This window comes from Streptomyces sp. NPDC002701, from assembly GCF_042889045.1.
Lineage (GTDB): Bacteria > Actinomycetota > Actinomycetes > Streptomycetales > Streptomycetaceae > Streptomyces.
Genome location: NZ_JBIAQL010000013.1, coordinates 115,343 through 173,013, shown reverse-complemented (window position 1 = coordinate 173,013; position 57,671 = coordinate 115,343). Strand labels below are relative to the sequence as shown.

Genomic DNA, 57,671 nt, shown 5'->3' with positions numbered 1-57,671 from the left:
GCAGGGGCGCCCGCGTCTCTCTGACTCTGCGATGGAACCGCCCCCTGACTGGATGGAGGAGTGTCCAGGTCACCCAAGTCAATCTGCTGCCAGTCACTCATCGAAGCCCTCGATCCCAGCGGCAGAGAGAACCGAGAGCATGCGCTGCTCGGCCTTTTGGCGCTCGGCTCGGGCGATGTTGTAGACGTCGATGAGGGTGCCGAGGTCTTCCTTTTCGGCGGCAGCCTGTTTGATGTAGCGGCCGATGTTGAGGTCATACCCGTTGGCCAAGATCTCGGCCATCGGGACGAATCGCGAGGGCAGGTCTCCCGCTCTGCCGGAATCCCCTTGGGCGCCGTTACCAGCATGGCCAGATCGGTAGGCGGCTACCGTGTCGGCAATATCAGCGCCCGTGAGAATGTTGCGGTTCTTGATTTTGGTGAACCGCTTGGAAGCATCGATGAACAATACACCGTCCCGCCGCTCTTTGACCTTGACGCCAGGGGCACGGAAAACCAAGATCGCCGTGGGGATGGCTGTCGAGTAGAAAAGGTTCGCGGGCAGGCCAATGACCGCTTCGATTAGGTCGTCGTCGAGAACGCGCTTGCGGATAGCTGCTTCTTGGCCGCTTCGGAAGAGTACGCCGTGCGGCAGGACGACGCCGGCGCGACCCTTCTTCGGATCCATACTGGCGATCATGTGCTGCACGAATGCCCAGTCCGCCGACGACTGTGGGGCGACCCCGCCCATGGCGCGAGGGTCGTTAGTCCAGGGCTTCCACTTCATGCTGTAGGGAGGATTGGCGACAATCACGTCGAATTGCTTGACGGACCCGTCCGGCTTCTTGAAGCGCGGATCCCTCAGGGTGTCGCCGACCTCGACCTTAAAATCGGTCAGGTTATGCATGAAGAGGTTCATGCGGGCCACACCTGCCGTGTCCGTTACCGCCTCCTGCCCGTTCAGGCTGAGTGTGTATCCCCGCCCGCCGTGGGACTTCAGGAGACTGGCGGCAGCAATGAGCATGCCGCCTGATCCGCAGGTCGGGTCGTATACCGACTCGTGGTTCTTGGGAGCCAGTAGTTCGATGATCAGCTCGACGACCTCGCGCGGGGTGAAGAACTGGCCAGCGCGGGTGCCGGAACCGTCGGAGAAGCGCTTCAGCAGGTACTCATACGCTCCGCCGAGCACGTCGTGGGACATGTTGCCCTCGTGCATCTTGGGAGTGCGGTCCATCGCCCGCATGACTGACGCCAGCACCTCCCCTGGTAGCACCGCTTCGGAGGTCCAGGTCATTGACCCGAACAAGCGGGAGAACTTGTCAGGGTTGGCCGACTCGATGGCCTGAAGGGAAGCGCGAACCCGCTGTCCGAGGCCGTGCTGGGCGACGGTGGCCAGGATGGATGACCAAGAGGCGCGGAGCTCGGCGACAGTAGCAGGGAAGATAATGGGGATCTTGAACGTCTGGTAGTTGCTGTACTCGACCTCGTCGGCTTCCTCGGCTGAGAGGTTAAGGTCCTCGTTCTCCTTGAGGAAGGTCTGGTGCGTGTGCTCCCAGGTATCCGACAGGTACTTCCAGAACATCAGAGGGAAGACGACGGAGGAGTACTGCGCTTCGGGCATCGCGACGCGCAGCTCGTCGGCGGCGTCCCACAACCGGTTCTCGATCTCCTGCTGGGTCACTGCCATCAGTCGGGGGTGTCCTTGCTCGTCAAAAGGTGGCGACCCGAAGGCCATGAAATCCTGGTGGTCACCCTATTTAGGCGCGGGCTCTGCGCGTCCACACCAGGCTTGGCCTGCCGGGTGAGCACACGCGGAGCGTCGCGCTCCCTGCGCGGGAGACTCACAGACGATATCTGCCTCCCCAGAACCACGAAAAACGGCAAACGACGCAGCCATCGGAGCGCACCTTGCGGCGCCCTCGGGCATATGCGCGCGGGTAGCCGACGGCGCCCTGCACACCCCCTGTCGCCACTGCGAGGTTCGCCCGCCGGACCCCAGCGCTCGAGAGCTGCCCGCACCAGACCGCCCGACGGCTCGCCCCGGGCGAGGGACCGGGCTCGCTCCGATGCATTTTCGGCTCGCGAGAGGCAGGGACCGTTGACAGACCGTCACATCTAAGCTCATGTGGGCGACTCCGGAGACATCGGCAACAGTGCTACGGCATATCCCACCACCCGCCACTGACAGCGCGGGCCGCGCGCCTTCTCGGAGCCGAAGACAGAGCGGTTTTCAGAGATCCCGATCGAAGAATCCCGCAGGCCGTAGCGCCGCTGTCCACACTGCCGCCCGGCAGCGCCAGCCGACGATAATCGAAATCATGAGCGGATTAATCGCATGTACGTTTGAATCCTGAGGGGCTTTGTCAGTGCGGTCGGGTATACCGGTCGGCTATGAGTGTTGCTCAGGAAGCGGCTGCGTCGGCCTCCGGCGGTACGCAGCCACCGTCGATTGACGGCGACGTTCCAGATGACCACCACCCGGCTGCTGTTGTCCCTGCATCGCGGGACGCCGGCCTCGGCGGAGAGAGAGACCCACGGACCGCTCAGGACGACTACCTGCTGGTGGAGCTGCTGTGTGCGGCCTTGGCGAAAATCCGCCTCGAACGACAGCGGGCCGGCGTTCAAACCCGCGGCACGGACGGGTCGGGGCCATTGCCGCGTGCCTGGCGTGATGCACGCGGCCGGTTGTGGTGGAAGGCGCAGTCACTGGGTTTGGAAGGCCCCAGCAACGACCTGGAGCTATTCGACTGGTGCCGTCGCCCGCTGGGATCGTGGCCTGTACCGCTGTCGCTCACCGAGGGCGATCTCGAAGTGGTGCTGCTGGAGGGTGATGCCCTGTCTGAGTTCGCCGAGCAGGCGGCAGACCTGATCCAGCACGCTGACGTCGAGGCGGAGCTCGTTCAGAATCAGGTTTTTGCCGCCCTGATGCTGTGTGCCCGGATGAACGGTAAGGACGACGACGCTGTCCAGCGGGTCTACTGCCGGTTGCGGCGCCTGCTGATCGACCACCCGGTGCTCCCCGACCGCGAGGTCCAGGCGCTGGCGCGGGAACTACCGGCAGCGGACTCCGACCATGACTCGTTCCTCGCGAAGTTCGTCCGCGTCGCCTACGTCCACCACCCGGTCCAGGCGCCAGGAAAAGTTCGCCTGCGGCGCTGTGCCGCCTGCCGGAATCCGGTTGACGACGGGGCCGTTGGCTGTGGGGCTCCCGGCTGTACAGGGGTGCCGGAGCCGTACGAGGTGACGTGTCTGGGCGCGTATTGGGCCCAGCACCGGGCAACCCGCCAGTTCTTCCACGATCCGGGACTGCTGGAGGGACGGCTGCTGGACCGCCTGGGCGAACTCGCCGACGGCACACTGTGCATCGAGGACTGGCCGTGCCTGGACGCGTGGGATATGGCGTTGACTTTCGAGGCGCGGGAACCGGGTGCAGAGGCGGAGCGCTGGGTCGTCGATGCCAAGGACTGCTCAAGCCCTGCCCTACTCGCCCGGGGCTTTCGTTGCGATCCACGCGTGCCGGCGCGGCGACGCATCATCGTCATCCCCATGCACCGCCTCAGAACTCCCGGCTACCGCGCGGACCTTGAGCGCGAACTGCAGGGCCGCGTTTCCGGCGTCGAAGTCCTCGACGAGAAGACATTCCTGCGGCAGGCCACCGTCCGTGCGCGTCAGGCAGGAGGAACGCGATGAGGGACACCCGCGCCTGGAGCAAGCGACTGGTGAAGGAGCTGACGGACGCCAACGTGCGCCCCCTGCTCGGCCCCCTCAGGCCGTGGGAGATCTGCGCGCTGGAAATGGGCCTGTCGTTCCTGGACGACCATCTGCCCGGCCAGGGCGTCGGCGCGCTGTGGCCGGTGCTGTCCGGTTACATGCGTCTGGATGAGGACCTGGGTCCGCAGCTGCGGACTCTGCGGGAGGTGATGGGCCCGCTTGCCAAGACCGGAACCATGCGGGAGAAGCTCGATCAGTACGTGAAGCTGCCGGTACAGGTGCGGGGCTTCGAACCCTGCGACATGCGCGGCCACAAGCCGGAGTTGTCGACCGTGTTCACCCGGCGGTCCACCCCGTACGCCGCGGCCCGTCATGACCTCTACCGTCAGACGCTGCAGAAAATCGCCCCCTACCAGACGGCGTCCCCGTACCGGCCGGTGCCGCCGGGTTCGGTGTGTTCTTTCGAGCGGGCCGACGGCAGGCGGGAACAGATCCGCGTCCCCGAGACTCTCATCCCGGCGCCGGCACCCGCGGTGCTGTCCGCAGCAGTCTCCCGAGTGCAGGAGCCCATCCACCTCACGCGGAATGACCTCCAGTGGGCTGCTGAACAGATCGATAAACTCCTGGAAGCCCATCCGGAGATCGAAAGCCGGGACTTCGTCAAACGGTTCGAGCAGATGGAAGCCCTCCTGGCCGACCACACCGAAGGTCATCTCCTCGATCAGCAGTGGCGGATGACCATTGACCGCATGTGGCACGTGGTCGGCCTGATGAACAGCGGCAAGTCCACCCTGCTGGACCTGATCGCCTTCATCGTCGCCCGCCGCGGCGGCAAGGTCGGGTTCGTCCTCGCCTCCGGCAGCGACGTGTTCGCCAAAGTCAGCTTCCTGCAGGCCCTGGGCATCGATGCCGTGCCCATCTTCGGACGCACCCGGGAAGGCGTCCACAAGGACCGGTTCTGGCGCTCCCTGCTCCATGACGGCGAGACGACATTCCCCACGGGGCTGGACCCTGCCGCGGCGTTCGCCGACAACCAGTGCTACCTGGAGGAGCTGCGGCTGACCAGCAGGACCGACCGGGCCCCACTGCCCCGCGAGGAGCGGCCCTGCACAGGCCGTCTCACCGTCGTCGGCGAGAGCGGGCGTCGAGACTGCCCGCTTCTGTCCCAGTGTCCTTCGCATACCGCGGCACGCAAGGTTGCCGAAGCACAGGTGTGGGTGACGACCGCGGCGGGCCTGGCCTCGACGAGGATGCCTCAGTCCCATATCGAGGTCCGCGTCGCCGAAGCGGCACAGCACCACCTGTCCGTCCTGCTCGTCGACGAAGCCGACACCGTGCAGCAGCAATTCGACGACCGGTTCCTGCTGCACGAAATCCTTTCCCAGCCCGGCAGGGGCTGGAGTCACCGGGTAGGCGACCGCATCGGGCAGCGGCTGGAGCACTCCTGGTTCCTCGATCTGCTGAACCCGGAGGTGACGGCTGGCGACAAACATTTCCGTCGGCACGATCAGGCACTGACCGAGCTGTACCGGCTGGTCATCGCCTCGGGTGCGGACGCACTGCGCGACGTCATCGCCGAGGGACCGTTCACCGGCTACAGCCTCATGCGGCGCTTGGCCCGCAGCCTTCACGGCCTTGGTGAACGGACTGACTTCACGGACAAGGCGGAACAGGAAGAAGCCGCCGACTACTACTTCGAAGAGCACTTCGCCTCGCTGCTCTCCGCCCCGTTCCAGGCTCCTGCGGCGAACTGGGCCGAGCTGATCGAGGCGATGACGGCAGCCCACGACACTCGTGTATCGGCCCAGGAGGCCGCAGAGGCATGGATCACGACACACCAGCCCGCCATCGACGAGGCGAAGGTCCGAGGCACGCTGGCGGAGTACGCACAACTGCTGCAGGCCGGGGTGTGGGCCGCGCGAATCACGACCTCCTTCTTCGAAGTCGCCCAACGGCTGCACGCCATCAGCTCCTCCCCGATCGGCGACGGAGAGGACTTCTGGAGCCGGCAGCCGCCACGTGACCTGATGCCGTTCGTGCCCGAACAGGCTGCCGGGAACCTGATGGCACTTCAGTGGCAGCCCAACCCCGGTGGTGACAGCGGGTCGTTCAGCATCCTGTGGCTGCGCGGGGTCGGCCGCTGGTTGCTCTACCACCTCCATGATCTCCTGACAACCGAGGGCATCGAGGGACCGCATGTCGTCCTGGCCTCCGCCACCAGCTGGATGCCCGCCTCGCCCCGCTTCCACCTGGACGTCGCCCCGAACCTGGTACTCCGGGAGCCGGCCAAGGCCAGGGCGGCGCTGAAGGAGAGCAAGATGTTCTTCCGCCCGCCGCGCTACCCCGACGGCCGTCCCGTCTTCACTTCGGGCACCGGCGGCGACCCCATTCGCCATGCCCACGCGTTGTGCACGGCCGCCGACTGGATCTGCAACCCGGCCCCCGGTGCGCGCGAGTCCCTGCTCCAGCAGGCCCGTCTGCGGCTGGCCGTCGACCGTCAGCAGGTCCTGTTCACCGTGCAGAGCACCCGCGATGCCCAGACAGTCGCCGACTACATCAACCACAAGACCCCGTACACGGCCCTGCACGTCATTCGCGACGACGACCCGCCCACCCGGCACAGCATCCCAAGGCGCCGCCTGCCCACCTTTGCCGCGTCCGACGCCGACATCCTGGTTGCTGCCGAAGGCGCCGTCCAACGCGGCCACAACATCCTCAACGCCCGCGGCGTCGCAGCCCTCGGCGCGGTGTTCTATCTGGCCCGCATCCACCCACCCGCCGACGATGCCACCTTCCCGCTGTCCCTGCTCAGCCGCGAGGCGATGCGCCGCCTCCGCGACCCGATCGAGCTGGCCGACCCCTCGGTCGATCCCGTCGACCTCGCGCGCAAACTCCGCCACGGCGAACGCCGCCGCTGGCAGCAGCGGGTCGGAGAACCGGTCCTGTTCTCCCGCCTGACCGACCCGGTCGAACACGCAGCGTTCGTCGGCAACTTCCTCGTCCCGCTCCACCAGACAATCGGCCGCGGCATCCGTGGCAACGAACCGGTTTTGGTGTACCTCTGCGACGCTGCCTTCGCGCCCCGCACCGCCACGCTCGACGAAACCGCGGCCGACACTCCCCGCACGAGCGTGATCGTCGCCGCCCAGCAACTCCTGCACGGTTGGCTCACCGATCCAGGCCCGACCGCCACCGCGGCACAGCGCCTCGACCATGAACTCGCCCACGCCTGCTGGGGCCTGGCCTCCCATCTCCTCGACAACATCGACTGGGGTCACCGCTGATGCCCGCCTACCGCGCCACCCAGGCCACCGTGCTCACCTTCGCTACCGGGGCCAGCTGGCCCGTCACCGGCTACCGAGCGACCTGCCCACCGGGGATGCTCAGCCTTCTACAGGACGCCTGGGAAGCCCGCCCCGGCCGTCGAAAGCGCAACGGACCCGACAGCCTGCCCACCAGGTCGCTGAGGGACTTGATCACCCTCATCGACCCGGAGATCACCTCCGTGCAATGGAACCCTCGCCATCCAGCCTGGCTGCGCGCGCGGACCGAGATCGACCCGGATCTGCTGCTGATCGCGCTGTCGGCATGGGCCTCCGCTCATGTGGCGCCCCAGGTGCCGGACACCGACTGGTACGGCCGTCTCGAAGGCGCCGGACAGTTCGAATGGATCCCCGAAGACCTCGACCTCGCCCAGCACGGCCTTCATCTCAACGGCACCGCCAACCCTCCCGCGCACGTCTTCGACCTCCTGCCCAGCCTCGTCGCCGAACATCTCACCACCACCGATCTTCAGCTCCTGGGCCACCACCGTGACCTGCGGCTCGGCCCCACCCAGGCCGACGGCCGCCGCGCCCTGCATCTCGGCCAGCCGGAGCCCCTCATCGATGACGACGGCGCGGCCGGAGCCAGCGTGGACGTCCTCACCCTCCACCTGGAAACCGTGCCGGGGGTCCCTGAAGTCCACCTCCACCTCGACCTGGGCATGACCCGCTTCGCGACGAACGCGCTCGACTACATCCCCCGCCGCGGAAACGGCGACCCCACCGCCAGCGTCCTGCTGTCCGCCAAAGAGGGATTCATCCACCGCCGCGAACGTCCCATGCTCCTGCAGAGCTCCGTCATCATCCGCCGACGCGGACAGGACAGCTCATGGACCTGGCAGCCGGGCGTCGCCAGCATCCTCGCCCGCCTCACCCACCACGAGCCGCCCAGCCTCGACGAACTGCGCGCCGCCCCGGGCAACGCGGCGGCTCAGCCCTTCGCCGCGCACATCGTCCACAGCACCGGCATGACCTACCGCCATCCGAACCAGGACGGCGCCCCGCCGGCTCGTGCCACCCACGACCACCCCGTCGGCCACGGCTACCAGCCCCGCGACCATATGGAGGTCCTCACTCAGGTCGCCCGACAACTGGAGGACAAGGGGCTGGTCCCCATGACGCCCAGCCCCAAGGCACGGACCCGGTCGAAGACACGCCTGCCGATGCATCTGCCCGACTCCCCCACGTACGAACTCGAAGTCTGGGCCTCTTCCGACCGCACCTGGCAAGGTCTACAGACAGCCGCCGCCGACAAACTCGGCCTGACTCCCGCCACCTCAACAGCGGCGTGCGCCAGCTTCACCGGACCGATCAACCTCACCCTCCACCGCCACGACCCGCAAGACTTGACCGCCGGTCTGCCACGCTCCACCGAGTCAGACCCGGCAGCCCGGCGGGCCGCCTACGAAGCCAGCGAGGTCGAACGCACGGCGCGAATCACCCGTGCATTCCCCCGCCTGGCCCACCCCATCGCCTGCATCGTGGAGATGGAAGGCGCGGCCTACTTCTCCCGCACACACCAGCGCGACCCCAAAACCCTCTTCAAGAAAGTCCTCCCGAGCCTGCGCCGCAACGTCCAGGGGCTGCGCCCCATCCCGCCGGCCAACCCCAATCCCAGCAAAGCAGCCCTCGCCAAGTGTTTCCCCGGCACCGACTTCGCGACCACCGACATCGAGCGCGCCACTTCCGCCCTCCGGGACGCCCTCCGCCAGGCCGGACACCTGCCCAAACTCCCCGCCCCACCCGGCATCGAAGGCCCCTTCGAGCTGATCACCGTCTGGCTCGCCCCCGCAGGCGAGCGGATGCTCGTGCCCATGCTGATCCGTCAGCACACCCACGAGGAACCCACGGCACAACTCATGACGACGACGGGCAGCCCCACCGAGCGCCCCATGCCGTTGACCGCCCTACCGGAAGCCCTCGTGGTCGGCCGCGGACGCGTGCCCCGTACCGCACGCGCGGCCCTCGCCGAATTCCTCACCAACGCCCTGTCGCTCGACTCCACCGCCAACCGCCTGCTGCTCGTACGCCGCGCCCGGACGAGCGACAAGGACATCTGGCCCTGGCTACAGGACAGCCGCATCACCTTCGACCAGCTCGTGCTGCCGGGCATCGATCTCACGGCCCCCAACGCGGACCCAGACCGCCGTAAGCCCGGCGACCAACCGGGCCTGCGCATCATCCGGCTACGCGAGCGCAGCGATCGCTCTGCGGTACCCAGGGCCTTCGGTGTCACCCAGGAAATGGTCAGCGCCGGCGACGACACCGACGAGCTGATCCCCGTCACCCGTCACGGACGATTCTCCGGCCTGGTCGAAGTCGGGGAACGCGCCTTCTGGGGCATCAACCCGCGCCCCGATCAGAATCAGACCCCTCTCACGATCACCAAGTTCGACCCGGCCCAGACCGGCAACCGGACCTGGACCTGCTCCAACCCGACCTCCCTGGAGATCGTGCCCGCCTTCCTCCAAGACGGCGACAACCCGGCCGACTGGGCCATGTACATCCAGGCCCAACGACGCCTCCACGCCCACACCGACATCGCCACCACGTGGCCCGCCATCGTCCACCTCGCCGAACTGATGGAGGAATACATCGTCTGATCGGCCAGCCCATGCCGCTGCTGACTGGTCAGGACCGAGCGTGCGCAGCGCCGACCGCATCCGCGCTCACGGCACCGTCCGGCCGGTCAGCTGGTACGACGTCCGGTTCCGCGCGGCGTCGAAGGCGAGCGCGATGCGGTGCACGGATGTCGGTCTTGCAGGGTTCACCCAACACGGATCGTTCCGTATCGTTCGCAGGATGAGGTGGCGGCCCGCCAAGGGCAGGGGCGCGGCCCGCGGGCACACGGAGAACTCAAAGAGAGCTCCGGATGTGGCGATTACGGCTGACCGGCATCACGTGATTGATCCGGTCAAGCGGCTCTTCCCCGCCCGTTGTCATACCCCGGTGCCACAATGCTCTGAGCGTGAAGGACACCTTGGTGACGAGGTGCCGTGACGTGTAACCGCCTCGATGCCGGGGAGGGAATGGGGCTTGGACGCAAGGGGGCAGAATGAATCCGCCAGTGCTGGCTTTCAACTTCCTGCCGGTCCGCTTTTCGGCGGACGAGTTCAAGGGTGGGCTAATCGAATTCGAGTCACCCGAGCAACTCGCTGACCTCCGAGCCAAGCTTGGCGACAGCCACATGGTCGCCAAGACACGAACAAGCATCGCCTGCATTCCCGTGCAGGCCGATACCGACGTCTACGGCACGCCTACAACGTTCCGGACACGCGATCACCGGTCCCTCACCATGCGTCTCGTCCAGGAGGCGTTGCTCCGGTCGGTGCTGGGCTGGGGGTACAAGGTGCGTCGACTCAGCCCACCGGTGTTCGTCTCTCGCCTGGCGGGCAGGGATCTGCTTGAGCCTTCGGTCCGCGGCCGGCGTCAGGAGGCCCTCGGAAGCCTCCACGTCTATCCGGAATACCGGCTGGACAGCAGGACCATCGGTCCCTCGAACCACCCTGGTGTGATCGTCGGGGTAAAGAGCCGCTACGAGATCGACATGACGGTGGACAAGTTGATCCACCAGGGTCTCGACGTGCGCGGGCGCTACGTGCTGAGCGAGGACGCGGCGAGCACACCCGACCCGCGCATGGATCACCACGCCGCCCGGCAGGCGGTCGGTGCTGTCGACCACGTCGACAGCACCGACCTGGTACTGCGCGATGCCCCCGGGGTGACCCGAATCTCTGCCGGCAACGCGTGGCTGGAGAGCCGACGGGAGACCTTTGACGACGTGGTCCGTGCCCTGGCCGGAGCCGACAGCGCCAGGATTCTCAAGGAACTGGACCAGAAGACGTTCGATTTGCTCGGGGCCTTCGGCCGCTACGAGGGTGCGGTCAGCATTGCCGGCCGCTTGCAGCGACTCGGCCAACTACAGGTGGCCGGTGACCTGTCCGTGGTCATCGAGCCGCCAGTCGGGTCGAGCAGCGGCAGGAAAGTGAGCGGGACTTACTACCAGTCCCCGACGTTCCAGTTCGACCAGGCCGGAGACAAGACGAGCCGGTCACCCGACCGCGGCCTAGACGAATACGGCCCGTTCGACGTGGAGTTCTTCGCGAAGAAGAAACCGAGGATCGCCGTCATCACACCCCGCGCACACAAAGGTGTCGTCGAGAACTTCCTTTTCAAGTTCCTCCACGGGATCCAAGGAGAAAGGACGTTCGGCCTCGGGTTCATCCGCAAATATCACCTTTCCGGCTGTGACGTCTCCCTGCACCCCTTCGACGGGGCCACGACCAATGCCAACGCTTACCGTGAGGCGTGCCGGAGGGCACTGCTCAGCGGGGACATCGACCTGGCCATCGTCATCACCAGCGAGGATCAGGCTCATCTCACGGGCGACAACAGCCCGTACCTTGTGGCGAAATCAGCCTTCATGGGACAGGGCGTCCCCGTCCAGGACGTGAGAATCGAAACGGTCCGACTGAGTAAGCTCGCCTACCCGCTCAACAGCATTGCCCTGGCTTGTTACGCCAAGCTGGGCGGAATCCCCTTCGTGATCGCCGCTCCACGCTCACTCACCCACGAATTGGTCATCGGCATCGGAAGCGCGCACGTCAAAGAGAGCCAGCTCACCGCGCCGGAACGAGTAGTGGGCATCACCACCGTGTTCAGCGCAGACGGCAACTACCTTCTCTCCAACACGTCCCGGGAGGCCGACTACGACGACTACCCCCGGGAACTCCTGTGCTCCCTGACAGAATGCATCGACGCGATCAAGATCCGCAACGCCTGGCAGAAGGGCGACGAACTGCGCCTTATCTTCCATGTGTTCAAGCCGCTCAAAGACATTGAGGCCGCTGCGGTCAAGGAGCTGGTCGAGCGCCTTACCCGGACGTACGCCAGGGTCGAGTTCGCGTTCGTGCACGTGAGCACCGACCACGACTGGGTCATGTTCGACCGGGCCAGCGCGGGAGTGAACCGGGGGGCCAGCGGCCGGGCCAAGGGGCACTATGTGCCGGAGCGTGGCCATGCCGTACCCATCGGCCAGCGTGAGCTGCTCGTGGCTGTCAGCGGGCCCATGGATCTCAAGAGCGCTCTGCACGGTGCCCCCAAACCGCTTCTGCTCAAGCTCCACCGCCATTCGACCTTCACTGACATCGAATACCTGGGACGTCAGGCGTTTCGGTTCACAGCGATGTCCTGGCGGAGCATGTACCCGTCACGCATTCCTGTGACGATCTTGTACTCAGACCTGATCGCCGAGTTGCTCGGACAGCTGCGCCACGTGCGGAACTGGAACGCCGACGCGGTCGCCACCCAGCTGCGCTCCAGCCGGTGGTTCCTGTGACCGAAGAACCTGGAAGAGCCACACCCACCGGACACCTGCTGGCCGCGCAGACCGCCCGCCTGGAGGAATGCATCCGACGCGCGAACGCGCCCGGCAACCTCGACGGCCTGCTCGCCTATCACATCCTGAGCCGACGACGCCTCAGCTTCGACTGGGACGTCAACCCCCTGGCGCCGGCATGGCTCGCCGACAACGAGCACCGCTTCGCCCACTCTCACGGCCTGGCCGTCCTCGGCTACGGCCTCGCCGGGTTCTCCTCACCAGCCGCCTCCCAGTCCGCCGCCCGGAAACACCTGACCGCCGGCCTGCCTGCCCTCATGCGGAAGAACCCCTTCCAGGACGACGGGGTCACCTTCGTCAACGACCCCGGACAAATCATCGGACTCGCGCTCGCCGTCAAGACAATGCAGGATGACACTCCGCAAGCCCGCACATGGCTGGCCGAGGTCCTCCAAGACCCGAAGCTGCGCCCTGCCAACATCCTCCTGAGCCTTTTCCAGGAACACGCCCGGCGCATCCTCGGCACCACAACCGCCGTTGCGGTGGACGCCCGCAGCATCCGTGATCCGGTAGAAGCCTCCTGTATTCACTGGCTGACCGTCTCAGCCAGAGACATACCGCTCACGGACCAGGACGAGTTGCGGCGACTGCAGTCCCGGCTGCTCAGCGACATCCTCCTGACCGATACAGGGCAGCCAACCGCGCCTCGGGCAGCGCTACTTTTGGAGGCAACCGCCCATATAATCACCGCTAGCATCGACGAGACTCTCCTGAGCCGCACCCATGTAGGCGTTCTCCTGAGCCGTTTCGAGGCTGCGATGCGGCAATGGCGCTACGACGGTGACGACCTCGACCACCCCATCAAGTGGCCCATCACCTCGGAACGCGAGATCCAGAACATCCTCTGGCTCATGCTCCGGCCCGTATTCGACGACCTCGTTGAGGAAGAAACCCTCCGGCGGCTCGGCCATAGCACCTACCGCGCGGATTTCGGGATCCCTTCGCTCGCTCTGCTCATCGAGGTCAAGTACGCGCGCAAAGCTGCCGATTTCAAGACCTTCGAGAAGGAGATCTACGATGACTACATCGGCTACCTTGCCGGAAACTCGCCCTACCGGCAGATGACCGTCTTCATATACGACGAGTCCTCCTCTGTCCAGGAACACGACACCACCCGCAACGCTCTCCTGAAGCTTCCCAACGTCACCGATGTGATCATCGTCTCCCGTCCCAGTCACATCCCGAAACCCAAACGATCGCCACGACGACGCAGCAGGAATCAACAGGCCGACGGCGCTCCCGATGCGTGACCCAGGCATACGAAAGGGCATGTCCAGCCTTGCATTCGCACCAAGGGCTTCGTCGTTCTCGCGGTCGGGCTGAACCTGCCGGTATGTGCCCGAACGCGTCCACGTGATCACAAGTCTGACGGTGCGCCAGGCGAACGCTGCTGACCTTGCGGAACGCGTTCGCGGACACTGAGCTATCAAGAATCGTGAGCACCACGTCAGGGGCGTGTTCGAGGAATTCGGCGGCAATATGGACCGAGGGCGGGCATGCCTGGGATGGAGCGAGCCCTCTCCGTCGTCCCACAGTCATCCGGGCACGAACCTGTTGATTCAGCCAAGGTTGAATCGGAGCCTCAGCTGGGTGCTGACCAGTTCGTAGCCAGCGAGGTCGGGGGCGCCGAATGGGTTGGGCAGGACGGTGATGTTGCGGCGGTCGCGGTCGAGGACGTGAGAGACGTACACGATGAAGTACGTCTCGTCCGGCTTCAGGTGAGAAGCGCGTCGAACCTCGGACTCGCCGAGGATGATCTCGCCACTGTCGCCGGTGGATGCCTTGACCTCGTAGAGGTAGGTCGCGTCGCCGTCGTGGATGAGGAAGTCGTATCCGAGCCGGTCGTCCCCCGGCTGCGCGCCGGCGAGCCCGTGGACTCGCAGGCCGGACTTCCATGAGTCCTGTGGTTCGACCCCGAACTGCTTTTGCAGCCACGCGGCCACCGCCGCCTCCCCCGCAAGGCCCACGGCCAATGTCCGGTCCTGGTCGCTCACGGGGACCTGGTACGAACCGCTGTGCGACCTTGCACCGGACGACGAGGACGTGCGTGGCTGCGGAATGCGCGGCGCGAGCGCCGTGGCGGACGTGGCCGAGGTGGCCCGCTGCTCAGGCGTGAGGTCTGCGGCCACATCGCGGGCGAGCGCCGCCAGGTCGTCGGGCCGGGCAGATACGGGACTGCCGTTCAGCATTACATGAGGGCCGGGTGCGGGCCCTCCGGGTCGGCCTCCGCCTGTGGCTCCGCCGGTGTTCCCCGCGGGCTCCGGGGGACGTGTCGCGGCCAGTCCGAGGTCCATGCGCCGGTCCGAGAGAGGCATGTCTTGGGGCCAGTGGCCGCGAGCCCTAAGCCAGGCGATCAACGCCTTCACGGACAAGACTTCGAAGTCCAGCAGGCCGTCGCCGTCCAGTTCCCGCAGGACATCCTGGGCCGGGGGCAGCATCGTGGGGCGACTTGCGGGATGGAGGCGCTGCCATTCCTCGATCAGTTGCCGCAGCCGCGGTACCTGCTTGTGCACCGCTGTGCTGGATGACTCGCGTACCTCGGCCAGCGGTCTCAGCGGGCGTGACGTCGACGAAGGTGCGGGAAGCTGTTTCATCAGCCAGGCGTCCGCGTGGGCTTGGATGAGTTCGTCGGAGAGATGCCACAGCGTCGTGTGCCAGGTCGGGTCCGGCGCGAGTAGGGAGAGGTCGCGCAGCTTCACGTATGGGGCCAGGGACCGTCCGGACCGGTGGACGTCCCTATTGGCGTCCCTGATCCGCTCGGCGAGCGCGGGACGGTTTCGCTGAAGCCATGCCGCGAAATGCCGTTCATGCCGGTCCCTGTTGTCGATCTCCGGGAGGCCCAGGGCGCGCCATGCGCGGTTGGCGTCGGCAAGGGGCACGGATATGGCGCTCAGTTGCCGTTCCCGGTCGTCGTCCTCCAGCAACCGCATGAGCTGTTCCGCGTTGGGTGCGCCGATCCGGTCGGTAAGCCAGGTGAGGAGGGCGGCGCGGTCGGAGAAGTCCTCGGCGTATTGCCGCAGTTGCTCCGCGAGGTCGAGATCGAGGCAGGCGAGGAGGGGGACAAGCCGCGCGCTGCCGGAACGCTGTGACGCCCGTTCGGCGAGGACTGCGTGCAGTTGGTGCGGTCGCAGGTCCAGGACGTCCGTGAGATCTTCCTCCCGGACCTGGTCGGTCTTCAGGCCGCGTTCCTCCAGTTTGGTTAGCGCCTTCCAGAGCAGGTCTGCGAGGTAGGGCGCGCCGATGAGGGCAGCCACTGCGGGGGCGGCGGTGCGGAGCACTCGCCAGCCGGTACGCGGCTCGCTGTGCACGACGACCACACGGGGCCGGTCTGGGTGTGGGTGTAGCAGGGCTCGGTCCGCTCCGTGCTCGGTGAGGCGGTGGCCGGCGATCCAGAGGACGGCCTCGCTGGCCGCGGTCACGTCGCAGCGATGCAGTAGGCCAGCCACGTCGGCCTCGGTTACGGGCTCCGGACGGGACGCTCGTTGCTCGTCGAACTCCACCAGGGCCGCGACCAGGGTGAGCAGCCAGGATCCCGCGTACTCCGTCAACGGCACGTGCGGTGCGTCACGGACGGGCAATCCGTCGGCCTGGATGTCGTGCGCGGCCTCGCCGCACCGATGGACGTCGAACGTCGTCCTCCGTTGGAGGAAGGCGTGGACCCGGCCGCCTAGTGCCCTGTCCCGTACCGGGATGACGGGCACGGGGACCCGGTCCAGAAGGGCTCGGTTCTGGGCTCCGTCAGGATCCGGGACGAAGACCGTCTCGTCCGTCTCCGCCGGGTCCAGCGAGGCGAGGGCACCAGCGCGGGTCACCAGCAGCCGGTGCGGCGCCGTGGGCTGCCCTCCGTCGGCGGCGCGCGTTCCGCCCTCCGTCGGCAGCAGTTGCGCCCACGCCTTCTCGTACTCCCGTCCGATCTCGTGCGCGAGTCTTCCTTCCCTGAGGTGGACGTTGGCCTGCACGAGGTCCGGCAGGTGGCGGAGCCGGTCGAGCGCGGTGCCGGGATCGTCCCAGGAGCGGATGCCGAGCAGGGCGAGCCGTGCCACGAGCTTGGCGGACCGCCTGCTGCGCAAGGAAGCCGGCACCACGCCGAGGAACTGGGGCGGGGGCTGCGTGCCGTGCCACCACCAGGCCGTGCTGGCGGTGGCGAACACGGTCCCTTCCGAGGTGGAGCTCGGGGCGGCCGTCTCTGGGATCCACAGCGCGTGGGTCAGGAAGGCGGACAGCGGAGTGGGCCAGGGGGTCCCGGTGGGATCGCTGTGGCGTACGAACTGCATCTCCAATGCGGAGTCGCCCCAGGCGAAGGCGAGGCCGTGCACGATGAGCTCCGCGTAGAGTCTGCGGTCTTCCTCGGAGAAGGCGGCGTAGTCGTCCTGACCAGGCAGCATGGCCGCGGCACGGGAGCGTGAGTGGTACTCCACGCTGATGTAGCCGACCCTACGCCGGTTCCGCCAGCGCTCGGCGCTCGTCCGCCACTGCGGCAGCAGATCCGGCCGGTCCGGGGCCCAGAAACGGGATGGCCGGTTGAGGGTGTCTCCCCTGACACCGGTGCGGAAGGTCTCGTACCGGGGACGGAGGCCATGAGCGACGTGGTGCCGTTCGAGGAAGCGCCGCATGGCCTCCTCAGGGATCGCGTCGCTGCACAGCTCGTCGGGGCGGACGAGGAGCCGTCCTTCCGTCTGGGTGAGCACGGGAGACAGTTCCCGGACGCCCTCCAGGAATCGGGTCAGGGTGTCGTCGACGGAGGAGTGCTCGCCGGGCCAGCCCCGCCCGAACATGGCGCGGCTCGCGTCGATCCAGCCACCCCGGGTCGGTACGCGGAGATACCCTAGGAAGGGAGCCCTGCGGCCTTCCGTCTCCAGAGCGTGAGAGACCGCGCAGGCGTAGCGGAGGCAGGCCAGGCGTACGCCGTCGTCCTCGCCATCCGCGCTCAGTGCGGCGGCGACGACCGCGAGCACCCGGTCGGCACCGTAGTCGTGGACGAGGTTCGCGGTCCTGAGCCATTTGCGGCCCTGAGCTCTGCGCTTGCGGCCCTTGCCGGACCAGGCAATGCCCTCGTGCACGAAGTGCAGGCGGTCGGACAGACCATCGGGCAGGGCCAGCAGGGAGCCACCCTGCGGAGTGTCGCGGTCGAAGAAGACGCCATCCGCGCCGGCTGGTGCCGTCGCCGAACTGGAAGTAATGACGATCCGCTTGCCGGTCAGGGCCGAGCCGTCGGGGAACGCCTGCGAGAGGTCGTAGTAGAAGTCCGCCCACCATCCGGGATCAAAGGTGTCACCTACGGCGGCTCCGGCCAGCCCCTCCGCCCACGACGCGAGGCGCTCTGTGGGGGGTTCGAGGCGCGTGCCCGCACTCCTGGCCAGGGACGCCAGCCGCCGCAACCGGATGGGGTGCAGATGTTGATCGAGGAGATCCATGACCCCCGTGGCGGCGATCGACTGCGGGTTGAAGACCGTGGAGCCGTCCTTCCCTTCCCACAGAAAGGCACGGTGCAGGGAGGTGCGAGCCTCGGGCGCCGTTCCGATCACCGGGATGAACGGCACGTGGGCGATGCCACGCTCCAGCCGTTGGAAGGCAGACGTCAGCCGCGCCAGTGCCTTGGGCTGCCAGCACATCAGATCGACGACCCCGCCAGGCGGAATCGATGCCCGCCCATCCGCCGCGGCGAGCACCGCGCGGGCACACACCTCAGCCACGGTGTCGAGCAGCAGGCCGTTCCACGGGACCGCCTCGTTGAACGAACGACGGTTCATCTCCGCGAAGAACGGTGCGTGGACATAGCCGCGCACGGGCGCCGAGATCTGCTCACCCATCGGCAGGAAGGTGTACAGCCGCCCCTCCCGCAGGGGCTCGCCGACCGGTACGGCGACCCGTACCTCGGCCTTCTTCTCCCAGGCCATCCAGTCGCGTCGCATCCCGCTCTTCTCGATCGACGCGGCGAGCGCCTCCCGGGCGCGGTCCGGGTCGGCCTTCCCACAGACGACGATCAGACGCATCCGCCGACGCAAGGTGACCTGCTGCACCTTCAGGCCACGGGCGTGGTGCAGCACCTCCACCTGACGGTCATACGTCCTGCGCCGGGTCTCCCCCGCAGCCCGCCACTCCAGCCGGACACGTTCCAGCCGGTCGAGGAACAGCTCGAACGGGGCATTGTCGTCCATGAGTTCCCGCACCTGCGCCCCGGCGGCCGACCGCGCGTCGGCCGACTTCAGCGGCAGACGGATGACGGTGACAAAGCCCCGGCGCGCGAAGCCTTGGACGGTCTTCGGCGGCTCCTCCAGGAAGACCGGCACCTTCAGCGTAAGCAGGTTCTCCTTCAAGTAGTCCGCAAAACCCTCGCGTTCGGGCGCCACCTCCCGGGCGAGCGCGTCGTAGTCGTCGAGCCGGGCGAACCGGAAGGTGAACCCATCGAGGCGCCGGGACCCCTCCCTGGCCACGCTGTAGACCTCGGGCGCATCGCACAGGTGCAGCACGCTCTTGAAACCGACTCCCTTGTGGCCGATCCCGGCGTCGACACGCTTGCTGGAAAGGGCGATGCTGCACAGGTCCTTGAAGTTCTTGCCGCCAAATGGCCTGCCGCGATTGGCCACGTAAAGGGTGCCGTGCTCACCCTCATCCTCGTCCAACCGGATCTCGATACGCCCGTCGGTGGCTCTGGCCGGGTGCGCGTCGTGCGCGTTCTGCAACAACTCGATGAGCACCCGACCCTCGTACTCGGGCGCGATGATCGTCTCGGCCACGGCCTTGGCCTCGCGGGCCGCGTCACGGCCGTCGTCCCAGTCCCGCAGGCAGCCGCGCACCTCGACCAGCGCCTTCTCGTGCACGCGCCTGCGCACGGCGGCCGACCGGCGCTGCCGCACACGCTCCGCCGACGGTCGCCAGCCCCCCGCTGCCATACCGCTGCTCCCCACCCCGTGCGCCTTCCGCCCCTACTCTGCCGCTGATGCTACTGAGCGGGAAGGAGCCTTGCAGGGCGTTTGACCCGGGCGGCCCTGTGGCTCCGTAGCGTGCCCGTTTGATCAAAGCGCTCGTACGCTGCAGGCCGGGTAGCGGGCAAGCGGATCCCGACGCGGGCCCATTGGGTAGGGCCTTCCGGACCGATCCCGAGAAGGGACCGCCGACGAATGCCTTAACAACTCTCGATCACGCAAGGCATAAGCCGACCGCCACTCCCCCGGCGCCTAGGCTGCGGGATGCTCCTCACCGGCCGCGAGCCATTCGAGCAGTGCGCGTTGCCGTTCATTCGGGTCAGACCGTCGATCCACGATCACCAGCCCACAGCGCACTCGCATGCCCTGTACAGAGCCGAAAGAGTGGCGCCTGCCCGTGGGTCTCTGGGACTTTCCTGGGACTTTCGGCCGCATCAGCCAGTACGAGCGTGAAACAACCGAAAGGGCATTCATGCAGGTCAACGACCTCCGACGGCCAGACGCCGCAGGTCACGGCGTTGGTTGGTCTCTTCCGAAACATCTGATCTGCACGATCCGGCGGCCCCGCATTGAGCGTCACCAGCCCTCGGCGTCACATCGTCACTCGCAGCTTTGACGCCACCTGACCTGCCCAATGCACACCTGACACCCCATCAGAACGAGCGTCAAATGAGCGTCACGAGCGTCATTTCAGCGTCAAGATATCGCCCGTAACGCCCACACCGCCCATAACGCGCACACGCAAAACCGCAGGTCAGGCGCCCTTAGCCACCGGCTCAAGGATCGCCACGCACTCCACATGGTGCGTCATCGGGAACAGGTCGAACGCCCGTAGCGTGCGGACCCGGTAGCCGCCCTCCCTGAAGTACGCCAGGTCCCGGGCCAGGGCCGCCGGGTCGCAGGCCACGTAGGCGATCTTGCGGGCGCTCAGGGACGACAGGTGCTGGACCGTCTTCTTGCCGGCGCCCGCCCGCGGCGGGTCCAGGACGATCAGGTCGACCTCGGTGATGCCGGTCCGCGGCAGGACCGCCTCGACCTTGCCCTGCTCGATGCGCACGCGGTCGAACGCGGCCAGGTTGTGCCGGGCGTCCTCCACCGCGCGCTTGCCGGACTCGATGCCGAGGACCGCCCCCTTGTCGCCGAGGCGGTCGGCGAGGGCGCCCGCGAAGAGGCCGACGCCGCAGTACAGGTCGAGCGCCATGTCGCCCTTGCGCGGGAGCAGGCCCTGCATGACGGCCTTGACCAGGGTGTCGGCCGCCATCGGGTGGACCTGCCAGAAGCCGCCGCTGCCGACCCGGTGCGTACGGCCGTCGGCGCGCTCGCGGACGAAGGCGCGGCCGTGCACGCGGTGGATGCCGCCGTCGTGCTCCTCGACGCGCATCACGGAGACCGGCTTGTCGAGTTCGACGAGGGGCAGGCGCGCGCCCGGCCTCGGTTCGAGGATGACCATGCGGTCCTGCGAGCCCGTCGCGGCGATCGCCTCGACCGACTCCATGCCCGCCCAGTCGCGCTGCTCGATGCCCAGCTCGGAGATGCCGTCCGCGGCGATCATGCAGTGCTCGATCGGCTCGATCTCGTGCGAGCGGTGGCGGCGCAGACCGGCGTTGCCGTCCTCGTCGACCGCGTACTGCACGCGCGTACGCCAGGAGGGCACCTCACCCGCGGGCAGCTTGTCGCCCTCGGCCGGCATCACCGTGCCGTCCCAGCCGGCCTCCTCCGGGGTCAGGCCCGCGAGCCGCTGGAGCTGCTCCGTGATGACCTCGCCCTTCAGCCGCCGCTGCGCGCCCGGCTTGGCGTGCTGCCAGTCGCAGCCGCCGCAGCGCCCGGGGCGGGCGTAGGGGCACGGGGCCTCGATACGGTCCTTGGAGGCTTCCAGGACCTCGACCGCGTCGGCGCGCAGGAAGCGTGAGTCCTCCTCGCCCTCCGTCACCCGCACGACGACCCGCTCGCCGGGCAGTGCGTGCCGTACGAAGAGGACCTGGCCTGCGTCGGTACGGGAGATGCAGTGCCCGCCGTGCGCCACGGGGCCGATCTCGACCTCGTACTCCTGCCCCACGAGCGACCCCGCCGGCGTTTTCTTCGGTTCTGCCTGCATTGCGGGGTGACTCCAGATGCGAAAGGGAACGAACGGCCCGGAGCGGCCGGACAACAGCCCACCAGTCTACGTGGACACCGCCCGGCCGCTCACCACGAGCCGTTCCGCCGCTCCCCCAACCGTGCCGCCGCTCCCCAACCGTTCCGGCGCTCGCCGCAGCCCTCGCCTCAGCGCTTGGGCCGCGACGGCTCCTTCGGCCGGTGCTCCGCCGGACCGCGCCGCACCGAGCCGGGCGCGGTCCACTCCTGGCGCCTGCGGGCCCGCTTCTTGGCCACCTCGGAGGACTGCAGCTGGTACGGCACGGACGTCACCATCACACCTGGTGTGAACAGCAGCCGGCCCTTGAGTCGCAGGGCGCTCTGGTTGTGCAGCAGGTGCTCGTACCAGTGGCCGACCACGTACTCGGGGATGATCACCGACACCACGTCCCGCGGGGACTCGCGGCGCAGCCCCTTCACGTACTCGATGACCGGTCGGGTGACCTCGCGGTACGGCGAGTCGAGGACCTTCAGCGGCACGGTGAACCCGCGGCGCTCCCACTCGTCCCGCAGCACCTTCGTCTCGGCCGGGTCGACGTTGACGCTCAGTGCCTCCAGGCTGTCGGAGCGCATCAGCTTGGCGTAGGCGAGGGCCCGCAGCGTCGGCCGGTGGATCTTGGAGATCAGGACGACGGAGTGGACGCGGGAGGGGCGCAGGCTGTCGTCGGACGGGCCCTCGGGCGCGGCGATCTCCTCGGCCACCCGGTCGTAGTGCTTGCGGATCGCGGACATCGTCGCGTAGAAGATCACCATGCCGAGCAGGGCGACCCAGGCGCCGTGCGTGAACTTGGTGCCGAGCACGACGACCAGGACCAGCCCCGTGAAGAAGGCGCCGAACGCGTTGATGGCCCGGGAGCGGACCATGTGGCGGCGCTTGGCCGGGTCCTTCTCGGTGGCCAGGTGGCGGTTCCAGTGCCGGACCATGCCGGTCTGGCTCAGGGTGAAGGACACGAACACACCGACGATGTAGAGCTGGATGAGGCGGGTCGAGTCGGCGCCGTAGATCCAGACCAGCAGGATGGCCGCGCCGGCGAGCAGCACGATGCCGTTCGAGAAGGCGAGCCGGTCGCCGCGGGTGTGCAGCTGGCGGGGCAGGTAGCGGTCCTGGGCGAGGATCGAGCCGAGCAGCGGGAAGCCGTTGTACGCGGTGTTCGCCGCCAGGAAGAGGACGAGCGCGGTGGCCGCCGCCAGCACGATGAACAGGAAGCTGCCGTCGCCGAACACGGCCTCGGCGACCTGGGAGATCACCGGGTTCTGGACGTAGTCGGAACCGACCGCGACCCCGTTCTCGAGCAGGTCGTGCGCCGGGTACTCGGCCATGCGGACGTTCGTCGCCATGGCCAGGCCGATGATGCCGCAGAACATGGTCACGGCGAGCAGACCCATCATCGCGAGGGTCGTCGCCGCGTTCTTCGACTTGGGCTTGCGGAAGGCCGGGACGCCGTTGCTGATGGCCTCGACGCCGGTGAGGGCCGCGCAGCCGGAGGAGAAGGCGCGCAGCAGGAGGAAGACCAGGGCGAAGCCCGCGATCCCCTGGTGCTCGGCCTTGAGTTCGAAGTCGGCGGTGGGCGCCTTCATGGTGTCGCCGAGGACGATGCCCCGGAACGCGCCCCACGCGATCATCAGGAAGACGCCCGTCACGAACACGTACGTCGGGATCGCGAAGAGCTTTCCCGATTCCTTGACCCCCCGCAGGTTCATCAGGGTGAGGAGCACGATCACGCCGATCGCGCAGAGGACCTTGTGTTCGACGACGAACGGCACGGCGGAGCCGAGGTTCTCGATGCCCGACGCGATCGACACGGCGACGGTGAGGACGTAGTCCACGAGGAGGGCGCTGGCGACGGTGAGGCCGGCGCGCGGACCGAGGTTGGTGTTGGCCACCTCGTAGTCGCCGCCGCCGCTGGGGTAGGCGTGCACGTTCTGCCGGTACGAGGTCACGACGGTGAACATCAGCACGACGACCGCGACGGCGATCCAGGGGCTGAAGTGATAGGCCGACACGCCCGCGATGGACAGGACGAGCAGCACTTCTCCCGGCGCGTACGCCACGGAGGAGAGCGGGTCGGAAGCAAAGACGGGGAGTGCGACGCGCTTCGGCAGGAGTGTCTCTCCGAGCCGGTCACTGCGCAGTGCGCGCCCGATCAGGATCCGTTTGGGCACGTCGGTCAGTTTGGACACGGGGAGGATCGTAAGCGGTCGAACACACCACCGCCCACCCTCCCCCGCCCCGCCGCGGCGCCCGATCGGCAGGATCCGTGACCGCGATCTGCTCTACGAGTGAAATCCGCTCGGGGCTTGCTGATGTATTGCCTGGCCGGGCGAATCCGCATGCCTATATGAAAAAAGCCAAATCTTTGCCGCCCTTTGCCAATTCTTGGAGGTTCCATGCACGCCACGGCCGAACTCATCGGTGCCGCCGCCGGACTTGTCGGCCTCGGGATCCTCACTCTCGTCAGCGTGCGCAGCATCGGCCGCCGCTGAATCCCCGGCTGATCGTCGGCCGATCCCCGGCGGGAGCGGGCCGATGTGCACAGGGGTGCCGCCGACGGACCGTGCGTGTGTAGCTTGGGCGTCGGTCTGAGACCCTGTTTCAGCCTGAGCAGTAACTTTTCACACCGGAAGGACGGGCGTGCACATCGTCATCATGGGCTGCGGCAGAGTGGGTTCCGCTCTCGCCCAGACCCTGGAGCAACAGGGGCACACGGTCGCCGTGATCGACCAGGACCCCACCGCCTTCCGACGACTGGGCTCCGGGTTCGGCGGCCGTCGTGTCACCGGTGTCGGCTTCGACCAGGACACCCTGCGCGAGGCGGGCATCGAGGATGCGGGCGCGTTCGCCGCCGTCTCCAGCGGCGACAACTCGAACATCATCGCGGCCCGGGTGGCCCGCGAGATGTTCGGCATCGAGAACGTGGCGGCGCGTATCTACGACCCGCGCCGCGCCGAGGTCTACCAGCGCCTGGGCATCCCCACCGTCGCCACCGTCCGCTGGACGGCCGACCAGATGCTGCGCCGGCTGCTGCCGTCGGGCGCCGAGCCGCTGTGGCGCGACCCCACCGGAGGGGTGCAGCTCGCCGAGGTGCACGCGTCGACCGCGTGGGTGGGCCAGCGGATCAGCCGGCTCCAGGAGGAGACCGGAGTGCGCGTGGCCTTCCTCACGCGGCTCGGCGAGGCGGTCCTGCCGAGCTCGCAGACCGTTCTGCAGGAGGGCGACCTGGTGCACGTGATGATGCGCACGCACGACATCGAGAAGGTCGAGGCGTCGTTCGCCGAGGGCCCCGAAGAGGAGAGCGGTCACTGATGAGGGTCGCCATTGCCGGTGCCGGCGCCGTGGGCCGCTCGATCGCGGGCGAGCTCCTGGAAAACGGGCACGAGGTCCTGCTGGTCGACAAGGCGCCGACCGCCATCTCGGTCGAGCGCGTCCCGCTGGCGGAGTGGCTGCTCGCCGACGCCTGCGAGATCACGTCCCTGGACGAGGCCGCGCTGCAGCGCTGCAACGTGGTGATCGCGGCCACGGGTGACGACAAGGTCAACCTCGTCGTCTCCCTGCTCGCGAAGACCGAGTACGGGGTCCCGCGGGTGGTCGCCCGCGTCAACAACCCGAAGAACGAGTGGCTGTTCAACGAGTCGTGGGGGGTGGACGTCGCCGTCTCGACCCCCCGGCTGATGTCGGCCCTGGTGGAGGAGGCGGTGAGCGTCGGCGACCTGGTCCGCCTGCTCCGCTTCAGCCACGGCGACGCCAACCTCGTCGAGCTGACCCTCCCGCCGGAGTCCGCCCTGGCCGGCACCCAGGTGGGTGACGTGGCGTGGCCCGAGGACACCTCCCTCGTCACCATCATCCGCGGCACCCGGGTCCTCACCCCCACCCGGGAGGACTCCCTGGAGGCGGGCGACGAGCTCCTGTTCGTGGCGGCCCAGGCCCGCGAGGAACAGCTGGAGGACCTGCTGTCGGTACGCCGCGAGGACGCGACGGGCTGACACCGGTACGTACGAGAGCTGACACCGGTACGTACGAGAAGGGGGCGCCCGGAGAGATCCGGGCGCCCCCTTCTTTTCAGCGCAGGGTGCCTACTCAGCTCTTTTCAGCACAGGGTGCCTACTCGGCGGACCGAGCCGCGGCTTTCCGCTCCTTCTCCGCCTTCTCCTCGGCCTCCATCTCGGCGAAGACGTCGATCGGCGGCGGGGCCTTGGCCAGGAAGACCCAGGTCAGCCACACCGCGAGCAGGAACGGCGGAATCTTCAGGGCGATCAGGACCCAGCCGAACTGCGTCGTGTCGGCCCACCAGTACAGCGGGAAGAGGATCGCGCACTTGGCGAGCAGGATCAGCCCCCAGGCGTAACTGGCCTTCGCGTACGCCTTCTTGCGGCCCGGGTTGCGCGTGCGCCAGGAGAGGTTCTCCTTGAAGACCGGGCCGAGGATCAGGCCGATCAGGGGGACTCCGGCGAGTGTCGTGATGATGTAGGCGAGGGCGAGTCCGAGCGTGTAGAGCATGCCCGGCAGGTAGAAGTCCTTCGCGTTGCCCGTCATCATCGCGAAGACGACACCGAAGGCGACACCGAAGACACCGCTGAACGCGTGCTTGACGGTGCCCTTCATGGCCAGGCGGACCACGACGAGCAGGATCGAGACCCCGAGGGCCGCGATGGCCGCCGAGTGCAGGTCCTTGTTAATCGTGTAGATCGTGACGAAGAGCAGGCCCGGCAGGACCGTCTCGATCATGCCCCGCAGACCGCCGAACGCCTCGAAGAGGGCCGCCTCGGTCACCGCCCGCGAGTCCTGCGCGTCCCGCTGGGCCTCTTCGGTCGGCTTGTCGAGCGAGGTCACCGGCTACTCCCGTCCGAGGGGTCGGAGTTCATATTTCGGATTGAACAGCACGCGGCGGCCCCGGCTCATCGAGATCCGGCCCGACGCCATCAGTCTGCGCCCCGGTTCTATACCGACGATGGAGCGTCTGCCGAGCCACACCACGTCCAGCGCGGCCGAACCGTCGAAGAGCTCGGCCTCCAGGGCCGGGACACCGGCCCTCGGGCGCAGCGTGACCGTGCGCAAGGTACCAGTAACCGTGACCACCTGTCGGTCACGGCAGTCACCGATGCGCGTACAGCCCGCGGTCTCGGCGTCCTCGCGCAGCTCCTCCGACTCCAGGTCCTCCTGGGAGGAGGAGAGCCGGTCGAGCATGCGCCGGAACCGGCCCGCCGGCTTTTCGGAACGAGGGACACCACTCATGTCCCAAAGCGTACCGGGAGGGCGCCGTCAGCTACGTACCCGTGGTACTACCGCTCGAACCGGTACCCCATCCCCGGTTCGGTGACGAAGTGCCGGGGATGCGACGGGTCCGCCTCCAGTTTGCGGCGGAGTTGCGCCATGTAGACGCGCAGGTAGTTCGTCTCGGTGCCGTAGGAGGGGCCCCAGACCTCCTGGAGCAGCTGTTTCTGGCTGACCAGGCGGCCCGTGTTGCGCACGAGCACCTCCAGGAGGTGCCACTCGGTCGGGGTGAGGCGCACGTCGCGGCCGTCCCGGTGGACCTTCTTGGCGGCCAGGTCGACGGTGAAGTCCTCGGTGGTGACGAGCACGTCGTCCTCGCCGCCGCCGGTGGGCTCGGCCCGGCGGACGGCGGCCCGCAGGCGGGCGAGCAGCTCGTCCATGCCGAAGGGCTTGGTCACGTAGTCGTCGGCGCCCGCGTCGAGGGCCTCGACCTTCTCGTCGGAGGAGTGCCGGGCGGACAGCACGAGGATCGGTACGCGGGTCCAGCCGCGCAGCCCTCTGATCACCTCGACGCCGTCCATGTCGGGCAGCCCCAGGTCGAGGACGATCACATCGGGGTGCCGGGCGGCCGCGAGCTGGAGCGCGGTGGCGCCGTCGGGGGCCGCGTCGACCTCGTACTTGCGTGCCTTGAGGTTGATCACGAGGGCTCGGGTGATCTGCGGCTCGTCGTCGACCACGAGGACGCGGGTCATGAAGCCTGCCTTTCCGGTCGTGCGGGTTCCGGCACGTCCACGAGGGGTCCCTGACGGCCGGGTCCGGCCCTGAGGGTGAGGACCATGGTGAGGCCACCGCCGGGGGTGTCCTCCGCGGCGAGGGTGCCGCCCATGGCCTCGGCGAAACCGCGGGCGACCGCGAGGCCGAGCCCCACCCCGGCGCCGCGCGGGGCGTCACCGTAACGCTGGAAGGGGGCGAATATCCGGTCCTTCGCCTCGTCCGGGACGCCTCGGCCCCGGTCCACGACCCGTACCTCCACCCGGTCGCCGAGCGTGCTGGCGGCGACGAGGACGCGTTCGCCGGCGGGGCTGTACTTGACGGCGTTCTCGACGATGTTGGCGACCGAGCGCTCCAGCAGGCCCGGGTCGACGGCGACCATGGGCAGGGTCTCGGGGATCTCCAGTTCGACGCTGTGCTCCGGTACGCCGCCGAGCGCCATCGGGACGACCTCGTCGAGGTCGATCTCGCGGATCAGCGGGGTGACCGTGCCGGTCTGCAGGCGGGACATGTCCAGCAGGTTCCCCACCAGGTGGTCGAGCCGGTCGGCGCCCGCCTCGATGCCCTCCAGGAGCTCCGCCTCGTCCTCCTCGGACCAGGCCACGTCGTCCGACCTGAGGGACGACACGGCGGCCTTGATGGCGGCCAGCGGCGTCCGCAGGTCATGGCTGACGGCGGCCAGCAGCGCGGTGCGGATGCGGTTGCCCTCGGCGAGCGCGCGGGCCTGCCCGGCCTCCTGCTGGAGGCGTTTGCGGTCCAGGACGACGACGGCCTGGGCGGCGAACGCGGCGAGCACCCGCCGGTCCTCGGCGGGGAGCACGCGGCCGGAGAGGGCGAGCGCGGTGTGGTCGCCGACCGGCATGTCCACGTCCGCGGCCTCGGGCAGCGTCGGCGGGTGGGGTCCCACGCTGCCCGCGCAGGTCCACGGATCGACGTCGCCGGCCCGTTCCAGCAGCGCGACCGACTCCATGCCGAAGGTCTCGCGGACCCGCTCCAGCAGGGCGTCGAGGCTGGTCTCGCCGCGCAGGACACTGCCGGCCAGGAAGGAGAGGATCTCGGACTCGGCGCGCAGCCTGGCCGCCTGGTGGGTGCGGCGGGCCGCCAGGTCCACCACGGACGCGACCGAGATGGCCACGCCCACGAAGATCGCGATGGCGACGAAGTTCTTGGGGTCGGCGATGGTCAGCCGGTGCAGCGGCGGGGTGAAGAACCAGTTGAGGAGCAGGGAGCCGAAGGCCGCCGAGGCGAGCGCCGGGAACAGTCCGCCGAGCAGGGCCGCCGCCACGGTCAGCGTCAGGAACAGCAGCATGTCGTTGGCGAGCCCGAGGTCCGCGTCGGCGTTGATCAGCAGCAGCGCGAGGAGTGCCGGGCCGATGACGCCCACCAGCCAGCCCGCGACGATCCGGGACCGGCCGAGGCGGGCGCCGCGGGCGACCGGCAGGCCGCGCCCCTTGCCCGCCTCGTCGTGCGTGACGATGTGCACGTCCAGGTCGGGTCCCGACTCGCGGGCGACCGTGGCGCCGACGCCGGGTCCGAACACGTACTGCCATGCCTTGCGCCGTGAGGAGCCGAGCACGATCTGGGTGGCGTTGACGCCGCGGGCGAACTCCAGCAGCGCGGACGGCACGTCGTCGCCCACGACGTGGTGGAAGGTTCCGCCGAGGTCCTCGGCGAGGGTCCGCTGGACGGCCAGTTCCTTGGGCGAGGCGGAGGTCAGTCCGTCGCTGCGGGCGATGTAGACGGCGAGCACCTCGCCGCCGGCGCCCTTCTCCGCCAGCCGGGCGGCCCGGCGGATCAGCGTACGGCCCTCGGGACCGCCGGTCAGGCCGACGACGATGCGTTCTCGGGCCTGCCAGGTGGAGCGGATGCCGTGCTCGCCCCGGTACTGGTTGAGGTACTCGTCGACGCGGTCGGCGACCCACAGGAGGGCCAGCTCGCGCAGGGCGGTGAGGTTGCCGGGGCGGAAGTAGTTGGACAGGGCCGCGTCGACCTTGTCCGGCCGGTAGATGTTGCCGTGCGCCATCCGGCGGCGGAGCGCCTGGGGCGACATGTCGACCAGCTCGATCTGGTCGGCCCGCCGCACCACCTCGTCCGGGACGGTCTCGCGCTGGCGGACGCCGGTTATCGACTCGACGACGTCACCGAGTGACTCCAGGTGCTGGATGTTGACGGTCGAGACGACGTCGATGCCCGCGGCGAGCAGGTCCTCGACGTCCTGCCAGCGCTTGGCGTTCCGCGAGCCGGGCACATTGCTGTGTGCCAGTTCGTCCACCAGGGCGACGGCCGGCTCGCGCGCCAGGACGGCGTCGACGTCCATCTCGGTGAAGACGGTGTCCCGGTGGGTGAGCTCCCTGCGGGGGAGCTGTTCCAGGCCGTGCAGCATCACCTCCGTGCGCGGCCGGCCGTGGTGCTCGACGAAGGCCACCACGCAGTCCGCGCCCCGCTCGACCCGGCGGTGCGCCTCGGAGAGCATCGCGTACGTCTTGCCGACGCCCGGTGCCGCACCGAGGTAGATCCGAAGCTTGCCGCGTCCCATGGCCTCATTGTCTTCCCGAACGTCCTGCCCACGCCGGTCAGACCTTACGGCCGGCGATCGGGGCGAAAGGGACGGGAGGGCCCGCTACGGGTGTCCTTGACGGAACCCTGACGCCGGGATCCGCCGTCGCGGGCGCCCCCGCTGGTGTCAGCTCTCGACGATCTCGCCGTCGCTGAGCTCCAGGACCCGGTCGGCCAGGTCCAGCAGGGCCGCGTCATGGGTGGCGACGAGGGCGGTGACCCGCTCACTGCGGACGACCGCCCGCAGCAGTTCCATCACCCCGATGCCGGTCTCGGCGTCGAGCTGGCCGGTGGGTTCGTCGGCGATGAGGAGCGCCGGGTTGTTCGCCAGGGCGCGGGCGACGGCGACACGCTGCTGCTGGCCGCCGGACAGCTCCCCGGGCCGCTGGGCCGCCTGGTCGGCGAGCCCGACCAGCGAGAGCAGCAGTTCGACGCGTTCCTCGCGCTCGCGCGGGTCGGTTCGGCGCAGCCGCATGGGCACGCCCACGTTCTCGGCGGCCGTCAGGATCGGGATGAGTCCGAAGGACTGGAAGACGAAGCCGATGCGGTCCCGGCGCAGCTCCAGCAGCCCGTTCTCGCCGAGCCCGGAGAGGTCGAGTCCGTCGACGGTGACGCGCCCGTCGTCCGGCTCGTCGAGTCCGCCGACGAGGTTGAGCAGGGTGGTCTTGCCGGACCCCGAACGTCCCTTGAGCGCGACGAGTTCGCCGCGCGGAATGTCGAACGACACCCCGCGCAGGGCGTGTACGGCGGTGGTACCGCTCCCGTACGAGCGGTGGACGTTCTCCACGCGCACCATGGTGTCCGTGCCGACCTGAGCACTCATGCCTCTCCCCCGTGGACCGGGCGCCAGTATTCCCGTCCGGCGCCCGGACCTGCAACGGTTCAGCGGGACCGCACCGGTTCAGCGCGCGTTGTCGCCGTGCGTGAGTGTCTCCCAGGCGACGAACAGGTTGTTGCTCCCCGCGGGGCGGTTCTGCGCGGTGAGCCGCTCGGTGTTGCTCATGGCGTGGCCGAGGCGGTTGTGCAGGGCGTTGTGGCCGACCTCGGTGACCGGTCCGAGCCCGCGGTGCAGTGTGCCGCCGCACAGCCAGCCCGGGGCCGCCTCGCCGAGTTCGTACTTCGCCTGGAGGCCGAGCGCGTGCCGCAGCCGTTCGCCGACATCGGTGCCGTACAGGTCCTGGCCCTGGATGCGGCTGGTCTCGGCGATGTGCGAGATCGCGGAGATGCCGTATCCGGTGTGGGTGAGGTCGCGGCAGGTCTCCTGGGTGAGCCCATTGACGAAGGTGGACTGGCCCTGCCAGTAGGCGACGATCTTCTGTGTGGTGTCGAGGTTCTGGCTGGGCACGGTCTTCGGCAGGGCGCCGTCGGAGGAGAGGTAGACGTAGGCGGCCGTACGGGTGCGGAACTTCGCCATGGCCTTGTCGTACGAGGTCTTGTCCTCCAGGAAGACGGAGATGCCGACGGCGGCCTCCATCATCGACAGCTCCCAGTTGCCGTTGGAGTTCGAGCCGTTGATGACCTCGGGCAGGTAGACGGTGCGCAGCATGGTCGCGAAGCGGCCGGAGCCGGCCCAGCCGCCGTCGTACGTGTACTTGATGATCTCGGCGGCCCTGGGCCAGGACGAGCCGGCCCAGCCGGTCTGCAGCGGCGCGTTGCTGTTGGTGTGGTCCCGGACGGTCGCGGACCAGGCGTCCATCAGCTCGATCGCCTTCTTCGCGTACCGGGCGTCCCGCGTGACGTACCAGGCGAGCGCCTGGGTGTAGGCGGCGATCGCGTCCTCGCGTTCGTCCGTGCAGCCGTTGTTCGGGTTCGAGTACGAGCCGCACTCCACGACCGCGCGCGGCTTGGCGGTGCGCGTGAGCGAGGCGTACTTGCTCGACATCATCTGGTCGTACGCGCCCTTCCAGGGCTGGACACCGGCGTTGACCTGCTGCCGGGCGAAGTCCAGCTGGCCGCGGGAGACGGTGACGCCGGGGTGCGCGAAGGTGGCGGGGGCCGCCTCGGCGCGCTGTGCGGCGGGCCAGGCGAGGGCGCCGGCCAGCAGGGCGGTGACGGTGGCGAGCAGGGCGAGGCGGGAGGTCGCGCGGGGGCGTGGGGGGACTGGAGCGGTCGGCTTCATGGGGGGCCATCCGTTCTCGTATGTGAACGCAGGATGCCTTTGTGAACACAGGCGTTGGCCGGTGACCATAGGTACAGACCATGTCCACGTCAAGAGAAGCGACAACCGTCGTACTGCCGGACAGCGGAGTCCCGCGGCCCCCGGAAGTCGTCCGGGCGCCGCGGGCGGTCTCTCTCGGTCCGGCGGCCGGACGGTCAGGCTTTGACCGTGAAGCCGTGCTCGCGGCCGAGTTTGCGGAGGGTGGTCTGGCCCGGGATGCCGTTCGCGTCGCCGCCGCTGTAGCCGTACCGCCGCTGGAGGGCCGCGTACGCCGCGACGGTCCTGGTACCGAAGGAGCCGTCGGCCCACTGCGAGGGCAGCAGCCCCTCGGCCACCAGCGCCTTCTCGACGACCAGCACATCCGCCTTGTGCGTCTTGCCGCCCTGGGGCAGGCCCGGGTCGCGGCGCGCGGCGGCGATCAGGTTGCTGAGGTCGACGACGGCCTTGGCCGGAGCGGTGCCGCCGGGCTTGCCCACGGGGGCCGCCTCGAAAAGGGCGGACCTGTCGATGTCGCCCGGGTCCCAGTGGTCGTTGCCCGGGATGTTCGCGTGGCCGTAGTGGCCGCCCTTGCTCATCCACACCGCGCGGGGCCGGTTGGTCGCGTCGGCACCCGAGGTCGCGAGGCGCCCGGCCGGGAAGGTGTCCGGGATCTTCCAGGAACGGATCGCGGCCATCATGGCCCGGTAGTTCGGGCCGGGCTTCCAGGTCTTGGTGAACGGCTTGCCGGCCCGCCCGAGCACCTCGATCTGGATGCACACCTTGCCGACGCGGTTGCTCCTCGTCGACCCGTCGTTGCGCAGCGCGCGGGCGCTCTGGTTCAGCGGTCCGAACTGGCCGAGCCGGTCGGTCGTCGGGTCGTACAGCAGATGCGGCTCGGCGGCGACCCGGACCAGATGCGCCGCCACGGCCGTGAACGCGTCATCGCCCGTGCCGCTCTCCGTGGTGTGCCAGACGACGCGGCCGGGCACCGACGGATGATCCATCGCGCCTCCGATGCTCCCGTCCCCCAGCCGCTGGGCCTTCTCGATCCAGTTGGTGCTCATCCCGACTCTCCATGGTCTTTCTCGATCGGCAACTCGCGTGCTCGTCCCAGGAGTTGAAGTGAGGAGTTGCCGGCTTCCCCCGCCCTCACCATGCCCGGGGTGACGCAGCGTAGCCGCTACCGGGTTGCGCTTCCCGCTTTTCTTCACTCATTCGGCCCACGCTCCGGACGTCGAAAGACGTGAATGTCCAGACATGAGCGGGAAAGAAAAACCTTCCGGGACCGTCGTCACGCGGCACGCGGCCGACGCGGCCGACGCGCGGAAAACGCCGATGGGCCGCACTCCCCGAAGGGAATACGGCCCATCGCGCACCTGCGGGTACGCGGCTGCGTACGTGATCGTGCGGTGCGCTCAGCGAACCTCGGTGGTCTCCGGTCCGCGCTGCAACTGCCCCATGCCGCCGGAGAAGCGGGACCCGGCCTGCTCCTCCTGCTGCACACCCTCAGCGACCATCTGCGCGTCGTCCGGCAGCTTCAGGACGATCGGGTCGCGCGGGGCCATCGGACCCTCGCCGCGGACCACCACGGTGTCCCGGAAGATCTGCTCCAGCAGACCGGCGGCCTGGGGCTGCACCGCGCCCTGTCCGGAGATCACCCCGCGCAGGAACCAGCGGGGGCCGTCCACACCGATGAACCGGACGACCTGGAAGCCGCCCGTCCCGTCCGGCAGCTGCACCGGTACTTGGGCGCGCAGCTCCCAGCCCAGCGGGCCCTCGACCTCGTCGATGACACCGCCCTGCTGCGTGATGCCGGTGGCGATCTCCTCGCGGACCTCGCCCCAGATGCCCTCGCGCTTGGGAGCGGCGAACGCCTGCAGCTGGACGGCGCTGTCCTTCAGCACCACGGTGGCCGCGACGATCGCGTCGCCCGCGACCTCCACCCGGAGCTCCATGCCGTCGACCCCGGGCACGAAGAGGCCGCCCAGGTCGACCCGGCCCTCGGCCGGATCGCGCACCTCGGTGCTGTCCCAGGGACCGTCGGGGCGCGGCTCCGGCTCGAGCCTCACGCGCTCGCGCTCCGCCTCGTCCGCCTCAGTGTCGACACCGTCGACGACCTGCTCGGCCTCGCCCGCCGCGTCCTCGGCGGCACTGCCCTTCTTGCGACGTCCGAACACGTCACTGTCCTTCCCGGTCGGATACGACCGAAGCGTATCGATTCCCACCCGCTGTGCCGCCCACCGCGGCATGGCCGCCGGTGGACCCGAAGCCCCCTGCGGCCCGCGCCGAGTCGGGAAGTTCCGCGACCTCCTGGAAGCGCACCTTCTCGACCTGCTGGACGACCAGTTGGGCAATCCGGTCGAAGCGCTCGAACCGCACGGACTCGCGCGGGTCGAGATTCACCACGATCACCTTGATCTCCCCACGGTACCCGGCATCAACCGTCCCCGGGGCATTCACCAGAGCGACACCGCAACGGGCGGCCAGCCCGGAACGCGGGTGCACGAAGGCCGCGTACCCCTCGGGAAGCGCGATGCACACCCCGGTGGGGAGCACCGCCCGTTCACCGGGCTCCAGGACACGGCTCTCGGTGGTCCGCAGATCCGCGCCGGCGTCGCCGGGATGCGCGTACTGCGGAAGCGGTACCTCCGGATCGACGCGCTTGATGAGCACGCCGACGGGGGCCTGGGCGGAGGTCACGGGTTCACCTCGAAGGCGCGGGCCCGGCGGACGGTGTCGGGGTCGTCCATGGCGGCCCGGATCTCCTCCGGGCGGCCGTTGTCGACGAAGTGGTCGACCTTCACCTCGATGAACAGGGCGTCGGCACGGACGGCGACGGGCCCCTCGGGGCCGCCGGTACGTCCGGTGGCGGTGGAGTAGATCTTGCGTCCCGCCACCGCCGTGACCTCGGCCTCCAGGTACAGCACGGTGCCCACGGGCACGGGCCGTACGAAGTCGGTCTCGAGCCGGCCGGTCACCGCGATGGTGCGCAGCAGCCAGTTCAGCGAGCCGAGGGTCTCGTCGAGGGCGCTGGCGAGGATTCCGCCGTGCGCCAGGCCGGGAGCGCCCTGGTGCGCGGGCTGCACGGTGAACTCGGCGGTGATCCGCACCCCTTCGCCCGCCCGGGCCTCCATGTGCAGTCCGTGCGGCTGTCCGCCGCCGCAGCCGAAACACTGGTCGTAGTGCGCGCCGAGCAGCTCGCCGGGGGCGGGGGCGTCGGGATGGCGGACCGGCGCCACGGCGTCGGCCGGGGGCCGCAGGGCCGAAGATGTACCACTCACAGGCGCAGACCTTACCTCCGTGCCGGCGGACGGCACGCACCGTGGCAGGCTTGGCGGTATGCAGCCCTCCGCCACACCGTACGAAGAACGCCTCACGACGCCCCGCTCCTGGTGGTTCGTCTGCCTGCTGGTGGGCGTCTCGATGGCTCTGATCCTGCTCCCGTTCGGCACGCTGCCCCTCCTGGGCGGCCTGGTCGGCGGTACGGCGGTCGCGGCCGTGGTGGCCAGCTCCTACGGATCCGCGCGGATCCGTGTGGTGGGCGGTTCCCTCGTCGCGGGCGACGCCCGGATCCCGGTGTCCGCCCTGGGCGAGGCGCACGTCCTCGACCCGGAGGAGGCCCGCGCCTGGCGCTCGTACAAGGCGGACGGGCGCGCCTACATGCTGCTGCGCGCCTACGTCCCGACCGCCCTGCGCGTGGACGTCACCGACCCCGAAGACCCGACTCCGTACGTCTATCTGTCCACGCGCGACCCGGAGCGGCTGGCGGCGGCTCTGGACGCGGCGCGCGCGGCCGCGTAGCCGCGGCGGCGCCTCCCGGACCCGGACGGCCGCCCGGAGGTCAGCGCTCCAGCTCTCCGGGGATGTCGCCCATGCTCAGCGGATCGGCCGGTTTCTCCAGGGGCGGCAGCGCGGGGAGCGCGTCCCAGGGCACCTGCATCTTGCGCAGGTCCCGGCGGACCCGGTCCGCGAGCTTTCTCGTGTCCCGGCGGTTCATGAACGCCCCGACGGCGGCGCCGACCATGAACGGCATCAGGTTCGGCAGGTTCCGGACCGTGCGTTTCATGATCTGCTGGCGCAGCTCGCGCTTCATGTGGCCCCCGAGGGCCGCGTTGAGCGTCGACGGCTTGGTCACGTCGATGCCGCGCTCCTCCGACCACGAACCCAGATACGTGGTGGTGCGCTCTTTCAGGTTGCCCGGCGGCCGCAGTCCGTAGACCTCGTACAGCTCGGCGATCAGCTTCAGCTCTATGGCGGCGACGCCGGTGATCTCGGCGGCCAGCTCCGCGGGCATCGCGGGAGGTACGGGCATCATCGCGGCGGCACCGACGCCCGCTCCCACGGTGGACGTGGCGTTGCAGGCGCCCGCGACGAGCTTGTCCGCGAGCTGCTCGGGGCCGAGGCCCGGGAACTGCTTGCGGAGTGCGGCGAGGTCGCGCACGGGGATCCGCGGGGCGTTCTCGATGATGCGGTCGGTGAGGTACGCCAGGGCGGCCCTGGCGCGGCTGCCGCCCTTACGGACGCCTTCCGCGACCCCGTGTCCCACGGCGGCCGCCCGGCGTCTGGCGACAGGCGCCTTCGGGACCGGCACCTCCAGGGCACCGGAGGCGCCTGTCGCGTCCGTCGGTTCGAGCGAGGCCGGGCGGCCCCGCTCGTCTTCGTGCGTGCCGTCCTGAGACGGACCGGCCGCTCCCCGGTCATGGGAGCGGCGCTTCCAGGGCGGGGTCGAGCCTGTCACGGCCGACCCTGCCTCAGTCGCAGTCGCGGCAGATCGGCTGGCCGTTCTTCTCCCTGGCCAGCTGGCTGCGGTGGTGGACCAGGAAGCAGCTCATGCAGGTGAACTCGTCCTGCTGCTTCGGCAGGACCCGGACGGCCAGCTCCTCGTTCGAAAGGTCCGCTCCGGGCAGTTCCAGGCCCTCGGCGGCCTCGAACTCGTCCACGTCGACCGCCGAAGTCGACTTGTCGTTCCGGCGAGCCTTCAGTTCTTCAAGGCTGTCCGAGTCGACGTCGTCGTCGGTCTTGCGTGGGGTGTCGTAATCCGTTGCCATGTCGCTCTCCCCCTCTGGGTGTCTGCGGTGTCTCAGCGCAGGTAACGCGTGAGAGGCCGGACTTGTGCCCGACCTGAGGCGGAGATTTTGCCTCACATCAAGGTCTGTTACTCAATCGACACCCAACCGGACCCCTCAGGAGTGATCGGCTTGGATGGCGAACGGGACCGTACACGGTTCGAATGCCGCACTACAAAGGCGTCTCACCGTGTACTTCCCGTGATCCGGACCTGTGAAAACCCGGATTTTCCCGGCTTTCGACAGGCTTGTCGATCACGGAGAGTAGATGGCCGGAAATTCGGCCTTGTGATCGATCACACACGAGCGTGCCTTTTATCTGCCCAGAAAATTCCGCGCAAAGCGAACATCCTCGCGTGTCGGCGACATGCTCTCAGATAGGCAGGGCAACTCGCATCACCAGGCCACCCCCCTCGCGCGGTTCCGCGACGATGTGACCGCCGTGGGCGCGGGCCACTGACCTGGCGATGGACAGGCCGAGGCCCACTCCCTTGTCGCTCCCCGTCCGCTCGGTACGCAGCCGCCGGAAAGGCTCGAAAAGATTGTCGATCTCGTACGCGGGAACCACCGGCCCGGTGTTGGACACCGTGAGGACCGCCTGGCCGTGCCGTACCGCCGTCACGACCTCCACCCAGCCCTCGTCCGGCACGTTGTACCGCACGGCGTTCTGGACGAGGTTCAGGGCGATCCGCTCCAGGAGGACCCCGTTGCCCTGGACGACCGCCGCGGCCCGCTCCCCGCGGATCTCCACGCCCTTCGCGTCCGCCTCGCCGCGCACCTGGTCTATGGCCTGCGAGGCGACCTCGGCGAGGTCGACCGGCTTGCGCTCCACGATCTGGTTGTCGCTGCGGGCGAGCAGCAGCAGGCCCTCCACGAGCTGCTCGCTGCGTTCGTTGGTGGCGAGCAGGGTCTTGCCCAGCTGCTGCAGCTCCATCGGGGCGCCCGGGTCCGACAGGTGCACCTCCAGGAGGGTGCGGTTGATCGCGAGGGGCGTCCGCAGCTCGTGCGAGGCGTTCCCGACGAACCGCTGCTGGGCCGTGAAGGCCCGCTGCAGCCGCTCCAGCATGTCGTCGAAGGTGTCGGCCAGCTCCTTGAGCTCGTCGTCCGGGCCGTCCAGCTCGATCCGCCGGGACAGGTCCGACCCCGCCACCGCGCGCGCGGTGCGGGTGATGCGGCCGAGCGGCGACAGGACCCGGCCGGCCATCGCGTACCCGAAGGCGAACGCGATCACGGCGAGGCCGAGCAGCGCCATCAGCGAACGGCTGAGCAGCCCGTCCAGGGCGTGCTGGCGCTGGGCGGCGGTGCACTCCTTGAGCATCGCGTTCAGCTCTTCGTTGCTGCCGGCGCTGGTCAGCTGGGGACAGGTGTCACTGGTGAGCTGGAGGTTGCTGCCGGTCACCTTGAAGGCGACTCCGCTGACCTCGTGGAGAGCCTGGGCCGCGAGCAGGTAGATGATCGACAGCAGCAGGATGCCGGCGATCAGGAACATCCCGCCGTACAGCAGCGTGAGCCGTATCCGGATGGTCGGGCGCAGCCATGGGAACGGCGGCTCCGGCTTCCGCGGGTCCCAGGTGGGTTTCGGCGGTGCCTTGGGCGGAGCGGGTGTCGTGGTCATCGCGGATCAGATCCGGTACCCGGAGCCGGGCACGGTCACGATGACCGGCGGCTCGCCGAGCTTGCGGCGCAGGGTCATCACCGTGACGCGCACGACGTTGGTGAACGGGTCGGTGTTCTCGTCCCACGCCTTCTCCAGGAGCTGCTCGGCGGAGACCACCGCGCCCTCGCTGCGCAGCAGCACCTCCAGGACGGCGAACTCCTTGGGCGCGAGCTGGACCTCCTTGCCGTCGCGGAAGACCTCGCGGCGGTTGGGGTCGAGCTTGATCCCGGCGCGCTCCAGGACGGGCGGCAGGGGCATGCTCGTCCGCCGGCCGAGGGCACGCACGCGTGCCGTCAGCTCACTGAACGCGAAGGGCTTGGGCAGGTAGTCGTCGGCGCCGATCTCCAGACCCTCGACGCGGTCGCTGACGTCACCGGACGCCGTCAGCATCAGCACACGGGTGGGCATGCCGAGCTCCACGATCTTGCGGCAGACGTCGTCGCCGTGCACCAGCGGAAGGTCGCGGTCCAGGACGACCACGTCGTAGTCGTTGACGCCGATGCGCTCCAGGGCGGCCGCGCCGTCGTACACGACGTCGACGGCCATGGCCTCCCGGCGCAGTCCGGTGGCCACCGCATCGGCGAGCAGCTGCTCGTCCTCGACGACGAGTACGCGCACGTCGCTTGTCCTTCCTCTGTCCACCCGCGTAGCTGCTTCTGGGCACACGCGAGCGGGGGTCTGATGGGCTGTTCCCGCCCGGGCACAGCCGGGAGCAGGGAGGGTGAGACTCCATCCTGCCCTTTTCGGCCATAAGTCGGCTGTAAGGCGGGTGGGAGGGCCGGGAATGCCAGATTTTCTCGTGCGGTTGAGGTTTCCGCGGAAGAGAGCCGGGGGAGGACGGCTTTACACCCCGCGATCACGCTCTGCTTGTGCCGCACCACCTTGCGGTACGGCATGCTCCGCTTCCCGCAGGGCGGGCGTGGGTGTCCGGCACTGATGCCGCCCGGCCGGGCAGCGCCGGGCACCTGGAGACGTGATCGCCCCTTCCGAGCGGCACACCCCCGTGCCACCGACCCACGACCCAGGACGAAGGGGGCGCAGCATGGACGCATTCACGGCAGGACTTCTGCAACGCATAAGGACGACCGAGTCCGACCTGACGATGGCTCGCGAGACCGGCGACGACTTCCTCGCCGAGGTCGAGCAGGCCGAACTCGACGACCTGCACCGCCTCGCCGCGGAGCACGGCGTACAGGTAGGCGCGTCACACGTCTGACCCAGTTTTCGTACGAGAGCGGGGCCCCGGGATCCAGCCCGGGGCCCCGCTCCGTCTTCCGGGGCCGCGGATACCGGCCGAGCAGCACCGGCCGTGTGCCGACAGTCGTACGCGGTCCGCCGTGCGCCGTCAGTCGTACGCCGTCAGTCGTGCCAGGCGCCGAGTTCGTCGAGGCGGGCCTGGAGGGGTTCGAAGAGGCCGGGCGGGGCCGCGACCGTCAGGTCGGGCGACAGGGGCTCCCCGGGGCGTCCGCCGGTCAGCGCGCCCGCCTCCCTGGCGACCAGGTCACCGGCGGCGTAGTCCCAGGGGTTCAGCCCGCGCTCGTAGTACGCGTCCAGCCGGCCGGTCGCCACGTCGCACAGGTCGATCGCGGCCGAGCCGCCGCGGCGGATGTCCCGGACCTGGGAGATCAGCTGACCCACCACCTCGGCCTGCCGGGTCCTGCGGTCCGCGAGGTAGCCGAAGCCGGTGCCGACGAGGGCCAGCGCGAGGTCGGGGGCGGGCCGCACGCGCGCGGGGCGGTCGTTCACGTACGCCCCGCCGCCGAGGACGGCCCGGTAGGTCTCCCCGCGCATCGGGGCGTGCACGACGCCGACGAGGGTCTCGCCGTCCTTGCGGGCCGCGATGGACACCGCCCAGCTGGGCAGTCCGTACAGATAGTTGACCGTCCCGTCGATCGGGTCGATCACCCACTGGACGCCGCTGCTGCCCTCGATGTCGGCGCCCTCCTCGCCGAGCACGCCGTCGTCCGGCCTGACCTCGGCCAGCAGTCCGGTGATCAGCTTCTCGGAGGCGATGTCCATCTCGGTGACGACGTCGACCGCGCTGGACTTGGTCGCCGCGACGCCCAGGTCGTCGGGGCGGCCGTCCCGCAGGAAGGCGCCCGCCCGGTGGGCCGCGTCGAGCGCGATCTCCAGCAGCTCGGCCTTCAGCTCGTCGTTCGCTGTGGCGGTCACGGGGCTCCTCATGCGTACGGGCTGTCGGCGCCCGCGGCGGCGGGCTTGGGGGCGCGGGCCGGGCAGCAGCCCGCGGGACAGACATGGTGGCTGGGGCCCAGGGCGCCGAGGACACAGGGCGAGACGTCCTTGCCGTTCTCGGTGGCGGCCCGTTCCAGGACGAGGTCGCGGATCGCGGCCGCGAACCGCGGGTCGGCGCCCACGGTGGCGGAGCGGCGCACCGGCAGCCCCAGTTCCCCGGCCTTCGCGGCGGCCTCCGTGTCGAGGTCGTACAGGACCTCCATGTGGTCCGAGACGAAGCCGATGGGCGCCATGACGACGGCCGGGACGCCGGCCCGGTGCCGCTCCTCCAGGTGGTCGCAGATGTCCGGCTCGAGCCACGGGATGTGCGGCGCCCCGGAGCGCGACTGGTAGACGAGCTGCCAGGGGTGGTCGGTCCCGGTCCGCTCGCGCACCGCGTCGGCGACGACCCGGGCGACGTCCAGGTGCTGCTTCACGTAGGCCCCGCCGTCGCCGTGGGCCTCGACGGGCCCGGAGGTGTCCGCCGAGGCGTCCGGGATCGAGTGCGTCGTGAAGGCGAGGTGCGCGCCCGCGCGGACGTCCTCGGGCAGCTCGGCGAGGGACGCGCAGATGCCCTCGACCATCGGCCCGACGAAGCCCGGGTGGTTGAAGTAGTGCCGCAGCTTGTCGATCCGCGGCAGCTCCAGGCCCTCGCCCTCCAGGGTCGCCAGGGCCCCGGCCAGATCCTCGCGGTACTGCCGGCAGCCCGAGTACGAGGCGTACGCGCTGGTGGCGAGGACCAGGACGCGGCGGCGGCCGTCGGCGACCATCTCGCGCAGGGTGTCGGTCAGGTACGGGCTCCAGTTCCGGTTGCCCCAGTACACGGGCAGGTCCAGGCCGTGCTCCGCGAAGTCCTTGCGCAGGGCGTCCAGCAGGGCGCGGTTCTGGTCGTTGATCGGGCTGACCCCGCCGAACAGGAAGTAGTGCTGCCCCACTTCCTTGAGGCGTTCCTTGGGGATGCCCCGGCCGCGCGTCACGTTCTCCAGGAACGGGACCACGTCGTCGGGGCCCTCGGGGCCGCCGAACGAGAGCAGGAGCAGGGCGTCGTAGGGAGTGGCATCGAGCGCGTCTCGCATGCCTCGATCCTGCCACCCGCCTCCGACAACCGGGCACCGGCGGGGGCCGCACGGCCGGGGGGCCACTGTGGGACGGCGGGTGGACGGCGAGGTGAACGTTCTGTGCGGTGGGACGCGCGTCCGTGTGGGGGCCACCCGGCTCGTAAGCTGTATCGGTCAGCTTCACGCCTTACCGGACCTCAGCGGAGACCCCCGTGCCCAGCCCCTACCGCGCCCTGTTCGCCGCACCCGGCTCCAAGGGCTTCACCACCGCGGGCCTGCTCGGCCGGATGCCCCTGTCCATGATGGGCATCGGCGTGGTCACGATGATCTCCCAGGTCACCGGGCGGTACGGGCTGGCGGGGGCCCTCTCGGCGACCATCGCGCTCTCCGCCGCGGTGCTCGGACCCCAGATCTCCCGGCTGGTGGACCGGTACGGGCAGCGGCGGGTGCTGCGGCCCGCCACGCTGTCCGCGCTCACCGCGTCCGCGGGTCTGCTGCTGACCGTCCACTTCGGCGGGCCGGACTGGGTGCTGTTCCTCTGCTCGGCCGGCATCGGCTGCGTCCCGAGCGTCGGTGCGATGACCCGGGCGCGCTGGGCGCTCATCTACCGGGACAGGCCCGAACTGCACACCGCGTACGCCTTCGAGTCCGTGGTCGACGAGATCTGCTTCATCTTCGGGCCGATCATCTCCATCGGTCTGTCCACCGTGTGGTTCCCCGAGGCCGGACCGCTGCTCGCGTCGTGCTTCCTGGCGGCCGGTGTCTTCTGGCTGACGTCCCAGCGCGCCACCGAGCCGCCTCCGCATCCCCGCGAGCACCACACGGGGGGTTCGGCGCTGCGCTCGGCCGGACTGCAGGTGCTGGTGGCCACGTTCGTGGCGACCGGTGCGATCTTCGGCGCCGTCGACGTGGTCACCGTGGCCTTCGCCGAGGAGGAGGGCCACAAGGGGGCCGCGAGCATCGTCCTGGCCGTCTACGCGGCGGGCTCCTGCGCGGCGGGGGCCGTCTTCGGGCTGCTGCGCTTCACGGGGGCGCCCGCCCGCCGGTGGGCACTGGGCATCTGTGCCATGGCCGTGAGTATGATCCCCCTGCTACTGGTCGGAAACCTGCCGTTTCTGGCCGTGGCGCTGTTCGTTGCGGGCCTGTCCATCGCGCCGACGATGATCACGACAATGGCCCTCGTCGAACTGCACGTACCACGCGCGAAACTGACCGAGGGCATGACGTGGGTGAGCACGGGACTCGCGGTCGGGGTCGCGCTCGGTTCCTCCCTGTCCGGCTGGGTCATCGACGCGGCCGGTGCGCGGGCCGGGTACGGGGTTCCGGTCGCGGCCGGGGCCGTCGCGGTCGCGGTCTGTTTCCTCGGGTATCGCCGGCTCAGCGGGCCGGTGCCGCAGCGGGGAGGAACCCATGCACAGCACAGTGAGCGGGAAGAGCGGCACCTGGCGTAACTGGGCGGGGAACGTCACCGCCCGCCCGGCCCGGCAGGTCGCTCCGGCCTCCGTCGAGGAACTCTCCGCCACCGTGCGCAAGGCCGCGGAGGACGGGCTCAGGGTCAAGGCCGTCGGGACGGGTCACTCCTTCACGGCGGCCGCGGCGACCGACGGCGTGCTGATCCGCCCCCACCTGCTGACCGGCATCCGCAGGATCGACCGCGAGGGCGGCACCGTCACGGTCGAGGCCGGCACGCCGCTCAAGCGCCTCAACCTGGCGCTGGCCCGGGAGGGACTGTCGCTCACGAACATGGGCGACATCATGGAGCAGACGGTGTCGGGCGCGACCAGCACCGGCACGCACGGCACCGGCCGCGACTCCGCCTCGATCGCCGCCCAGATCAAGGGCCTCGAGATGGTGACCGCCGACGGCTCGGTCCTCTCGTGCTCCGCGAAGGAGAACCCGGAGGTCTTCGCGGCGGCCCGCGTCGGGATGGGTGCCCTGGGGGTCATCTCCGCGATCACCTTCGCCGTGGAGCCGATGTTCCTCCTCAGCGCGCGCGAGGAGCCGATGACCTTCGACGAGGTGACGGGCTCCTTCGACGAACTGTTCGCGGAGAACGAGCACTTCGAGTTCTACTGGTTCCCCCACACCGGCAACTGCAACACCAAGCGCAACAACCGCAGCGCGGGCCCGGAGCGGCCGGTCGGCACCGTCCGTGGCCTCTACGAGGACGAGTTCCTCTCCAACGGCGTCTTCCAGGCGGTCAATTACGTGGGCCGGGCCCTCCCCGCCTCCATCCCCTCGATAGCCCGGCTGTCCAGCCGCGCGCTGTCCGCCCGCACCTACACCGACATTCCCTACAAGGTCTTCACTTCTCCCCGCCGGGTGCGCTTCACGGAGATGGAATACGCCGTTCCGCGTGCCGCCCTCGTCGGGACACTGCGCGAACTGAAGGCCATGATCGACCGTTCGCCACTGCGCATCAGCTTCCCGGTGGAGGTGCGCACGGCCCCAGAGGACGACATCACCCTCTCCACCGCGTCCGGACGGGACAGCGCGTACATCGCGGTCCACATGTTCCGCGGGACGCCGTACCAGGCGTACTTCAGCGCCGCCGAGCGGATCTTCACCGCGCACGGGGGACGGCCCCACTGGGGCAAGGTCCACACCCGCGACGCCGAGTACCTCGCCGGTGTCTATCCGCGCTTCGGCGAGTTCACCCGACTGCGCGACCGGCTCGACCCCGAACGGCGCTTCGGCAACGACTACTTGCGGCGGGTCCTCGGCGAGTAGCCCGTTCACCTCGACCGATTGCCCGAGCACAGGACGTACGGGCGAAGCGGTCCCCAGAACTCCGGCGATCATGTGAAGAACACGTCTCATCATGATCACGAAAGCGTCACCCCGGGTGCCCAACTCCCGCCCCCGGACAGAAGTTCGGTGGCGAGCCGATCCACGCGAGTGGCCCGAATGGAGTACTGTTGCGAGCCCTGGGTCCGGACACTCGCCAGGCCGTCCGGGGCCTTCCAGGACCGCCGGGAGGGGGCTCGTTGCACAGGGTGATGAGGTTCGTCACTTAGCGTTGCGAATAGGTAACCGTGCCATAACGGCAAGTTCGGGCCACCGTCCGACACGCCGGGCAACTCGGCAAGGTTGTGGCAGGCTGCACCCGGGCAGGCCACACTCGACTAGCGGAAGCAGCGACGCACGTGACGTCGGCAGGCACCACCCGGGAGGTCCCCATGCCCGAACTGCGTGTCGTGGCCGTCTCCAACGACGGCACACGGCTGGTGCTGAAGGCTGCGGACAGCACGGAGTACACGCTTCCGATCGACGAGCGTCTACGCGCCGCCGTACGCGGCGACCGTCCCCGCCTAGGCCAGATCGAGATCGAGGTGGAGAGCCATCTCCGCCCCCGAGACATCCAGGCACGTATACGCGCGGGAGCATCCGCCGAAGAGGTCGCCCAGCTCGCCGGCATCCCTGTCGACCGGGTGCGCCGCTTCGAAGGGCCCGTGCTCGCCGAGCGCGCCTTCATGGCCGAGCGGGCCCGCAAGACTCCCGTCCGCCGACCCGGCGAGACGACCGGCCCCCAGCTCGGCGAGGCGGTGCAGGAGCGCCTCCTGATGCGCGGCGCCGACAAGGAGACCGTCCAGTGGGACTCGTGGCGCCGCGACGACGGCACCTGGGAGGTCCTGCTGGTCTACCGGGTGGCGAGCGAACCGCACGCGGCGAGCTGGACGTACGACCCGCCCCGGCGGCTCGTACAGGCCGTCGACGAGGAGGCGCGCTCGCTGATCGGCGAGTCCGACGACCTCGCCGCGGCCGAGCCCAGCTTCCCGTTCGTGCCGCGCATCGCCCGGCTGCCGCGCGACCGTCCGCTGGACCGCGCGCTGGACCGGCAGATCGAGCGGCCCAGCCTGCCCCCGCCGCCGCCCGAGCCGGACCTGGAGGAGAGCGTCGGCGAGCGCGACTCGCTGACCAGCCTTCTGGAAGCGGTGCCCAGCTTCCGCGGTGACATGGTCGTGCCCGAGCGGCCCTCGGCCGCGCCCGCCGCCTCGACGGCCGCCGCGGCCACGGATCTCCCGGAGACGGAGGAACCGCCCGTCCCGGAGCCCGAGGTGGAGGAACCGCCGGCCCCGGCGGCCTCGGCCGGTTCCGCCTACGCGGACGTGCTCATGCCGCGCTCGGTGGCCAGCCACCGTGAGCGGCTCGTCGGTGCCACCGACCGGCAGGCCGAGGCGGACGGGGTTCGCCCGGGACGCAGAGCGGCCGTGCCGAGCTGGGACGAGATCGTGTTCGGGACACGCCGCAAGAAGCAGGACTAGGAAGTGGCGGGGGCTCGCACCACCTCGGTGCGAGCCCTTTCCGCTTTTCTGGCGTCACTGCGGGTCCGGGCCGGTCGCGACCGGGCGCCGGTCGTCCTGGGACCACTCCGACCAGGAGCCCACGTACAGCGCGGCGGGGATGCCCGCGACCGCCAGCGCAAGGACCTCGTGCGCACCGGAGACACCCGACCCGCAGTAGACGCCGACCTCGGTACCGCCGTCCGCGCCGAGCGCCTTGAAGCGGTCGGCGAGTTCACCGGCCGGCCGGAAGCGACCGGATTCGGCCACATTCCCGGTGGTCGGCGCCGAGACCGCGCCGGGGATGTGCCCGCCCACGCGGTCGATCGGCTCGACGTCGCCGCGGTAGCGCTCGGCGGCCCGGGCGTCGAGGAGCAGACCGGTGCGGGCCAGCGAGGCGGCGCCGTCGGCGTCCAGCACGGGGACCGCTCCGGGAGCCGGTACGAAGGTCCCGGCGGCCGGCGCCGGCACCCCGCTCTCGACCGGACCGCTCCAGGCCGCGAAGCCTCCGTCAAGCACACGCACCGACGGATGACCCGTCCAGCGCAACAGCCACCAGGCGCGCGCGGCGGCCCAGCCGAGCCCTCCGTCGTACACGACCACGTCACGGTCCCCGGACACACCGGCCGCGCGCATGGCCGCGCCGAAGACCTCCGGGTCGGGCAGCGGATGGCGGCCCGCCGCACCGGCGGGACCGGCGAGTTCGGTGTCCAGGTCCACGTAGAAGGCTCCCGGAACGTGCGCTTCCTCGTAGGCCCGGCGCAGGTTCGGGCCGCCCAGCTGCCAGCGGATGTCGAGCACGACCGGCGGGTTCGGCCCCGTCAGGTCGCTCGCGAGTCGGGGTGCGGAGATGATGACGTCCATGGCCACCATCCTCGCGTACGGGGTGGCTACATCGTCCAGGTCCGGCTACTGTGCCCGCCGGGCCGCCCCGACCACGCGGCGTGCGGGAACGGACACCCGCTGTACCGCCGAAGGACATGCGCGAGCCGTCGCCGGGAAACGGATGGGCGACGGGAATGCGGGCACCCTCCCGTCGTGGGCCACTCGGCCGGAGCGCGGCGGGCCCCCGGTGGTGCGACCATCGGCACCGGGGCCACCGGCACCGGGTGCCCCGGTCCGCGCCCGGCGGTACACCCGGATCGAGAGCGCGAGTGAAGCGGCCCCACGAGGCGCCGAGGAGAGGGTGACGATGACCGAGGCACGGGGGTCGGCCGGCCTGAACGGCACTGCGTACGCGCCCGGCACGCCCTGCTGGGTGAGTCTGATGGTGCACGGGATGGCCGCGACCCAGCAGTTCTACGGGGACCTGTTCGGGTGGAAGTTCCAGCCCGGTCCGCAGCAGCTGGGCGCCTATGTCCGGGCGCAGCTCGACGGACAGGAGGTGGCGGGCATCGGCCAGCTGCCACCGGACCGTCATCTGCCCGTCGCGTGGACGCCCTACCTCGCCTCGGACGACGTGGACCTGACCGCGCAGACGGTCCGGCACTGCGGCGGCACCGTCGGCGTCGGGCCCCTGGTCGCCGACGAGGCCGGCCGCCTGGCGATCGCCTCGGATCCCTCGGGTGCCGTGTTCGGCATCTGGCAGGCCGCGGCCCACCTCGGTGCGAGCATCACGGGGGTCCCCGGGACCCTCGCCTGGAACGAGCTGATCACGCGTGACTCCGCGGGCGTCGCCAGGTTCTACGAGAGGGTCTTCGGCTACCAGGAGGAACCCGTCGTCTCCGCCGACTTCGACTACCTCACCCTGCACGCCGCGGGGCGCCCGGTGGCCGGCATCCACGGCGTCGGCGCCGCGCTCCCCCGCGACCGCGGCGCCCACTGGATGACGTACTTCGAGGTCGCCGACGTGGACACGGCGGTGACCCACGTCGACGACCTCGGCGGTCATGTCCTCAAGCCGGCGCACGACAGCCCGCACGGCCGGGTCGCCACGGTGGCGGACCCGGAGGGCGCGGTGTTCTCGGTGGTCCGGACGAACCGCTGAACGCCCTCGGCCGGCCGGGGGCCCGAACGCGTCAGCGCCGGGCCACGGCGGCGTCCACCGGGAGCACGTCCGGGGACAGGACGCCCGCGCGGGCGGTGGCCGCGGTCGTCCGCCGGCGGTGGTGGCGGCGGCACAGCACCTCGTAGCCGATGTCCTCCGACTGGTCGACGTCGCCGACGACGACCTGGGCGCCCTCGACGACCATCCGGCCGCCTATGGTGCGGGCGTTGTGGGTGGCGCGGGCGCCGCACCAGCACAGCGCCTCGACCTGGAGGACCTCCACGCGGTCCGCGAGTTCGACGAGGCGCTGGGAGCCCGGGAAGAGCTTGGAGCGGAAGTCGGTGGTGATACCGAAGGCGAACACGTCGATGTCCAGGTCGTCGACCACGCGGGCGAGCTGGTCGATCTGCTCGGGGGCGAGGAACTGCGCCTCGTCGGCGATGACGTAGTCCGCCCTGCCGCCGCGCGAGAGATGGTCGACGAGGTACGCGTACACGTCCTGGTCGTCCTCGACCTCCACCGCGTCGGTGACCAGGCCGAGGCGGGAGGACAGCTTGCCCTCCCCCGCGCGGTCGTCCCGGGTGAAGATCATGCCCTGCAGGCCGCGGGCCGAGCGGTTGTGCTCGATCTGCAGCGCCAGCGTCGACTTCCCGCAGTCCATGGTTCCGGAGAAGAAGACCAGCTCGGGCATGGGAGGTCGAGTACCTTTCGACAGGGGGGCGGCGGAGCGGGAACAGGGTCAGGAACGTACTTCCAGGAGCGGGACGTGCTGTTCCGCCGGAGTCATGGAGCCGTGGTTGCCGACCATCGCCGACTCCTTCGGTTCCCGCTCGGAAGCGATGATCAGGACGTCGTCACGGGCCGCCGCGACGACGTCGCCGATGCGCGCGTACACCCGCTCGTCGACTCGCGGTCCGAACCAGCCCGCCGCGATCGCCTCGTCCCGCGAAGCCACCCAGAACTGCTCGCCGAGCACCTCGCGCCAGCAGGTCAGGACGTCCGACTCGGCGCCCGGGACCGCGTAGACGTGCCGTGCCCTGCCCTCGCCGCCGAGAAGGGCGACGCCCGCGCGCAGCTCCCAGTCCTCGTCGAAGTCGATGCGGTGCCGCTCGCCGAAGGGAATGTCGATCATGCCGTGGTCGGCCGTGACGTAGAGGGCCGCGCGCGGCGGCAGCTGCTCGGCGAGGCGCTGGACCAGCCGGTCCACGTACATGAGCTGGCCGCGCCAGGCGTCGGAGTCGATACCGGAGCCATGGCCCTTGCCGTCCACCTCGGCGTAGTACGTGTAGACCAGGGAGCGGTCCCCTGCGGCCAGTTGCTCGGCCGCCATGTCCATACGGTCCTCGCCGGTCAGCCGGCCGTGGAACGTCCCGCCGCTGAGCGCGACCTTGGTCAGCGGGGTGTTCTGGAAGTGCGGCGACGACACCTGGGCCGTGTGCACGCCCGCCGCGTCGGCCAGCTGGAACACCGTGGGGTACGGCTGCCACGCGCCCGGCTTGGTCCACGGGATCCAGCGGAGCTGGTTCATCAGCTCGCCGGTCGCCGGGTCGCGCACGGTGTAGCCGGGCAGTCCATGGGCTCCCGGGGGCAGTCCGGTGCCGACCGAGGCCAGCGACGTGGCGGTGGTCGCGGGATAGCCCGCCGTGATCGGCCGGCCGGTGCCACCGCGCGAGCTGCCCAGCAGGGAGGTCATGAACGGGGCCTCGTCCGGGTGCGCCCTGAGCTGCTCCCAGCCGAGGCCGTCGATCAGGAAGACGCAGTTCCGGTCGGCCGGGTCCAGTTCCGCCAGCGAGGCGGTCATGTCCGGTACGTCCATGCCCGCGGCCAGCGTGGGCAGCAGGTCGGCGAGCGAACCGGATCCGTACTCGGGCACGGGCGCGGAGTCGACGGTGAGTGGTTCCGGGTGGTCCCAGACGTGCTGGGACATCAGCGGGTGACGTCCGCGGTCGCCTCGGAGAGCGACTGCGCGAAGACGAGCGTCTGGCGCACGGCGTCCGGGCCGTCGCCGGCCTCGCTGACGCGCAGGCTGAGGTCGTCCGCCGTGGAGCTGCCGGTGTAGCCGTGGTCCGCCTCGCAGTTGGCGTCGCCGCAGGCCGCCGGCTCCAGGTCGATGCGGGCGACCGCGCCCCAGCCGATGGTCAGGACGACCTCGCGCGGCAGCGTCCCCACGACGTACTTCTCGGGGTTCGCCACGACCCGGCTGAGCACGACCGACGAGATCCGGCCGAGCTTCACGGACTCGGTGGAGGTGGTCGCGTACGGCGTCGGCGACGTGGTGTCCGCCGCCTGCTCGTCCGTGTGGCTCACGATGAAGCGGTTGCCCGTGAGGACGAGCACCGTCACGTGCCGGCGCACCTCGTTGGCGTCGAACGTCGTCTCCTGGTGCACCAGATACGACCGGATGGGCTCGCCGCCCACGGCGGCCTCCACCGCCTCGGCCACGAGGGCCGGGTAGTAGCCGCTGCGCTCGATCGCCGCTCGCAGCCCCTGGGTCGTCGTACTGGTCTTGGCCATGATGTCCATCCTACGGGGGCGCACTGACTGCGAGGCACCGGTCAGTACACAGGAAGCGTGCGTGGACCGAGGTCGTCGCGGGCGGGCGGCGGCGCGAGGCGCACGGAGGCGCCGAGCACGCTCAGCCCCCGCGGGGCCACGACGACGGGCTCCAGTGACACGGAAACGACCTCCGGGTGGTCGTCGACAAGGCGGGACAGGCGCAACATCAGCTCCTCCAGCGCCGCCACGTCTGCCGGGGCCGAGCCGCGCCAGCCGAAGAGGAGCGGCGCGGTCCGGATGGACCGGACCAGGGAGGCCGCGTCGCGGTCGGTGACCGGAATCAGCCGGTGCGCGGTGTCCCCGAGCAGCTCGGACGGCGCCCCCGCGAGCCCGAAGGAGAGCACCGCTCCGGCCGCCGGGTCGATGACCGCCCGGACGACCGTGTCGACACCGCGAGGCGCCATCGCCTGGACCACCGGGCGCAGTTCCTCCGGTTCGCCGAAGAGGCTGGTCAGTTCGGCGTACGCCCGCCGCAGTTGCTCCTCGTCCGCCAGGTCCAGCCGGACGCCGCCGAGGTCGGCGCGGTGCCGCAGGTGCGGGGCGGTGGTCTTCAGGGCCACGGGATGGCCGAGGCGCCTCGCCGCCGCCACGGCCTCGTCGGGTGTGGGGGCGGGCAGCGCGCGACGGACGTCGATGCCGTACCGGCCGAGCAGGGCGCAGGTGTCGTCGGGGCCGAGCGTGCGTCCGCCGTCCCCGTCCGCGAGAAGGTCGCCGATCTGTTCGGCCGCGCCCTTCTCGTCGATGTCCTCGTACTCGGGCACCCTTCCCGGATCGGCGTCCTCGCGGCGCCACTGGCCGTAGCGCACGGCTTCGGCGAGCGCGCGGACGGCCCGCTCGGCGGCGGGGTAGGCGGGGATGAGCCGGGAATGCGCACCGGGGTCCGCCGCCGCCGTCTCCGGGGCTTCCGCCCCGGCCGCCGTCCGGGGGCCGCTCACTTCGGTGACGTCCCTCGCGCTGTCGGTCTCGGTGCTGGCGGTCCCGAAGCCGTCCGTCCGGGTGCTGCCCGCCCTCGTGCTGTCCGCCGCGGTGTTCTGCGCCGCGGTGTTCTGCGCCACGGTGTTCTGCGCCGCGGTGTTCTGCGCCGCAGTGGGTCGGCCGGCGGCGGGGTGGGCCGGGTTGTCGGCGTCCGCGCCCGCCGGGAGGACGGGAGCGGCCTGCGGTGCCGTGCCGGCGGCCGCGGACAGGGCCTCCGCGAGCCCGCCCAGCTCCACGTGGACCACGAGAACCGGCTTGGCGGGAGCCGCCGCGGAGGCCGACCGCAGGGCCTCCGCCAGAGCGGCGTCCGCCGCGGACCGCTCGCTGACCGCCGGGATCGCGGTGACCACGACGGCGTCACAGGCGTCGTCGGCCAGTGCCCGTGTCAGCGCGGCGCGGAAGTCCTCGGCTCTGGCGTCCGTCGTCAGGTCGTGGGGCGGCAGCGGCCGCAGCCCCTGGGCGAGACACGCGTCGTACGTCAGCAGGCCGAGCGATTCGGAGTTGCCGAGAATGGCGACCCGCGGGCCGGCGGGCAGGGGCTGGCGCGCCAGCAGCAGCCCCGCGTCGACCAGTTCCGTGATCGTGTCCACCCGGATGACCCCGGCCTGCCGCAGCAGGGCGGACACCGTGGCGTGGGGCAGCCGCGTGGCCCGTACGGCGTGCCCCTGGGGCGCCGCTCCGCCGTGCCGGGCGCCCTGGACGACGACCAGTGGTTTGGCCGCGGCCGTGCGCCGCGCGAGGCGGGTGAACTTCCGCGGGTTGCCGATGGATTCGAGGTACATGAGCGCGACGTCGGTGTCCGGGTCGTCGTACCAGTACTGCAGGACGTCGTTGCCGGACACGTCCGCGCGGTTGCCCGAGGAGACGAAGGTCGACACGCCCGTCACCCCCGTGACCCCGCCGCCGCGGCGGTGCAGCCGGGACAGCAGCGCGATCCCGATGGCCCCGGACTGCGCGAACAGGCCGATGCGCCCGGTGCGCGGCATCTCGGGCGCCAGGGAGGCGTTGAGCCGCGTCCGCGGTGAGGTGTTGATGACTCCGAAGGCGTTCGGCCCGATGATGCGCATTCCGTACGTACGCGCCTGGCGCACGAGTTGGCGCTGGCGCTCCCGGCCCTCGGGGCCGCTCTCGGCGTATCCCGCGGCGACCACGACGAGCCCCTGCACCCCGTGCTCACCGCACTCCGCGACCGCTTCGGGGATCCGTTCGGCCGGGACGGCGAGCACGGCGAGGTCGACGGGCTCGGCGATGTCCCGCACGGAGCGGTGGGCCGGGACGCCGGCGATCTCCTTCTCCTGGACTGCTCCGTTCACCGCGTACAGGCGTCCGGTGAACCCCGCGTCGCGAAGGTTCTCCAGTATGCCGCGCCCCACTCCCCCGGGGGTGCGGCCCGCTCCGACGACCGCGACGCTGCCGGGCGCCAGGAGCCGGGCCACCGAGCGCGCCTCCGCCCGCTGCTCCCGCGCGCGCTGCACGGCGAGCGAGCGGTCGGTGGGCTCCAGGTCGAACTCCAGGCGGACGACGCCGTCCTCGAAGCTGCGCTTCTGCTGGTACCCGGCGTCCGTGAACACCTTGATCATCTTGTTGTTGGCGGGCAGCACCTCGGCGGCGAAGCGGCGGATGCCGCGCTCACGCGCGACGGCCGCGATGTGCTCGAGCAGCGCGGACGCCACCCCACGGCCCTGGTGGGCGTCCTGGACGAGGAAGGCGACCTCCGCCTCGTCCGCGGGTCCGGAGGCGGGCAGACCGTCCGCGTCGATGCGGTCGTAGCGGACGGTCGCGATGAACTCGCCGCCGACGGTGGCCGCGAGGCCCACCCGGTCCACGTAGTCGTGGTGGGTGAAGCGGTGGACGTCCTTGGCGGACAGACGGGGGTAGGGCGCGAAGAAGCGGTAGTACTTCGACTCGTCCGACACCTGCTCGTAGAAGCTGACGAGGCGGTCGGCGTCGTCGGCCGCGATGGGCCGGACGCGCGCGGTGCCGCCGTCGCGCAGGACGACGTCGGCCTCCCAGTGAGCGGGGTACTCGTGCCGGTCCGTCGGGGTCTGCATGGGGCCCAGAGTACGACTCGCCTCCGACAACGACGGGGGCTCCGCCCGGCACGGCAGGGGCACGGCCGGCGGGGTGCCGGCGGCGGCGGGTTCGCGTGCGGCCGGGGCGCGGGGCAGTCTTGGGGTCCGCGCCCGCTCGGGGCGCCGCACGTATGGAACACTGGTCTAGACAACCTTGAGACACCTGAAGGGCAGCATCACATGGCTGAGCGCCGCGTCAACGTCGGCTGGACCGAGGGCCTTCACGCCCGCCCCGCCTCCATCTTCGTCCGGGCGGCCACGGCCTCCGGCGTCCCCGTGACGATCGCCAAGGCCGACGGCAACCCCGTCAACGCCGCTTCCATGCTCGCGGTCCTCGGCCTGGGCGCCCAGGGCGGCGAGGAGATCGTCCTGGCCTCCGACGCCGAGGGCGCGGACGCCGCGCTCGACCGTCTGGCCAAGCTGGTCGCCGAAGGTCTCGACGAACTCCCCGAGACGGTCTGACCGCGCGATCACGTACGGCGGAGCCGCGTCACCCACACCCCGGGGCGACGCGGTTCCGCCGTTTTTTCTTTACGCGCCGGAGCGGGTCGGCTATTTCCGCGCTTACGGACAATGCGCGCTCCGCAATTACCGGCACGGTCGGCACGCGGCACACGAAAAAATGGCAGCGCACATAGTCGCCCGCCGAATACCTTCTTTGTATACGGTGTTCCTGTTAATACCGCGGGCCCGCCGTGTTTACGGGATGTTGCGAAGTCCTCACACGCTCGGCGCGGTGCCCGCCGGGAAAGCGCAGCCGGTGCGCGGTCGTCGCCCGCTCGGCGTGCAGCGCCGTGACCGACCGGGCCCGGTCGCTGTCGCCGCGGGCGACGGCGTCCACGATGGCCCCGTGCTCGGTCCACGACTCGGCGGGGTGCGCGGGCGCCTCGACCGAGTACATCCAGGCGATCTTGTGCCGCAGCTGGTTGAGCGTCGAGGTCAGCGCCGGGCTGCCGGATGCCTGCGCGAGCGTCTCGTGGAACCAGCCGCCGAGCGAGCGCAGATCCTCGCTGTTGCCCCGCCTGGCCCGCTCCTGCCCCAGCCTGACCAGGCCGCGCAGCACCTTGAGATGGGCCTCGGTGCGGCGCTGGGCGGCGCGGGCGGCGCCCAGCGGCTCCAGCAGCACGCGCATCTCCAGAAGGTCGGCGGCCTCCTGGTCCGTGGGCTCCGCGACGCACGCGCCCGCGTGCCGGCGGGTCACCACGAAGCCCTCCGCCTCCAGGGTGCGCAGCGCCTCGCGCACGGGGACCCGCGAGACGCCGTAACGGCGTGCGAGCAGTTCTTCGGTCAGCCGGCTGCCGCGCTCGTAGACACCCGCGACGATGTCGTCCCGGATCGCCGTGCATACCGAGCGCGCGGGAATACGCATGACCGGACCTCCGCCTTAATCCCCGCGAAACGCGGTCGATCGACGCCTGTTCAGCGACTCTATTGCAGAGAACGGGAAATTCCGAAGGCGGTTCGGAATCCATGGCTATTTTTTGGACACACGCCACTTCACCCCGCATCGAGGGGCATCGACCGGCGGAAGGCCCCGGCTCGGTGAGCCGGGGCCTTCCGCCGAGAGCCGTGGGTCAGACGTTCACTCCGTGCGAGCGGAGGTACGCGATCGGGTCCAGGTCGGATCCGTACTCCGCGGTCGCGCGCGCCTCGAAGTGCAGATGCGCCCCCGTGACGTTGCCGGTCGCCCCGGAGAGGGCTATCTGCTGCCCCGCAGTGACCGTCTGGCCCACCGAGACACCGATGGACGAGAGGTGCCCGTACTGGGTGTACGTGCCGTCGGCCATCCTGAGGACGACCTGGTTGCCGTAGGAGCCGCCCCAGCCGGCCTCCACGACGGTGCCGGAGCCCACCGCGAGCACCGCGGTGCCACTGGCGGCGTGGAAGTCGATGCCGGTGTGGCTGCCGGAGGACCAGACGGCGCCGCCGGCCTTGTAGGAGGTGGAGACGTACGAACCGGCGATCGGCGCGGTGTACGCGTTGAGGCGCTTGCGCTCGGCCGCACGGGCGGCGCGGGCCTCCGCCGCGCGCTCCTTCTCGGCCCTGGCCTCGGCCTTCGCCGCGGCCTCCTCGGCGCGCTTCTTCGCGGCGGCCTCGGCCTTCTCGCGGGCGGCGTCCTGCTCGGCGGCCTGCCGCTGGGCGGTGGCCTGTGCGTCTATCTCCTGGGCGACCGAGTCGCCGAGGGTGACGGCCTGGGTGAGGCCGGTGTGCCCGGTCTGCGCGACCGAGCTCTCCCCCGCGAACGCCGGGGCGGCGAGGGTGCCCACGACGCCGGTGGTGGCGAGGGCGGCGACGCCGACGGTCCTACGGGTCGTACGTGTCATGCGGCTGGGAAGACGGTGCTTCCCCGTGGCGCGGGTGAACGCCATGAAGTGGCTGGTCCTTTCCTTCCTTCTCGCCTACCGGGTTAGCTGACGGGTTCGGAGCAGGAAGGTCTCCTACGGACCCCCTTCGGGAAGGGCGTCCGATTCACCCCAGGGACGGTGGGTCCCCGGCTCCCCTGGCTCGCGCCGTACGGGGACTCGGCGATGACTGTCCGGTGCCGCGGGCGCGGCGCACTGCCTGACGAACAGCCGGACCGACGCTAAGCGGCGCCTCTTTCAAACGACAAACGGATCACCACTTTTGTAGCGCATGCCACAGAGCAGACAGGCAACCTCCCTACCAATACGGATAGATCAGGCAACCATGGACGAAGGCGGACAACGGCAGGCCCGGGCACCTCGTCGGTCGCCCGGGCCCACCCGCTGTCGGTCACCGGCCAGTCGCTACTCGGCCGTCACGACGCTGACTTCACCGATGCCGAGGGCCCTGACCGGCTCCTCGATCTGCGCGGCGTCACCGACGAGCACGGTCACCAGGCGGTCCACCGGGAAGGCGTTCACGGCTGCCGCGGTGGCCTCCACGGTGCCGGTCGCGGCGAGCTGCTGGTACAGCGTGGCCTGGAAGTCGTCCGGCAGGTGCTGCTCGACCTGGTCCGCGAGCGTGCCCGCGACGGCGGCCGCGGTCTCGTACTTCAGGGGCGCCACACCCACCAGATTCTGCACGGCGATGTCGCGCTCCGCGTCCGTCAGGCCCTCGGCGGCGAGCGTGCGCAGCACCTTCCACAGGTCGTCGAGCGCCGGGCCGGTGTTCGGGGTGTCCACGGAGCCGCTGATGGCGAGCATGGAGATGCCCGTCCCGTCCGGAGCGGAGCGCAGCACCTGCCCGAACGCCCGTACTCCGTAGGTGTATCCCTTCTCCTCGCGCAGGACGCGGTCCAGCCGGGAGGTGAGGGTGCCGCCGAGGCAGTACGTGCCGAGCACCTGGGCGGGCCACACGCGGTCGTGCCGGTCCGCGCCGACGCGGCCGATGAGCAACTGCGTCTGGACGGCTCCGGGACGGTCGACGATGATCACGCGGCCGGTGTCGTCGGCGGTCACCGACGGCACGGGACGCGCCTCGGCCTGCGATCCGGTCCACGCGCCGAGGGTGTCCGCGAGCAGGGCGTCGAGGTCGACGCCGGTGAGGTCGCCGACGATGACCGCGGTGGCCGTGGCGGGGCGTACATGCCTCTCGTAGAAGGCGCGTACGGCCGCGGAGTCGATCGCGGTGACCGTCTCCTCGGTGCCCTGGCGCGGGCGCGACATGCGCGAGTCCGCCG

General features: G+C 70.0%; 42 protein-coding genes and 1 riboswitch (1 of these 43 cut by a window edge). Of the genes, 14 read left to right on the top strand and 28 right to left on the bottom strand.

Annotated features, from left to right (window positions below):
* Positions 1–93: 93 nt before the first annotated feature.
* A complete protein-coding gene (locus tag ACFYXC_RS28900) occupies positions 94–1,665 on the bottom strand; it encodes an N-6 DNA methylase (RefSeq protein ID WP_389554805.1) in 1,572 nt (523 codons plus the stop codon).
* Between the two features lie 704 nt (positions 1,666–2,369).
* Between ACFYXC_RS28900 and ACFYXC_RS28895 the strand changes: the two genes are divergently transcribed.
* The 5 genes from ACFYXC_RS28895 to ACFYXC_RS28875 all read left to right on the top strand — a co-directional run bounded on the left by ACFYXC_RS28895 (position 2,370) and on the right by ACFYXC_RS28875 (position 13,660).
* The gene (locus ACFYXC_RS28895) at positions 2,370–3,668 is read left to right on the top strand and encodes a hypothetical protein (protein WP_389554803.1); all 1,299 of its coding nucleotides are present in this window, start codon (positions 2,370–2,372) and stop codon (positions 3,666–3,668) included.
* Positions 3,665–6,973, top strand: coding sequence for a hypothetical protein (locus tag ACFYXC_RS28890; RefSeq protein WP_389554801.1), 3,309 nt, complete (start codon positions 3,665–3,667; stop codon positions 6,971–6,973). The genes ACFYXC_RS28895 and ACFYXC_RS28890 overlap by 4 nt, the downstream gene beginning before the upstream one ends.
* Positions 6,973–9,615 carry a pPIWI_RE module domain-containing protein gene (locus ACFYXC_RS28885; RefSeq protein ID WP_389554800.1) on the top strand — a complete coding sequence of 881 codons (2,643 nt, stop codon included), beginning with the start codon at positions 6,973–6,975 and terminating at the stop codon, positions 9,613–9,615. Before ACFYXC_RS28890 ends, ACFYXC_RS28885 begins: the two co-directional genes overlap by 1 nt.
* Positions 9,616–10,067: 452 nt before the next feature.
* Positions 10,068–12,350 carry a Piwi domain-containing protein gene (locus ACFYXC_RS28880; RefSeq protein WP_389554798.1) on the top strand — a complete coding sequence of 761 codons (2,283 nt, stop codon included), beginning with the start codon at positions 10,068–10,070 and terminating at the stop codon, positions 12,348–12,350.
* Complete coding sequence (locus ACFYXC_RS28875) at positions 12,347–13,660, top strand: hypothetical protein (RefSeq protein ID WP_389554796.1); 1,314 nt, start codon at positions 12,347–12,349, stop codon at positions 13,658–13,660. The genes ACFYXC_RS28880 and ACFYXC_RS28875 overlap by 4 nt, the downstream gene beginning before the upstream one ends.
* A 309-nt stretch (positions 13,661–13,969) precedes the next feature.
* Here ACFYXC_RS28875 and ACFYXC_RS28870 read toward each other — a convergent pair whose 3' ends face one another.
* The 3 genes from ACFYXC_RS28870 to ACFYXC_RS28860 all read right to left on the bottom strand — a co-directional run bounded on the left by ACFYXC_RS28870 (position 13,970) and on the right by ACFYXC_RS28860 (position 23,650).
* The gene (locus tag ACFYXC_RS28870; protein WP_389554794.1) at positions 13,970–19,303 is read right to left on the bottom strand and encodes a sacsin N-terminal ATP-binding-like domain-containing protein; all 5,334 of its coding nucleotides are present in this window, start codon (positions 19,301–19,303) and stop codon (positions 13,970–13,972) included.
* 787 nt (positions 19,304–20,090) lie between these two features.
* On the bottom strand, positions 20,091–21,431 hold the full coding sequence (locus ACFYXC_RS28865) for a class I SAM-dependent RNA methyltransferase (protein ID WP_389554793.1): 1,341 nt from the start codon (positions 21,429–21,431) through the stop codon (positions 20,091–20,093).
* 167 nt (positions 21,432–21,598) lie between these two features.
* Positions 21,599–23,650 carry an APC family permease gene (locus ACFYXC_RS28860; protein ID WP_389554791.1) on the bottom strand — a complete coding sequence of 684 codons (2,052 nt, stop codon included), beginning with the start codon at positions 23,648–23,650 and terminating at the stop codon, positions 21,599–21,601.
* Between the two features lie 451 nt (positions 23,651–24,101).
* Between ACFYXC_RS28860 and ACFYXC_RS28855 the strand changes: the two genes are divergently transcribed.
* A complete protein-coding gene (locus ACFYXC_RS28855; RefSeq protein ID WP_389554789.1) occupies positions 24,102–24,773 on the top strand; it encodes a potassium channel family protein in 672 nt (223 codons plus the stop codon).
* Entirely contained in the window at positions 24,773–25,450 is a 678-nt protein-coding gene (locus tag ACFYXC_RS28850; protein ID WP_388908239.1) for a potassium channel family protein, read from the top strand. The genes ACFYXC_RS28855 and ACFYXC_RS28850 overlap by 1 nt, the downstream gene beginning before the upstream one ends.
* A gap of 118 nt (positions 25,451–25,568) precedes the next feature.
* Here the strand turns inward: ACFYXC_RS28850 and ACFYXC_RS28845 are convergent, their stop codons facing one another.
* From ACFYXC_RS28845 to ACFYXC_RS28800, 10 genes are all read right to left on the bottom strand, one after another.
* Positions 25,569–26,297: a DUF3159 domain-containing protein gene (locus ACFYXC_RS28845; RefSeq protein WP_388908241.1), complete on the bottom strand. Its 729-nt coding sequence runs from the start codon at positions 26,295–26,297 to the stop codon at positions 25,569–25,571.
* Between the two features lie 3 nt (positions 26,298–26,300).
* Complete coding sequence (locus tag ACFYXC_RS28840) at positions 26,301–26,699, bottom strand: OB-fold nucleic acid binding domain-containing protein (RefSeq protein WP_388908243.1); 399 nt, start codon at positions 26,697–26,699, stop codon at positions 26,301–26,303.
* A 47-nt stretch (positions 26,700–26,746) separates the two neighbouring features.
* Positions 26,747–27,430 (bottom strand): response regulator, encoded by a 684-nt coding sequence (locus ACFYXC_RS28835; protein WP_388908245.1) that lies wholly within the window; start codon positions 27,428–27,430, stop codon positions 26,747–26,749.
* On the bottom strand, positions 27,427–29,985 hold the full coding sequence (locus ACFYXC_RS28830; RefSeq protein ID WP_389554786.1) for an ATP-binding protein: 2,559 nt from the start codon (positions 29,983–29,985) through the stop codon (positions 27,427–27,429). The genes ACFYXC_RS28835 and ACFYXC_RS28830 overlap by 4 nt, the downstream gene beginning before the upstream one ends.
* A gap of 147 nt (positions 29,986–30,132) precedes the next feature.
* On the bottom strand, positions 30,133–30,828 hold the full coding sequence (locus tag ACFYXC_RS28825; RefSeq protein ID WP_389554784.1) for an ABC transporter ATP-binding protein: 696 nt from the start codon (positions 30,826–30,828) through the stop codon (positions 30,133–30,135).
* Between the two features lie 78 nt (positions 30,829–30,906).
* A complete protein-coding gene (locus tag ACFYXC_RS28820; protein ID WP_389554782.1) occupies positions 30,907–32,124 on the bottom strand; it encodes an alginate lyase family protein in 1,218 nt (405 codons plus the stop codon).
* A 194-nt stretch (positions 32,125–32,318) separates the two neighbouring features.
* Positions 32,319–33,206, bottom strand: a complete 888-nt coding sequence (locus ACFYXC_RS28815) for a peptidoglycan-binding protein (protein WP_389554780.1) — start codon at positions 33,204–33,206, stop codon at positions 32,319–32,321.
* A 351-nt stretch (positions 33,207–33,557) separates the two neighbouring features.
* The gene (locus ACFYXC_RS28810; protein ID WP_388908255.1) at positions 33,558–34,319 is read right to left on the bottom strand and encodes a DUF3710 domain-containing protein; all 762 of its coding nucleotides are present in this window, start codon (positions 34,317–34,319) and stop codon (positions 33,558–33,560) included.
* A gap of 1 nt (position 34,320) precedes the next feature.
* Positions 34,321–34,842, bottom strand: a complete 522-nt coding sequence (gene dut, locus ACFYXC_RS28805; RefSeq protein WP_389554778.1) for a dUTP diphosphatase — start codon at positions 34,840–34,842, stop codon at positions 34,321–34,323.
* Entirely contained in the window at positions 34,839–35,423 is a 585-nt protein-coding gene (locus ACFYXC_RS28800; RefSeq protein ID WP_389554776.1) for a PaaI family thioesterase, read from the bottom strand. Before ACFYXC_RS28800 ends, dut begins: the two co-directional genes overlap by 4 nt.
* A gap of 58 nt (positions 35,424–35,481) precedes the next feature.
* On the opposite strand from ACFYXC_RS28800, the gene ACFYXC_RS28795 reads away from it, so the two are divergent.
* Positions 35,482–35,943 (top strand): DUF3093 domain-containing protein, encoded by a 462-nt coding sequence (locus ACFYXC_RS28795; protein ID WP_389554774.1) that lies wholly within the window; start codon positions 35,482–35,484, stop codon positions 35,941–35,943.
* 40 nt (positions 35,944–35,983) lie between these two features.
* On the opposite strand, the gene ACFYXC_RS28790 is transcribed toward ACFYXC_RS28795, so the two are convergent.
* The 4 genes from ACFYXC_RS28790 to ACFYXC_RS28775 form a co-directional block, all read right to left on the bottom strand.
* On the bottom strand, positions 35,984–36,880 hold the full coding sequence (locus ACFYXC_RS28790; RefSeq protein ID WP_388908263.1) for a hypothetical protein: 897 nt from the start codon (positions 36,878–36,880) through the stop codon (positions 35,984–35,986).
* Positions 36,881–36,893: 13 nt separating this feature from the next.
* On the bottom strand, positions 36,894–37,190 hold the full coding sequence (locus ACFYXC_RS28785; protein WP_005481602.1) for a DUF4193 domain-containing protein: 297 nt from the start codon (positions 37,188–37,190) through the stop codon (positions 36,894–36,896).
* 391 nt (positions 37,191–37,581) lie between these two features.
* Positions 37,582–38,823, bottom strand: coding sequence for a sensor histidine kinase (locus ACFYXC_RS28780; protein ID WP_388908265.1), 1,242 nt, complete (start codon positions 38,821–38,823; stop codon positions 37,582–37,584).
* Positions 38,824–38,829: 6 nt separating this feature from the next.
* On the bottom strand, positions 38,830–39,483 hold the full coding sequence (locus ACFYXC_RS28775; protein WP_055615445.1) for a response regulator transcription factor: 654 nt from the start codon (positions 39,481–39,483) through the stop codon (positions 38,830–38,832).
* 424 nt (positions 39,484–39,907) lie between these two features.
* Between ACFYXC_RS28775 and ACFYXC_RS28770 the strand changes: the two genes are divergently transcribed.
* Positions 39,908–40,081: a hypothetical protein gene (locus ACFYXC_RS28770; protein WP_169800091.1), complete on the top strand. Its 174-nt coding sequence runs from the start codon at positions 39,908–39,910 to the stop codon at positions 40,079–40,081.
* Between the two features lie 143 nt (positions 40,082–40,224).
* Here ACFYXC_RS28770 and ACFYXC_RS28765 read toward each other — a convergent pair whose 3' ends face one another.
* Entirely contained in the window at positions 40,225–41,049 is an 825-nt protein-coding gene (locus ACFYXC_RS28765; protein WP_389554771.1) for an inositol monophosphatase family protein, read from the bottom strand.
* Positions 41,046–42,173 (bottom strand): ferrochelatase, encoded by a 1,128-nt coding sequence (locus ACFYXC_RS28760; protein ID WP_388908273.1) that lies wholly within the window; start codon positions 42,171–42,173, stop codon positions 41,046–41,048. The genes ACFYXC_RS28765 and ACFYXC_RS28760 overlap by 4 nt, the downstream gene beginning before the upstream one ends.
* Before the next feature lie 194 nt (positions 42,174–42,367).
* Here ACFYXC_RS28760 and ACFYXC_RS28755 point away from each other — a divergent pair, with 194 nt between their 5' ends.
* The 3 genes from ACFYXC_RS28755 (at position 42,368) to sepH (ending at position 46,420) form a co-directional block, all read left to right on the top strand.
* Positions 42,368–43,606 carry an MFS transporter gene (locus tag ACFYXC_RS28755; protein WP_388908275.1) on the top strand — a complete coding sequence of 413 codons (1,239 nt, stop codon included), beginning with the start codon at positions 42,368–42,370 and terminating at the stop codon, positions 43,604–43,606.
* Complete coding sequence (locus ACFYXC_RS28750; RefSeq protein ID WP_389554769.1) at positions 43,566–44,885, top strand: D-arabinono-1,4-lactone oxidase; 1,320 nt, start codon at positions 43,566–43,568, stop codon at positions 44,883–44,885. The genes ACFYXC_RS28755 and ACFYXC_RS28750 overlap by 41 nt, the downstream gene beginning before the upstream one ends.
* Positions 44,886–45,334: 449 nt before the next feature.
* Positions 45,335–46,420, top strand: a complete 1,086-nt coding sequence (gene sepH, locus ACFYXC_RS28745) for a septation protein SepH (RefSeq protein WP_389554766.1) — start codon at positions 45,335–45,337, stop codon at positions 46,418–46,420.
* Positions 46,421–46,474: 54 nt separating this feature from the next.
* Here the strand turns inward: sepH and ACFYXC_RS28740 are convergent, their stop codons facing one another.
* Positions 46,475–47,302 carry a sulfurtransferase gene (locus ACFYXC_RS28740; RefSeq protein WP_389554764.1) on the bottom strand — a complete coding sequence of 276 codons (828 nt, stop codon included), beginning with the start codon at positions 47,300–47,302 and terminating at the stop codon, positions 46,475–46,477.
* A 328-nt stretch (positions 47,303–47,630) separates the two neighbouring features.
* Between ACFYXC_RS28740 and ACFYXC_RS28735 the strand changes: the two genes are divergently transcribed.
* Positions 47,631–48,425: a VOC family protein gene (locus ACFYXC_RS28735; protein ID WP_389554762.1), complete on the top strand. Its 795-nt coding sequence runs from the start codon at positions 47,631–47,633 to the stop codon at positions 48,423–48,425.
* A 31-nt stretch (positions 48,426–48,456) separates the two neighbouring features.
* Here ACFYXC_RS28735 and ACFYXC_RS28730 read toward each other — a convergent pair whose 3' ends face one another.
* From ACFYXC_RS28730 to ACFYXC_RS28715, 4 genes are read right to left on the bottom strand one after another with little or no spacing between them, the layout of a single operon-like run.
* Positions 48,457–49,116: a thymidine kinase gene (locus tag ACFYXC_RS28730; protein WP_388908285.1), complete on the bottom strand. Its 660-nt coding sequence runs from the start codon at positions 49,114–49,116 to the stop codon at positions 48,457–48,459.
* Between the two features lie 48 nt (positions 49,117–49,164).
* Positions 49,165–50,352 (bottom strand): alkaline phosphatase family protein, encoded by a 1,188-nt coding sequence (locus ACFYXC_RS28725; protein WP_389554760.1) that lies wholly within the window; start codon positions 50,350–50,352, stop codon positions 49,165–49,167.
* Positions 50,352–50,939 (bottom strand): DUF5998 family protein, encoded by a 588-nt coding sequence (locus ACFYXC_RS28720; protein ID WP_389554758.1) that lies wholly within the window; start codon positions 50,937–50,939, stop codon positions 50,352–50,354. The genes ACFYXC_RS28725 and ACFYXC_RS28720 overlap by 1 nt, the downstream gene beginning before the upstream one ends.
* 41 nt (positions 50,940–50,980) lie before the next feature.
* Positions 50,981–54,007 carry a GNAT family N-acetyltransferase gene (locus tag ACFYXC_RS28715; RefSeq protein WP_389554756.1) on the bottom strand — a complete coding sequence of 1,009 codons (3,027 nt, stop codon included), beginning with the start codon at positions 54,005–54,007 and terminating at the stop codon, positions 50,981–50,983.
* Positions 54,008–54,208: 201 nt separating this feature from the next.
* Between ACFYXC_RS28715 and ACFYXC_RS28710 the strand changes: the two genes are divergently transcribed.
* A complete protein-coding gene (locus ACFYXC_RS28710) occupies positions 54,209–54,490 on the top strand; it encodes an HPr family phosphocarrier protein (protein WP_389554754.1) in 282 nt (93 codons plus the stop codon).
* Between the two features lie 214 nt (positions 54,491–54,704).
* On the opposite strand, the gene ACFYXC_RS28705 is transcribed toward ACFYXC_RS28710, so the two are convergent.
* The 3 genes from ACFYXC_RS28705 to ACFYXC_RS28695 all read right to left on the bottom strand — a co-directional run.
* The gene (locus tag ACFYXC_RS28705; RefSeq protein WP_389554752.1) at positions 54,705–55,397 is read right to left on the bottom strand and encodes a GntR family transcriptional regulator; all 693 of its coding nucleotides are present in this window, start codon (positions 55,395–55,397) and stop codon (positions 54,705–54,707) included.
* Between the two features lie 205 nt (positions 55,398–55,602).
* Positions 55,603–56,397 carry a M23 family metallopeptidase gene (locus ACFYXC_RS28700; RefSeq protein WP_388908294.1) on the bottom strand — a complete coding sequence of 265 codons (795 nt, stop codon included), beginning with the start codon at positions 56,395–56,397 and terminating at the stop codon, positions 55,603–55,605.
* A gap of 12 nt (positions 56,398–56,409) precedes the next feature.
* A riboswitch (cyclic di-AMP (ydaO/yuaA leader) is annotated at positions 56,410–56,566 on the bottom strand.
* 230 nt (positions 56,567–56,796) lie between these two features.
* Positions 56,797–57,671, bottom strand: partial view of a M16 family metallopeptidase gene (locus ACFYXC_RS28695; RefSeq protein WP_388908296.1) — the 3' portion only. 514 nt of this gene lie beyond the right edge of the window; only the last 875 of its 1,389 coding nucleotides appear in the window; its start codon lies beyond the right edge, outside the window; its stop codon occupies positions 56,797–56,799.

Coding starts and splice junctions, on each gene's coding strand:
- ACFYXC_RS28705 (WP_389554752.1), bottom strand. CDS start 55,397: ATGCGTATTCCCGCGCGCTCGGTATGCACGGCGATCCGGGACGACATC.
- ACFYXC_RS28710 (WP_389554754.1), top strand. CDS start 54,209: ATGGCTGAGCGCCGCGTCAACGTCGGCTGGACCGAGGGCCTTCACGCC.
- ACFYXC_RS28730 (WP_388908285.1), bottom strand. CDS start 49,116: ATGCCCGAGCTGGTCTTCTTCTCCGGAACCATGGACTGCGGGAAGTCG.
- ACFYXC_RS28750 (WP_389554769.1), top strand. CDS start 43,566: ATGCACAGCACAGTGAGCGGGAAGAGCGGCACCTGGCGTAACTGGGCG.
- ACFYXC_RS28870 (WP_389554794.1), bottom strand. CDS start 19,303: ATGGCAGCGGGGGGCTGGCGACCGTCGGCGGAGCGTGTGCGGCAGCGC.
- ACFYXC_RS28740 (WP_389554764.1), bottom strand. CDS start 47,302: ATGGACGTCATCATCTCCGCACCCCGACTCGCGAGCGACCTGACGGGG.
- ACFYXC_RS28820 (WP_389554782.1), bottom strand. CDS start 32,124: ATGAAGCCGACCGCTCCAGTCCCCCCACGCCCCCGCGCGACCTCCCGC.
- ACFYXC_RS28850 (WP_388908239.1), top strand. CDS start 24,773: ATGAGGGTCGCCATTGCCGGTGCCGGCGCCGTGGGCCGCTCGATCGCG.
- ACFYXC_RS28885 (WP_389554800.1), top strand. CDS start 6,973: ATGCCCGCCTACCGCGCCACCCAGGCCACCGTGCTCACCTTCGCTACC.
- ACFYXC_RS28780 (WP_388908265.1), bottom strand. CDS start 38,823: ATGACCACGACACCCGCTCCGCCCAAGGCACCGCCGAAACCCACCTGG.
- ACFYXC_RS28785 (WP_005481602.1), bottom strand. CDS start 37,190: ATGGCAACGGATTACGACACCCCACGCAAGACCGACGACGACGTCGAC.
- ACFYXC_RS28890 (WP_389554801.1), top strand. CDS start 3,665: ATGAGGGACACCCGCGCCTGGAGCAAGCGACTGGTGAAGGAGCTGACG.
- ACFYXC_RS28900 (WP_389554805.1), bottom strand. CDS start 1,665: ATGGCAGTGACCCAGCAGGAGATCGAGAACCGGTTGTGGGACGCCGCC.
- ACFYXC_RS28770 (WP_169800091.1), top strand. CDS start 39,908: ATGGACGCATTCACGGCAGGACTTCTGCAACGCATAAGGACGACCGAG.
- ACFYXC_RS28830 (WP_389554786.1), bottom strand. CDS start 29,985: ATGGGACGCGGCAAGCTTCGGATCTACCTCGGTGCGGCACCGGGCGTC.
- ACFYXC_RS28720 (WP_389554758.1), bottom strand. CDS start 50,939: ATGGCCAAGACCAGTACGACGACCCAGGGGCTGCGAGCGGCGATCGAG.
- ACFYXC_RS28715 (WP_389554756.1), bottom strand. CDS start 54,007: ATGCAGACCCCGACGGACCGGCACGAGTACCCCGCTCACTGGGAGGCC.
- ACFYXC_RS28895 (WP_389554803.1), top strand. CDS start 2,370: ATGAGTGTTGCTCAGGAAGCGGCTGCGTCGGCCTCCGGCGGTACGCAG.
- ACFYXC_RS28815 (WP_389554780.1), bottom strand. CDS start 33,206: ATGAGCACCAACTGGATCGAGAAGGCCCAGCGGCTGGGGGACGGGAGC.
- ACFYXC_RS28835 (WP_388908245.1), bottom strand. CDS start 27,430: ATGACCCGCGTCCTCGTGGTCGACGACGAGCCGCAGATCACCCGAGCC.
- ACFYXC_RS28735 (WP_389554762.1), top strand. CDS start 47,631: ATGACCGAGGCACGGGGGTCGGCCGGCCTGAACGGCACTGCGTACGCG.
- ACFYXC_RS28700 (WP_388908294.1), bottom strand. CDS start 56,397: ATGGCGTTCACCCGCGCCACGGGGAAGCACCGTCTTCCCAGCCGCATG.
- ACFYXC_RS28725 (WP_389554760.1), bottom strand. CDS start 50,352: ATGTCCCAGCACGTCTGGGACCACCCGGAACCACTCACCGTCGACTCC.
- ACFYXC_RS28795 (WP_389554774.1), top strand. CDS start 35,482: ATGCAGCCCTCCGCCACACCGTACGAAGAACGCCTCACGACGCCCCGC.
- sepH (WP_389554766.1), top strand. CDS start 45,335: ATGCCCGAACTGCGTGTCGTGGCCGTCTCCAACGACGGCACACGGCTG.
- ACFYXC_RS28865 (WP_389554793.1), bottom strand. CDS start 21,431: ATGCAGGCAGAACCGAAGAAAACGCCGGCGGGGTCGCTCGTGGGGCAG.
- ACFYXC_RS28760 (WP_388908273.1), bottom strand. CDS start 42,173: ATGCGAGACGCGCTCGATGCCACTCCCTACGACGCCCTGCTCCTGCTC.
- ACFYXC_RS28880 (WP_389554798.1), top strand. CDS start 10,068: ATGAATCCGCCAGTGCTGGCTTTCAACTTCCTGCCGGTCCGCTTTTCG.
- ACFYXC_RS28825 (WP_389554784.1), bottom strand. CDS start 30,828: ATGAGTGCTCAGGTCGGCACGGACACCATGGTGCGCGTGGAGAACGTC.
- ACFYXC_RS28765 (WP_389554771.1), bottom strand. CDS start 41,049: ATGAGGAGCCCCGTGACCGCCACAGCGAACGACGAGCTGAAGGCCGAG.
- ACFYXC_RS28840 (WP_388908243.1), bottom strand. CDS start 26,699: ATGAGTGGTGTCCCTCGTTCCGAAAAGCCGGCGGGCCGGTTCCGGCGC.